This window comes from Saccharopolyspora sp. NPDC002578 (assembly GCF_053592695.1).
Map to the genome: position 1 here is coordinate 1 of NZ_JBSFWJ010000053.1, position 43,899 is coordinate 43,899.

Genomic DNA, 43,899 nt, shown 5'->3' on the forward strand with positions numbered 1-43,899 from the left:
AGGTGTCTTCTCGCGAGGACAGCTTTTTCCCTCGTGGCGGAGCCACTTGGGAAAAAGATCCCGCAGCGAGAAGACACCTGAGGTTCCGCTACCCGGACACCCGCGCAGATCCCCCGCGAGAATCAGGCGACAGCGATGTCCACGGGGTGGACGCCCGGTCCGGAGGCGGACACGTCCGACTGGCCCTTGCCGTCGCGGTGCAGCGCGCGCACCGTCCACGATCCGGGCGCGGCGTAGAACCGGAAGTCGCCCTCCGGGGAGGACACGACCTCGGCGGTGAACTCACCGGTGGCGTCCAGCAGCCGCACGAACGCGCCGCCGACCGGCGTGGAACCGGAGTGCACCTTGCCGGTCACGACGATCTGGTCGGTGTCCTCGGCGACGGCGGTCGAAGTCTGCTGCGGCGCACCGCATCCGTCCAGGCTCATGCTCACGCTCCCTGTTGGCTCGGGTTCTCGACCGGCACGCCCACCAGCGAGCCGTACTCGGTCCAGGAACCGTCGTAGTTCTTGACGTTGGCGTGCCCGAGCAGCTCACGCAGCACGAACCAGCTGTGCGACGAGCGCTCCCCGATGCGGCAGTAGGCGATGGTGTCCTTCGAGTCGTCCAGGCCGGCCTCGGCGTAGATCTTCTTGAGGTCGTCGTCGGACTTGAAGGTGCCGTCCTCGTTGGCGGTCTTGCTCCACGGCACGTTCACGGCCTGCGGGATGTGCCCGGCGCGCTGCGCCGACTCCTGCGGCAGGTGCGCCGGCGCGACCAGCTTGCCCGCGAACTCGTCGGGCGAGCGCACGTCGACCAGGTTCTGCGCGCCGATGGCGTCGACGACCTCGTCGCGGAACGCGCGGATCGAGGTGTCGGGCTCCTGCGCCTGGTAGCTGGTGCCCGCGCGGTTCGGCTCGTCCTTGACGAGCTTGCGGCCGTCGAGCTCCCACTTCTTGCGCCCGCCGTCGAGCAGCTTCACGTCCTGGTGGCCGTAGAGCTTGAAGTACCAGTAGGCGTAGGCGGCGAACCAGTTGTTGTTGCCGCCGTAGAGGATCACCGTGTCGTCGTTGGCGATGCCCTTGGCCGAGAGCAGCTTCTCGAAGCCGGCCCGGCTGACGAAGTCGCGGCGCACGTGATCCTGCAGGTCGTTGCGCCAGTCCAGCTTGATGGCGCCGGGGATGTGGCCACCGTCGTAGGCGGTCGTGTCCTCGTCCACCTCGGCGAACACGACCTTGTCGGTGTTCAGGTTCTGTTCGGCCCAATCGGTGGAGACCAGGACCTCTGCACGGCTCATCGAGCGACTCCTTCTTGTTCTCGTTGCTTGCACGTGTGTTGTGGACTCACCCGGTGTGGGCCTGCTTCGCCGGGACGACCCGGCGCAGCACCAGGTACAGCTGACAGCCGAGGCAGTAGCCGAAGGCCGCGTTCAGCAGCGCCGCCACCAGCGCGAGCGCGTTGGCGACCATGCCCAACGTGGTCCATTCCAGGGCGTATCCGGCGGTGGCGACCACGGTGAACACGAAGCCGACCCCCTGCGAGAAGCGCACCGGCGCCGGGGCTTCCCGCTCGGATTCCGGGATCGGCGGCAGCTTCGGCGCCACGGCGGAGCGGAACACCGCTCCCCACGGGTTGAGACCCATGCCGACGAAAGCGCATAACGCGAACAGCACCGTTTGCACCGCGAGCACGCGCCAACTCCCGGTGACCAGGCCGATGGCCAGGATCACGCTGGTGATGGCGGCGGTGAAGCGGACTCCACGCGGGTCCAGGGTGGCGGGCATGAGCATCCTCCGTAGCGGTACCGACAGGGTGGACCGGATCTCGTGGACCGGCTGATCGGCCGGTCCGTCCGGCGGCGCTGGATGCGGGCTTCTGCGCAGGAGGAATTCCTTGCGAGCGCCACGGGCATCCGTCCTACCGCCCGTTCAGTGCCTGGGACACAGGCTGCTGCCCACGCGGCAGAAGTCCACCGCGCGCCGTCGGGTCAGCAGTACATGCACGGCTCGGAGGCTACCCGTTTCGACCGATCGGCGGGAAGAACGTTCACTGGGTGAGACGCATCGCGTACTCCGGTTCGCCGCGTCGGCGCGGTGAAACAGCAGCTCACCGGGGCTGCGGGGGATTTCCCCGGCGGTCGCGGTGCTGGTGCTCGCGATTCGCCCTGCCGGGTTTCCCAGCATTCGGATAGCCGCGGTGGCGCTCATGGCAGGTGCGGTCGCAGCGCGGCCGTGAGCTCGTCGCGGCGGGGCACCCCGCCGACGCGGAACAGCTCGGTGCCGGAGCCGTCCAGTGCGAGCGTCGTGGGCGTGCGGTGCACGCGCAGCGGCGTGGACCACTCCGGGTGATCGGTGAGGTCGACCTCGACGTGGCGCATGCCCTCGGTGCGCTGCGCCAGGTCGGCCAGCAGGATGCGGGTGTGCCTGCAGGGCGCGCAGAACGTGGTGGACAGCTGCAGCAGCGTCACCCCGGTTCCGTCGAGGTCGCCGAGCCGGGCGCGCAGGCCGTCGGGGAGTTGATCGGGCACGTCCGGTGCAACGCCCGCGGGCGCCGCGGTCTTCCCGGATCCGGTCGCGGGTTCGCCCGCCCCGAGCGGGGTGGTCGTCGCCGCCGGGCGCACCCGGCCCTCGCGGGCGCGCCAGACCGCCCCGAACACGAGCGTCGCCGCGACGACGGCGAGCAGCACGACCCAGCCGGTCATCCGGTGGTCACCCCGCCGGAGCCGATCGTGACGTCCTGCGCGGTGCCCTCCATGACCAGCGCGCCCCGCTCCACCCGAACCGCGGTGGGCGTGACGGAGAACGGCAGCACGCCGGGGTCGATGGTGGTGGTGAACTGCTGCAGGATCGACTTCTCGAACACGTCGCCCAGCGGGATGTCCGACAGCGCCTGGTCGGCGATGTCGAGCTTCTTCGGCTCGATGGTGATCTGGCCGTTGAGCAGCGACAGCACCCCGATGACCTTCACCCGCACGTTGTTGCCCGCGATGTCGAGGGAGCCGTCGAGCGCGACCGTGGCCCGGCTCGGGTCGCTCGCGCCGGTCCCGGTGGTGCTGCCCGATCCGTCGTTTCCGTCGGCCGGTTCGTCGAGGGCGTCCTTCGGTGCCGGGTTGATCGTCAGGTCCGTGATGCCGATGTAGCGGCCCACGTCGGAGGCCTTGAGCTTCACCCGGCCGACCAGCTCGTCGACCTGGATCTCGTCGGCCTTGCCGGCGATCACGTCGCCGAGCGCGACCCGGGCGTGGTGCAGGTTCGCCTCGACGCCGAGCTCGCTGAGCTCCCCGACCCGCACGGCCTTCGCGGCGAGCTCCACGTCCTGGTAGTCCCCGGCGACGGCCTGGGTGAGGAACGGGAAGCCGTGCACCCGCACGGACGGGTCCTCGTCGAGCTTCAGCTGTTCGCGGACCTTCTGCGACACCTGGTACTCGGCGACCGACGCCGCGCCGTAGTCGGCGACCACCAGCAGGCCGAGGACGATGACGAGGGTGACGACGAGCTTCTTCACCGCGAGCGGTCCGTTCTGTCGGGGTCTCGGATTCGGGGCGGAGTGGATCGTGCGGGGTTGATCCGGTTCACCTTCGCACTTGACCGCCCGCGACCGACAGGTGTGCTCGGCAACAGGTGGTTCGCGGAGCTCAGCGCGCCGCTGCTCGCGGTGGCGGGCCGACCGCGGTGCGCGCCCAGGCCGCCATCCGGTCGACGAGGGCGCCGCCGGTGGCGCTCTCCGCGTGCCGCATGCCCGGTTCCAGCCACAGCTCACCGCCCGCGGCGGCGTGCAGCGCCTCCGCGTCGGCCACCGGGAAGTAGTGGTCGTCGGTGCCGTGCACCAGCAGCGTCGGGGTCGGGGCGAGCCGCGGCGCCAGTTCGATCGGGGAGGCGGGGACCTCGGGCCACTCGCCGCCGAGCCGCACTCCCAGCAGCCGTGCGGTCCACCGGCCGTGCGGCTGCTCCAGCAGCCAGTGCACCCGGCGCATCGCCGGGGTGTCCCGCACCCACCAGCGCGCCGGGCCGCTCACCGAGATCATCGCGTCCGGGCGCTCGGCCGGTGCGGCCAGCGCCGCGTGGCGCAGCACCACCGAGCCGCCGAGCGAGAACCCGAGGGTCACCACGCGCCGGTGCCCCAGTTCGCGCAACCGGGTCAACGCGGCCGTGATGTCCTGGACCTCCGTCGGCCCGACGGAGGTGACCCCGGCGGAGCGGCCGTGGCCGCGGAAGTCGACGGCGAGCACCGACCCGTGCTCGGCGAGTCGCCGCAGCACTCGGCGCACCGCGGGTTTCCGGATGTGGTTGGTGAATCCGTGCCCGACGGCGAACGCCAGGTCAGAGCCGCGCGGGCAGCGGTGGTAGAGGCCGCGGAGCCGGACTCCGTCGGCCGCGGTCAGCGTGATCGGGCGCGGCCGAAACGTGGCCGTAACGTGGCTTCGCGGCCCATTCACAAATGTGACGCCGTCGGTTTCACCTGGGGTTTTCGCACTCATCAGGGTTATTGTGCTTGGCATCCACAGGCAACGAAGCCGGGTCGTCCGGCCCAGCACGCTGGCTGAACGGCCTTCGCGAGCCAGCCGCTTCGGTGTTGGCCCTGGGACGGGAGGCCCCCGCATGAGTTCCGAACTGCTGCTGTTGACCAGCGATCAGAACGGCGAAGCCGCACTGCCGGCACTGGCCCTGCTGCCGCACCGCGTGCGCGTCCTGCCGCCCGACCCCGGCGCCATCCTCTCCGCGGGCACCCACGACGTGGTGCTGGTCGACGCCCGCACCGATCTGGCGGGGGCGCGGGACCTGTGCCGCGTGCTCGCCTCCGGCGACGCCCCGGTGATCGCGATCGTGAACGAGGGCGGCCTCGTCACGATCAGCGCCGAGTGGGGCGTGGACGACATCCTGCTGCCGACCAGCGGCCCCGCCGAGGTCGACGCGCGGATGCGGCTGCTGACCACGCGCCGCACCAGTGAGAACGCCACCGCGGACGGTTCGCTGTCGGTCGGCGACCTGGTCATCGAGGAGGCGACCTACACGGCGCGGCTCAAGGGCCGGGCGCTGGAGCTCACCTACAAGGAGTTCGAGCTGCTGAAGTACCTGGCGCAGCACGCGGGCCGGGTGTTCACCCGCGCGCAGCTGCTCCAGGAGGTGTGGGGCTACGACTTCTTCGGCGGCACCCGCACCGTCGACGTGCACGTGCGACGGCTGCGCGCGAAGCTCGGCGCCGAGTACGACTCGATGATCGGCACCGTGCGCAACGTGGGCTACAAGTTCGTCCGCCCCGCCCGCCCCGGCCAGGCGCAGCCGAAGACCCCGGTGGACGCCGACGCGACGGCCGTCGCCGAAGCCGAAGCGATCATCGCCTCGCACGCCTGACCCGCCCGGACGGTCGGCGGGCGAGTTCGCCGCCGCTCGTGCGACGCCCCTTCGCCCTCGCGGCGAGGGGGCGTTGTGCCGTGCACCGGCCGACTTCATCACGTGTCGCGGCGGGGCGGTCGGTGGGTAACGTCGGGGCCGTGCAGCTGACGTGGCGAAACGGACTGGACAAGGCCGAGGTGGCCGAGGTGATGGCGCTGCTCGGCGCGGCGGAGCAGGCCGACGGGGTCGCTCCCGCCGGGGAGCACGTGATCTTGCGGTTGCGCGCGCACCGCGATGTGGCGCAGCAGATCGAACCGGTGCAGGCGGACGTGCGGTCGGAGCACTTCGTGGTGCGCGACGCCGCGGACGCGCTGCTCGGCTACGCCCACCTCGACGTCGGCGGCGAACCGGGCGAGCCGCTGGTGGCGGAGCTCGCCGTGCACCCCGAGCACCGGCGCCGCGGCGTCGGCGCCCGGCTCGTCGAGGCGCTGCTGGAACGCGCCGACCTCGCGCAGGCCCCCGAGGACGACACCGGCCGGTTGCGGGTGTGGTCGCACGGGGAGCACCCGGGTGCGCTGCGGTTGGCGGCCCGGTTCGGCTTCGCCCGGCCGCGCGAGCTGTGGCGGATGGGGGTGCGGCTCGCCGACGCGGAGCTGCCGGAGGTGTCGCTGCCGGAGTCGGTGACGATCCGCGCGTTCCGGCCCGGCGCGGACGAGGCCGAGGTGGTGCGGGTCAATCACCGTGCGTTCCAGTGGCACCCGGAGCAGGGCGCGATGAGCGAGGCGGACCTGCGGGAGAAGGAGGGCGAGGACTGGTTCGACGCGGCCGGGTTCCTGCTCGCAGTGGACTCGCGGGACCGGTTGCTCGGCTTCCACTGGACGAAGGTGCATCCCGGCGGCGAGGGCGAGGTCTACGTCGTCGGAGTCGACCCGGACACGCAGGGTAATGGCTTGGGGAAGTCGTTGACGGTGGCCGGTTTGCGGTATTTGCGCCAGCTCGGCTGTTCCTGGGTGCTGCTCTACGTGGAGGGCGATAACGCGCCCGCCGTCAAGGTCTACCAGCGGTTGGGCTTCGAGCGGACGGACGTCGACGTGCAGTTCGGTCGCTGAGCCCGAGCCGGGCAGCTGGATCACTGATTGCGAACGGCGAAGTCACGGGAAGATTGCGCGTCACCCGTTGGAACGTGGCGCTGCTTACTAAGCGTGCCATGTTCACTTCTCGTTCACTTGCTGCATGGCGCCAGTCCACTCCCGCTGCTTAGCGTTCGGAGGCGAGCGGCAGCGTGCCGCGTCCACGGTGTTTCCCTGATCATGGAGGAACAGAAGTGAAGATCAAGCGCCACAGTGCCGCGCTGGGCTTCCTCGCGGCGGGCACGCTCGTGCTGTCGGCCTGCGGTAGCGACCAGAACGTCAAGGCGGAGGACGTCAACCCCGCCCTGTCGAACCTGAACGTGGAATGCGGCACCCAGCCCGTCTCCTCCGAGGGCTCCTCCGCGCAGAAGAACGCCATGGACGTTTTCGCCCGCGACTACAGCTCCAAGTGCGAGGGCCAGGAGCTGCGCTACACCAAGTCCGGTTCCGGCAAGGGCGTGTCCGCCTTCAACGCCGGCCAGATCGACTTCGGCGGATCCGACTCGCCGCTGGACGAGGAGGACGGCGAGGTCGCGAAGGCCGCGGAGCGCTGCCAGGGCAACCCCGCCTGGAACCTCCCGATGGTCTTCGGGCCGATCGCGATCTCGTACAACATCCCGGGCGTGAGCGACCTGACGCTGAACCCCGAGCTGATCGGCAAGATCTACCAGGGCCAGGTCAAGAACTGGAACGACCCGGCGATCGCGGCGCTCAACCCCGGCAAGCAGCTGCCGGACCTCGACATCGTGCCGTTCTACCGCTCCGACGAGTCCGGCACCTCGGACAACTTCCAGAAGTACCTGAAGACCTCCACCAACGGCGCGTGGACCGGTGAGGGCAAGCAGTTCCGCGGCGGCCCCGGCGTCGGCCAGGGCAAGGAAGGCAGCGACCAGGTCTCCCAGGCCGTCCAGGCCACGCCCGGCGGCATCAGCTACATCGAGTGGTCGTTCCCGAAGAACCTCGGCCTCGGCATCGCCAAGATCGACAGCGGTGCGGGCCCGGTGGAGCTGACCACCGCCAACGTCGGCAAGGCCATTAACGAGGCCAAGATCGAGGGCGAGGGCAACGACCTGCGCGTCGACCTCGACTCGATCTACGGCAACAAGGCCCCCGGCGTCTACCCGATCGTGCTCAACACCTACGAGATCGTGTGCTCGAAGGGCTACGAGCCGGAGACCGCCAAGGGCGTCAAGGCCGCGCTGACCGTCGCCGCGAACGCCAACCCCACCGAACTCGAAGAAGCCGGGTACGTGCCGCTCCCGCAGGAGTTCAAGGACAAGGTGCTGACCGCGGTCAACGCCATCTCCTGATGCTGAACCTCGGCGCACGTCCCGAAGTGAGAGGCTGCGAACCGCAGTGACCGACTCGACCCGAGCCGATCAACGCCCCGCGGGCACCGGTGACGACACCGGCGCCCGTCGGGGCGTTCCGGCGTCCAGCTCCGGACCGGAGGCCCCCATTTCCGCTCCCGAAGCACCCGCCGCGGACGAACCGAAGAAGGTAGTCCGCGCGGGTGATCGCGTATTCCAGTCCCTGGCCACCGGCTCCGGGATCTTCATCGTCGCGCTGATCGCGGCGGTCGGCATCTTCCTCCTGCTGCGGGCCTTCCCGTCGCTGCAGGCCAACCAGGTGAGCTTCCTGTTCAGCCGGGTCTGGGACACCAGCGACCCGAACAACCTGAAGTTCGGCATCACCGACCTGGCCTGGGTCACCGTGGCGAGCTCGCTGGTGGCGCTGGTGATCGCGATGCCGGTCTCCTGCGGCATCGCGCTGTTCCTCACCCAGTACGCGCCGCGCTCGCTGGCCCGGCCGTTCGCCTACATCGTCGACCTGCTGGCCGCGGTGCCGTCGGTGGTCTACGGCCTGTGGGGCGTGGTGGCGCTGGCGCCGGTGCTGAACCCGGTCGCGACCTGGCTGAACACCAACCTGGGCTGGGTGCCGATCTTCGCCGACGGCAACGTGCCCGCCAACAGCGGCGCGAACATCTTCACCGCCGGGATCGTGCTGGCCGTGATGATCCTGCCGACCATCACCGGCGTCACCCGCGAGGTCTTCCAGCGCACACCCACCGCGCACATCGAAGGCGCCCAGGCGCTCGGCGCGACCCGGTGGGAGGTCGTGCGCACCACGGTGTGGCCGTTCGGCCGCAACGGTTTCATCGGCGGTTCGATGCTCGGGCTCGGCCGAGCCCTGGGCGAGACCGTCGCGCTGACGATCATCCTCAGCGGCGTGAACATCGGTCCGAACTTCAGCGTCTTCGACGCCGGCGCCACCTTCGCCTCGAAGATCGCCCTCGGTTCCGCGGAGTTCGTCAACGACATGCAGGTGGGCGCCTACATCTCGGCCGGTCTGGTGCTGTTCGTGCTCACCTTCGCGGTGAACGCGATCGCCCGGTGGATCGAGAGCGCCAGCGGTAAGGGGAAAGCATGAGAACGGACACCGCTGACGTGGAACGGCCCGCCGCGACACCGGCGTTCCAGCCCCTCGGGTTCGGGCGGAAGCTGAAGAACGGCGCGGCGACCGCGCTGTTCGGGGCCGCGTTCCTGATCGCCGTGATCCCGCTGCTGTGGGTGCTGTTCACGCTGCTGCAGAAGGGCCTCGCGCCGCTGCTGCGGCCGGACTGGTGGAGCCACTCGTTCAACGGGCTGACCGCCAACGACTACAACGGCGGCATCTACCACGCGCTGATGGGGACGCTGCTCGAAGGCCTCGTGTGCGCGATCATCTCGGTGCCGCTGGGCGTGCTCGTCGGCGTCTACCTGATCGAGTACGGGCAGGACTCGCGCTTCGCGAAGGTCGCCACGTTCACCGTGGACATCCTCAGCGGCCTGCCCTCGATCGTGGCCGGGCTGTTCATCTACGCGCTGTGGATCACGACGTTCGGCTTCAACCGCAGCGGTTTCGCGGTGGCGCTGTCGCTGGTGCTGCTGATGGTGCCGGTGGTCGTGCGGGTCACCGAGACGATGCTGCTGATCGTCCCGGACGAACTGCGCGAAGCCTCCTACGCGCTGGGGGTGCCGAAGTGGAAGACGATCGTCAAGATCGTGCTCCCCACCGCGCTGTCCGGCATCCTGACCGGTGTCATGCTCGGCTTGGCGCGGGTGCTCGGCGAGACCGCGCCGCTGCTGATCCTGGTGGGCTACGCGAAGGCCATCAGCTTCAACCTCTTCGACGGCGGCCTGGCTTCGCTGCCGCTGGTCATCTACACCGAGCGCAGCACCGGCACCGAGGCCGGCGACTACCGCGTCTGGGGCGCCGCGCTCACCCTCGTTCTCGTCATCATGCTGATCAACCTCGCTGCGTCGCTGCTGTCGAGGCTGTTCGCCGTCAAGACCAAGTAGGGCGGTTTTCATGGCCAAGCGCCTCGATATCAAGGACCTGAACCTGTACTACGGCAAGTTCCACGCCGTGCAGGACGTGACCCTGCAGGTTCCGGCTCGCAGCGTCACCGCGTTCATCGGCCCCTCGGGCTGCGGCAAGTCGACCGTGCTGCGCTCGCTGAACCGGATGCACGAGGTCATCGCCGGTGCTCGCGTCGAGGGCAAGGTGCTCATCGACGGCGAGGACATCTACGGCGCCCACGTCGACCCGGTGCAGGTCCGCCGCACCATCGGCATGGTGTTCCAGCGGCCGAACCCGTTCCCCACGATGTCCATCCGGGACAACGTGGTGGCGGGTCTGAAGCTCGCCGGGGAGAAGAACAAGAAGCGCCTCGACGAGGTCGCGGAGCGGGCGCTGCGCGGCGCGAACCTGTGGGAAGAGGTCAAGGACCGGCTGGGCAAGCCCGGCGGCGGCCTCTCCGGCGGTCAGCAGCAGCGGCTCTGCATCGCGCGCGCCATCGCGGTGCAGCCGGACGTGCTGCTGATGGACGAGCCGTGCTCGGCGCTGGACCCGATCTCCACGCTGGCGATCGAGGACCTGATCTCGACGCTGAAGCAGGAGTACACGATCGTCATCGTCACCCACAACATGCAGCAGGCGGCGCGCGTCAGCGACCAGACCGCGTTCTTCAACCTGCGCGCCGTGGGCGAGCCCGGTCAGCTCGTCGAGATCGACGAGACCGGCCGCATCTTCTCCAACCCCAGCCAGAAGGCCACCGAGGACTACATCTCGGGCCGCTTCGGCTGATCCGGCCGCGCACCACCCGGGGCGCCCGCGACTTCACCCGAAGTCGCGGGCGCCCCGTCGTTGGAGGGCGGGTTCCAGCATCGGGACGAGGAAGCGCTCGGCGACCGCGCGGACCTGCTCGTCGTCGTCGAGGTCGACGAGCTCGCTGGGGATGACCAGGAACGACGCGGAGACGCGGACCATCAGCTCGGCCACGAGCTCCACGTCCACCTCGCCGGAGACGTGCCCGGCGCCCTGCTCCCGGCGCAGCTGCCCGGCCAGGAACCGCCGCACGGTGGCCAAGGTCCGCCCGCCGTCGTTGATCATCGAGGGCAGCACGACCTCCGGCTCGACCTCCATGAGCCCGCCGATCAGCGGGTTGCGCCGGATGGCGCGCAGCGCGCTCGCGAAGCCGAGCACCACCCGGTCCGCGACCGTCTCGGCACCGCGGATGTCGGTGCGGAAGCGGTCGAAGTACCGCCGGAACTAGGACCTGCGGGCGTTCATGACGCGAGCACGCCGCCTCCCGGACTGGGCGGACCAGCGGAAGCTGGAGCTCGCGGCCGAGTTCAACAAGTCCAGGGGCCTCTACCTCAACCTGCTCAACGGGGTCGGCGGCGGCATGTTGAGCACCGCCATCCCGAAGGAGGCCCGCGCCGTCTACTACTCCAAAGGCGGCGCCGACATGGAGGACCGGGTCGCGAAGACGAGCATCCTCGGCTTCGCCGTCGGCGATCCGAACGCCTACCGGCCCGACGGGTCCGTGGTGGTCGAGTCGGTCAAGACCCGGCTGGTGCACTCGGCCGTGCGGCACCTGCTGCAGAGCTCGCCGGGCTGGGCGCAGACCAGCGGCGGGCAGCGGATCCCGATCAGCCAGGAGGACATGCTGGTCACCTGGCACACGCTGCCGACCTTCGCGATGCGCCGGATGCTCGACTGGGAAGTGCCGATCACGCGGGCGGAGTCCGACGCGTACCTGCACCTGTGGCAGGTGACCGCCTACCTGCTCGGCATCCGCGAGGAGTACATCCCCGCGACCTGGGCCGCCGCCTACCGCCAGTCCGACCTGATCCTCGGCCGGAACATGGGGCCCACGCCCGAAGGCGTGGAGCTCACCGACGTCCTGCTGGGGCAGCTCGCCGAGCAGACCAGCCCGCCGCTGGGCGTGACCAGGCCGCTGTGCAACGCGCTCGCCCGGTACCTGGTCGGTGACGAGGTCGCGGCCTGGGACGCCATTCCCCGGGAACCGGTGTGGGATCCGCTGATCAAGGAGGCCTGGCCGCTGCTGGTGAAGTTCCGGGAGAACCTCGTTCCGCTGCCCGCGGTGCCGGAGGTCGCCTGGACCATCGACGAGGCCGCTCGGCAGTACATCCTCTTCTACCTCACCAAGGGCGAGGAAACGAAGATCGAGATCCCGACGACGAACCGGCCCGGCTGAGCACGTTCTCCCCGGCTCGATCGCGAAACCCCCGAACGGCGTCCCCCGGCACGAACCGCCCCCCTTCCCCGACGCGACACGACCGTCGAGGTCGATCCTCGATTTGCGGACCTGGACGCCACCGACGAGGTCACCACCATCGAAGGACTCCCGGCCGCGGTGGACGCCGAGCTGCACCCGGTGCAGCGGGCGTGGCTCGACAACGACGTCGCGCAGTGCGGCTACTGCCAGCCCGGCCAGATCATGACCGCCGTGGCGCTGCTGCGGCGAGTCGCCGCCGAGGACCGCGAGGTCACCGAGGCCGACCTCGACGACATCCGCAACATCTGCCGCTGCGGCACCTACCCGCGCATCCGCGCCGCGATCAGGGACGCGGCGCGCGACATGTGAACCCCGGTCAGGCCTTCCAGTCGTCGGCCACCGCCGAGATGAAGGCGCTGGAGTCCTTCGGCGGCAGGGCGACGCCGCAGACCCGCTCGAAGGCCGTCAGGTAGTCGCCGGTGTCGGCCGGCTTGTCCAGGAAGCGCGAACCGGCGGCGTCGCCCACGTGCACCACCTGCGGGTCGGCGTCGTCCGGGAAGGAGAACACCGAGATCCGCTCGCCCATCAGCGGATGTCCGCCGTGCCCGAACGGCAGCACCTGGATCGTCACGTTGCGGCGGTACCCCATCAGCACCAGGTGCTCCAGTTGCTGGCGCATCACCACCGGCCCGCCGACCGATCGGCGCAGCGCCGCCTCGTCGAGCACCGCCCACAGCTCCAGCGGCTCGTTGCCCAGCAGCCGCTGCTGGCGGGTCGTGGTGACGGTGAGCCGTTCCTGGCGGTCGGACTCACCGGGCACGTGCAGTTCGGTGTCGAACAGGGCCGCGCCGTACTCCGCGGTGTGCAGCAGCTCCGGGATGGGGTCGGCGCCGAAGCAGCTCACCGCCTTCGCGGCGGTCTCCAGCCCGAGGTGCGTCTCGAAGCCGGGGCGCTGCGCGGTCGTCGGGTACTGCTGCCACCAACCGCGCTCCTTGGAGCCCTGGGCGAGTTCGATCAGATCGGTGATCCGGTCGCCGCCGATGCCGTAGAACTCGGCCATCAACCGCACGTCGGAGGTGCGCACCGGCACCCGGCCCAGTTCGATCTGGCTGATCTTGCCCTGGGAGCAGTCCAGGTGGGCGGCCACCTCGCGGTGCGTGCGGCCCGCCTTCTCCCGGAGCTTGCGCAGTTCACCGCCGAGGCGCCGGCGGTGCACGGTCGGACTGTTATGCACCCTCGACCTCCGAACGGACGGTGTCAGGGCGCGCCTCATCGCTGCTGGTCACGTCCACGACGATCGCACACGGCATTCGGGTCATCGACTGGTGAGACCGAGTATTAATACACCGGTTGCCGTATCGGGTCTGATCATTTCGGTTCCGCGATCACTCGGCCACTCGCCGCAACCGGCCGCTGACCTGCCCGAACAGCCCCGGAAAACGACGACGCCCGCCGGGAGATCCCGGCGGGCGTCGTCGCTCGATCAGGTCAACTCGTGGGCATGCTGCCCGTCACGGTGAACACGACCCGGCGGCCGACGGCGACCGCGTGGTCGGCGAACCGCTCGTAGAACCGGCCGAGCAGGGTCACGTCGACGGCGGCGGCCACCCCGTGCGACCAGTCGGGCCGCATCATCACGGTGAACAGGTGCCGGTGCAGGTCGTCCACGGCGTCGTCGGCGGCCTCCAGGTCGCGGGCGGCCTCGATGTCCCGGGAGCGGATCACCGCGGCGGCGCGGCCGCACAGGTCCACGGCGACGCGGCCCATCTCGGCGAAGTACTCCTGCACCGGTTCGGGGAGCACGGGCTGCGGGTGCCTGCGGCGGGCCGCCTTCGCGACGTGCAGCGCCAGGTCGCCCATGCGCTCCAAGTCCTCGGCCGCGTGGATGGTGGAGATGACGGTGCGCAGGTCGCCCGCGACGGGCGCCTGCAGGGCCAGCAGGCCGAACGCCTGCTCCTCGGCACGTGCACGGGCCTCGTCGACGTGCACGTCCTCCTCGATGACCTGCTCGGCCAGAGTCAGATCGGCCTCCAGCAGCGCCTTCGTGGCACGTTCCATCGCCGTTCCGACCATGGTCGACATCGAGGCGAGCTCCTCGGCGAGATCGCCGAGCTGTTCCTGGTAGACCTCACGCATGCCGGTCACCTTACTTCCGGGAAGAATCGGACAAGACGCACGATGGTGAATCAGCGGTGAACGGACCATGATGTGCCCGTTCGAGTGGTATCGCAGGGCTCACCATCCGATCAGAGGCGCCCGTACCGCGACAAGGCGGAAATGGAGCAAATCGGACACCGCCGGATGTCGGCTCAGCCGCACATGTCGGTTCCCGCGTTCACCGTCGAGAGATCGCTCGGCATCTCCGGCTGCGCCCCGCCGGGCGCCTGGACCGGCCCGGTGAAGCCGGTGCCCAGCTCCAGGCGCAGCTCGTCGCCCGCCGCCGGGTCCTGCTCGGTCGTCGCGCCCGGCACCGAGGACGCCAGCAGCCGAGCCGCCGCCGCGTTCGCCGCGCTGTGCCGCACGACCGTCCGCGAACCCTGCTGCGCCAACGTCTCCGAGCCGGAGACCACGTACCCGGCCTTGCCGAGCTGATCCGCGGTGCGACCGGCCAGGCCGTCCGCGCCGGAGGCGTTGACGACGCGCACCGGCACGTCGGAGGGCTTCGCCGTGGCCGCACCGGCGCCGAACGCGGCCGGAGCGGTCGATGCGGGTCCCGCACCGCCCGCGGGCCCCGCGGCGGCCGGTTGCTGCTGCGCCACCGGGCCGTCCTCGATGATGGCGCGGAAAAGCCCGGCCGCGTCGGCCTCCTTGAGCTCCTCCATGCCCTCGTCGTTGGCGTAACCGGTGGTCGGCACCGTGATGAAGGTGATCTTGCCCGCGTCCATGCCCTGCATGGAGCGGCCCAGTTCGAGCAGCTGATCGGTGCCGACGTTCTCGCCGAAGGTGTTCGCCGCGACCGCGTCGACGAAGCCGCTGAGCTTCTGCGGATCCATCAGGACCTGGCCGGACATCGCCTTGCGCAGCAACGAGGACAGGAACAGCTGCTGGCGCTGCATCCGCCCGTAGTCCGAGGTCGGGTCGCCCTCCACGTAGCGGGCGCGCACGTAGTTCAGCGCCTGCGTGCCGGTGAGGGTCTGCGGCCCGGCGTTCGGCAGCACCACGCCGAGCTTGCGGTCCACGATCGGGATCTCCGAGCAGATGTCCACGCCGTGCATCGCGTCGACCATGGACTTGAAGCCCGTGAAGTCGATGCCGAGGAAGTTCGTCACCGACAGGCCGGAGAGCTGCTGCACGACCTTGGTGGTGCACTTCGGCCCGCCGACCGCGTACGCCTCGTTCAGCTTCGTCGCCGGCCGCGCCGGGACCTGCTCGCCGGTGTACTCGCCGGTGTCGGGGTTCCAGCGCTCGCAGCTCGGGATGTCGACCTGCAGGTCGCGCGGGAAGGAGACGACGAGCACGCGGCTCCGGTCCGCCGGGATGTGCGCGATCATCGTCGAGTCGGCGCGCGCGCCGGGCTCGTCGGTGGTGTCGCCGACGCCGTCCGCGGCGGTCGAGCCCGCGCGGGTGTCGGAACCCAGCAGCAGGAAGTTGCGGTCACCGGACTGCTTCGAGATGTCCTTGATGGACGAGGAGTTCGGGTCGAGAGCCGCGATGTCCTTGAACTTCGCGTCCACCCACGCCTTCGCGCTCCAGCCGATCCCGGTCGCCACGAAGATCGTCAGCGCGGCGGCCACCGCGAGCGCCTTGAGGATGCGGATGGTGCGGCGCTTGCGCTGCTCCTTCTTCCAGTCCATCCGGGAGGCGCCCGCCTCGCGGCCCTCGACGAAGTCGAACGGCATGTCGCGGCCCAGCTCGGGTTCCTTGCGCATGCCGAACAGCCACGAGTACTTCTTGCGCCGCGCGTCCTCCTCCACGGCGATCTGGTCGTGCACCGCGGAGAACCGGGCCAGCGTCGCGTCGATCTGGCGGATCTCGTCGCTGTCGCCGCTCGCGTCGTCCTCGTCGGCGTCGTCACCGCTGACCGGTGCGACGACGGCCGTCTCGTCCGCGGCCTTGTCGGGCCGCGAGGCCTTGTCGGGACGGGCCGCCTTGTCGGGGCGTCCGGGCTTGGCCGGGGTGCGGGTGACCTTGGTGCCTTCGTCCGCGGCGGGCTCCGGTTCGGCAGGCACGGCGGGGACCACCGCGGTCGCCTCGGGGTCCTCGGACGGGGCCGAAGCCGGACGCGCGGGCCCCGGCCGTCCCGGACGGCCGGGCCGGCCCTGGGCCGGGCGTTCGCCGTCGCCGGCCGGTGCCTCCCGGCGCCTGCGCGGAGCCTCGGGCTCCGCCGCGGGTTCCCCGGAGAGCGCCTGCGTGATGTGGGTGGCCTCGGCGTCCTGAGCGGCTCCCAGCGCGCCCGCGGCGGCCTGCGGCGGGGACGGGCGGCGGCGCTGCTGCGGCTCCTGCGGAGGACGCGGCTGGCGCCCGGGAGCGGGCTGCCTGCCGGTCTGCGGATGACCGGGCCGGCCGGGCGGGCGGGACTCGCCCTGGTCCGCCGGCGGCTCGGCGGCCCGGCGGCCACCGGTCCGAGGTTCTTGCGGAGCGGCGGGTGCCTGCGGCGCGGCCGCCCGGCTCTGCGGCCCGGCGGGGCCTTGCTGCGCGGGTCCCTGCGGCGGCCGAGCCGGCGCCGACCACTCCTGCGCCTGCCGATCTTGCGGCGCGGGCGGCTGCGCCGGGCCCTGCGGAGCTGCGGGCGGCTGCTGGGGGCGTTGCGGCGCCTGCCGGTTCGGCGGCGCGGGCTGCTGGGCGCCGCGCGGCTCGGAGTGCCTGCCCTCGCCCGGAGGGCGGGTCGGGGCGGCGGGCCGGGTGCGCCCGGTCGGGGGGCGGGAGGCCGACTCCGGCGGGGTCCAGTCGGATCGGCGTTCGGCGGGCGGGCCGCTGCGGGTGGGGCGTCCGCGCGACGGCGCCTGCGCCGACGCCTGCGGTGCGTGCGAACCGGGAGCCTCGGCACCGCCCTGCGGACCTGCCGGGGGTTGCTGCGCCGGGGGCTGCGGCTGCTGCGGGGAGGACTGCGGGGGTTCGGGTCGAGCGCGGCGCCCGCCGCCGCTCGGGGCTTCGGGTTCGGCGGCTCGGCGGTGCGAGCCGGTGCCCGCGCCGGGCGCCTTGCCGTGCTTGGAGAGCAGGTCGAACACCCGCGTACCGCCGGTGCCGTCGTCACCTAATGCGCGGCGGCGGCGCCCGGACTGCTGGTCGGGGGCGTTGTCCTCGTCCGGGCCCCCGTCTTGGTGGGGACTGTGGTGCCCGTGCTGGCCATGCCGGGGGTCCTGCGGCACCCGTGTTCCCTCCCCACCGTCGAAGTCGATGGTGTCGTCGTTCGGTATGGGCGTCAGCGGTCGACTCCCCGAAGTCCTATCGCTTAACGCTCCCGAGATAGTACGGCTGATCGCCCGAACTGACGATAGTGGGCGACAATTTCTTCACAATCAGTGCACGATTCACTGAGATTGTGCGCCGTATCGGCCAACTGTGTTACGCCACCTGACCGGCGTAGACACCCAATGTAGGTACGACCGGTTCCCAGATGATCGCTCTCAGTAGCCGAGCAATCTGGCCCCGGTCCGGCGCTCCGCGGCGAGCCCGGCGATGTGCACCTCGCTGGCGGAGCGGTAGGCGACCGCGTTGCGCCCGGACTGCTTCGCCGCGTACAGCAGCGCGTCCGCGCCGATGAGCTGCTGCTCGGCGGTGGCGGCGGGCGAGGTCTGCTGGCCGGTGTCGGGTTCGTGCGCCATCCCGATGCTCACGGTGACGCGCAGTCCCGGAGCGAGTTGTGACCAAGGGAACCGTTCGATGCGGATCCGGGCCGCTTCGCACACCGCGACGGCGCGGGCGGCGTCGATGGTGGGCAGCACGAGCACGAACTCCTCACCGCCGTAGCGGGCGCAGAACGAGCCGGACGGCAGCGCCTCCTGCAGCAGGTCGACGACGCGTTGCAGCACGCGATCGCCGAGCAGGTGCCCGTAGGTGTCGTTGACCTGCTTGAACCAGTCGAGGTCGACGAGCCCGACGGCGAGCCCGCCAGCGCTGTCCACGGCGAGCAGGTCGGCGAGGCGTTCGTCGAGGTACCGCCGGTTGTAGCTGGCGGTGAGGCTGTCGCGCAGGCTCTGCTCGCGGGCTTCGGCGTGTTCGCGCCGGAGCCGGTTCACCTCGTGCCGCAGCTGTTCCGGAACGCGCGGGGTGTCCTGGGTGGAGAGCAGGTCCAGCGCGGAGCGCAGGTGGTGGTAGGCCTGCCGCCACTGGCCCCGGGAGGCGAGCAGCGCCGCGATCGACTCGTGCAGTTCCACCATGCCGCCCTCGTTGGCGAGCTCGTGGCGCGTGCGTCGGGGCCCGAGGTCCGGCGGTGGCGCCGGCGCGGGGCACAACGAACGAGCGACGTCCTCGCGCAGAGGTTCGGGTCCGGCGACACCGTCGCGCAATCCGGTCATCGCTGTCACCTCCCGTCCGTGGTGTCGTCGGCTCCGGCGGGTCGCTTGAGGCGCCGGGACGCGCGTACTGCGGAATTCGCTCATCCGGCTTACCTGTCCTTGCTCCGAATTGGTGAGTGCGTCTCACGTAGCCGGACTGTCTTGGTGTGTACCGGGCCGGGAGATCGGGTGGAAGCGAATCGACGTGTCCCCACCCGCACGGACGAACCGATCACGCTGTGTTCCACATCACTGCTGGGCAAAGCGCCGCTCTCCGCTCGTGTCATGAGCCGCTGCCGTTGGGGCAGGGCGCGAATCCGTGCACTCGGCCGTCGAGGAGCACGAGGTGCTGCGATCCGATCTGCCTGCCGGTGATCGTGCCCTCCTGGCGGACCGTTACTTCCACGCCGATCACCCACACTTCGCCGCGCGGCGGCCCGGTCTCGTCCGGCGCGTAGGCCGGGTCGGGCCGCAGCGTGCTCAGCGCCGGGTCGAGTTCCACGGTGAGCCCGTCGAGTTCGCAGGTCCGGTCCGCGTAGTCGGGGTGCTGGGTCCGGCCGAAGAAGTCCTGCTGGGCTTGCGGTCCGTGCCGGGCGGTGGCGTTGTTCGCGGCGAAGTACTCGCGGACCTGCTGCTCCCGCGGAGGTCCGTCGGGCGCGCCGGAGCACCCCGCGAGCGCGCACGCCGCGAGGCACAGGAGTGCGGTCCGCATCGTCCGGTCAGCCGCCGCTGTGATCGATCTCGGCGCCCGACGGGACGCACCTGTCCTCGGGGTCGTCGAGCCAGCCTTCCGGCAGCACGACTTTCCCAGCGGAGCCCTGCCGCCCGCGCGGACCTTCGGCGTCCTCGGGGAACGGCACGTCCGGGTCGAGCCCCGCCAGCAGGTCGTCGAGTTCGGCGAGGCTGGACACGAGCCCGAACCGCTTCCGCAGGTCGGATCCGATGGGGAAGCCGCGCAGGTACTGCGCCATGTGCTTGCGCAGGTCCCGCACGCCCTTCTGCTCGCCCATGTGCTCGCTGAGCAGCTCGCCGTGCCTGCGCAGCACCCGCCGGACCTCGCCGAGGTCCGGTCCGGGCGGGACCTCCCGCCCCGCGAACGCGGCCTGCAGGTCGCGGAACAGCCAGGGCCGCCCGAGGCAGCCCCGCCCGACGACGACGCCGTCGCAACCGGTCTCGGCCATCATCCGCAGCGCGTCGTCGGCGCTGAAGATGTCGCCGTTGCCCAGCACCGGGATGCCGCGAACGGTCTCCTTGAGCCGGGTGATCGTGGACCAGTCGGCGGTGCCGGAGTAGCGCTGCGCGGCGGTGCGCGCGTGCAGCGCCACGGCCGAGGCACCGGCCTGCTCGGCGATCCGCCCCGCGTCGAGGTAGGTGAGGTGGTCGTCGTCGATGCCGATGCGGAACTTCACGGTCACCGGGACGCCCGCGGGTTCGGCGGCCCGCACGGCGGCGGTGACGATGTCCTCGAACAGCCGCCGCTTGTACGGCAGCGCGGAGCCCCCGCCCTTGCGGGTGACCTTCGGGACGGGGCAGCCGAAGTTCATGTCGACGTGATCGGCGAGGTCCTCGTCCACGATCATCCGCACGGCCTGCCCCATGGTCACCGGGTCGACGCCGTAGAGCTGCATCGAACGCGGCCGCTCATCGGCGTCGAACGTGATCATCTGCATGGTCTGCGGATGCCGCTCCACCAGCGCCCGGCTCGTGATCATCTCGCAGACGTAGAGCCCCGCGCCGTACTCCCGGCACAACCTGCGGAACGCCACGTTCGTGATCCCGGCCATCGGAGCGAGCACCACCGGCGGATCCACGGCGTACGGCCCGATCCGCAGCCCATCCCGAGGCGGGTGTTCAGCGGTCGGCACCATCGAATCGAGCACGGTCACGCGGACCATTGTCCCTGACGCCGAAGTCGCCCTCGCATTCCCGGTTCGCGCCCCGCGCAGTCGATCATCGCGCCCCTCAGCGCGGTGCCGCTGCCCTGCGAACACCGCGCTCACCGACTTCGGCCCACCGTCACACGAGATGACCACGCCCTTGTAGGCTGCCCCTGCGGGGCGTTAGCTCAACTGGCAGAGCAACGGACTTTTAATCCGTGGGTTCTGGGTTCGATCCCCAGGCGCCCCACCATCCCGCCTGGTCAGAGCACTGGGCAACCTCGTTGCTGAGCCCGGTTGCCAATTGGTTGCCAACTTCGTCGGATTGCCCGTCGGAGTCCACGAACGCCAGCGCGTCGGCGCTCGCGCGGGACTGCTGGCCTCGCCCGAAGTAGGTCATCGAGACCCGGGAGTGCCCGAGCAGGTCGGCCACTTGGCGGGTGTTGAGATTGCGGTTGCCGTCGACCGAGTGTCCGGTTCCGCGCTTCCGCTGATCCGTCGGGACCGTGTGGTCGGCGCGGACGGCTGGTCGGTGATCAGCGCCTCACGACGAGTGCTTGCGCAGCAGGGACGGCGATGGCCGGAACAGCCATCGTCCTGCCACGACGTTGCCGATGGTCAGCGCGATCGGCAGGGCCGGCAGCACCAGGTATCCGAGGATGGCCGGTGTGTAGTGCACCTCGGGTCGAGGGGCGAATCCGCTCGACATGGCGATCATCTTGGTCATGAGCCATATCGAGACACCACCGGAGAAGATCGTCCCCCCGGCCATCACGAGCATGACCCGGCGGGCTTGCCGTGCTTGAGTGGTGTTCAAGTACCCGCTCGACACGTAGGGCCGTCCGCTGACGAGCACGATCGCCGACAGCAACGCGAAGAAGTCGGCGATCACCCCGGCGCCTACGACCACGACGGTGACGGGGTTGTAGGACGTGGGGAGCGCGTATCCGAGCGGCACGACCAGGGCGCCGCACGCGACGCTCATCAGGACGGCGATGGTCCAGAGCAGGGTGGACCACCTGCGGATGGCGGTGACGGTGCCTTGCGGGACGTGCGCGAACCGCTGGGCCGGGTGGGGGCCGTAGATCACGAGCGAGCCTGCCGTCCGCAGTCGTCGTCGGAGAGGTCGGTGTTCGACCACTCGGTGCCGAGGTCGTAGATCTTCTGCTCGACGGTCGTGCCGTTCGTCGCCGTGTTGCCGGTGGTGAGCGCGTTTCGCGCGCAGGTCACGAGGATCGGCCGACTTTCGGGTGTCGTCCGCGACTTCCACTTCGCGCGCTTCGGTGGTGCGGCTTCGCGCAGGCCGGAGCGGAATCGAAGATCCTCGCGACTCCGCCCGTACATGTACAGTGGGGCGTACATGTACGTTTTCGCAGTTCGCGGTCGACCGGGAAGGGGTGGGGTGTGGCGTCGAGGGTGGTGCGGGAGCGGGTTCGGGGTGAGGTGCGGCAGGGCATCCTGGACGAGGCCGAGCGGCTGATCCGCGAGGAGGGCCTGCCGGGGTTGACGATGCGCAAGCTCGCCTCCCGGCTCGGGTACGCGCCGATGTCGCTGTACTCGTACTTCGCCGACAAGCAGGCGCTGCTGCGCGAACTCGGGCGCCAGGGCTTCGAGGTGATCGCGCGCCGCCTCGAAGGGGCGGTCGAGCGCGGCGGCGTGGACGGGGTGCGCGAGCTGCTGGTGGAGTTCGTGCGCTACGCCCACGAGGACCCGGTGCACTACCGGGCGCTGTTCCTGGGGGACAGGCCCGTCACCGATCGGCCGGAATGCCCGGACGCGGTGAACCCGGCGTTCGCGCTGCTGTCCGAGCACGTGGCGGAATGCGTCGCGCGGGGAGCTCTCAGCGGTGACGTGCTCGCGACGAGCACGGTGCTGTGGACCGCGGTGCACGGTGCCGCCACCGTCGTCGTCACCTTCGAGCATTGCCCGTTCGGGTCCTGGGAAACCTACGCGGAAACGATGGTGGACACGGCGTTGGCCGGGGTCCGCGCCCGCCCGTTGACGGGCGGCTGAACCGTCGCCGCCGAGAGCGCGACGGAGTCGAAGCAGCGGGTTCCGGCGAACCCGATCCCCACTGGAGGGTTGAGATGACCACGCCCCAGGAACTTGTGGCGATCCCGCAACCGAAGCCGAAGCCGATCGTCGGCAACCTCCCGGAGCTCGACGCGGACAAGGGCGTCTTCCGCTTCGTGGAGCTGGCCGAGCAGTACGGTCCGATCTTCCGGTTGCAGCTGCTGAACCGGAAGCTGGTCGTCGTGCAGTCGCAGGAACTGGTCGACGAGCTCTGCGACGAGGAGCGGTTCGACAAGGAGCTCAACGCGCCGCTGCGCAACGTCCGGGACTTCGCCGGCGACGGGCTGTTCACCGCGTGGACCGACGAGCCGAATTGGCAGGCGGCGCACCGGATCCTGATGCCCGCGTTCGGGCCGGCGTCGTTGCGCGACATGTTCGACGGCATGGCCGACATCGCCGAGCAGCTGCTGCTGATGTGGGAGCGGCGCGGGCCGGAGCACCGCATCGACGTCGCCGACGACACGACGCGGCTCACCCTGGACACGATCGCGCTGTGCTCGTTCAGCCACCGCTTCAACAGCTTCTACGCGGAGCGGATGAACCCGTTCGTCGAGTCGATGGTGCGGGCGCTGGTCGAGTCCGGTGCGCGCGCCGGTCGGCTGCCGGGGCAGGAACTCCTGATGCGCGGCACCCGCAAGCAGTACGCGGCGGACAAGGAGCTGATGCACCGGGTCGCCGACCAGCTCATCGCCGACCGCCGGGAGCACCCACTGCCCGAGGGGCGGCACGACATCCTGGACACGATGCTCACCGCGACCGACCCGAAGACCGGGGCGCGGCTGCCCGATGAGAACGTGCGCTACCAGCTGGTCACCTTCCTCATCGCCGGGCACGAGACCACCAGCGGGCTGCTCACGTTCACCTTGCACGAACTGCTGCGGAACCCGGACGTGCTGGCGAAGGCGCAGGCCGAAGTGGACCGGGTGCTGGGCACCGAGGCGCCGCGGTTCGAGCACCTGAGCGGGCTCGGCTACCTCGACCAGATCTTCAAGGAGTCGCTGCGGCTGTGGCCGACGGCGCCCGCGTTCGCCGTCACCCCGCGCGCCGACGGCACCGTGCTCGGCGGGCGCTACGAGCTGGACCGGGACGACACGCTGCTGGTCGTGGCGCCCGGCCTGCACCGGGACCCGGCGGTGTGGGGCGCGGACGCGGAGACCTTCGACCCGGAGCGATTCTCCTTCGAGCGCGCGGAAATGCTGCCGCCGAACGCGTGGAAGCCGTTCGGCAACGGGCAGCGCTCCTGCATCGGGCGCGGATTCGCGTTGCAGGAGGCCACGTTGTTCCTCGCGATGCTGCTGCAGCGCTTCGACATCTCCGCGGCCGACCCGGACTACCAGCTCAAGATCAAGCAGACGTTGACGATCAAACCGGAGGGCCTGTACCTGCACGCCCGTCGGCGCGACGTGCGGATCAGCTCCGCGGAACCCGCCGAGCGGGCCACTCCCGCCGCCGTGCGGGCCGAGCCGAACGGCGTGCCGGTGCGGGTGCTCTACGGCTCGAACGCGGGCACCGCGCAGGCGTTCGCGCAGCGCATCGCCAACGACGCCACCGCGCGCGGCTGCACGGGCAGCCTCGAACCGCTCGACGACGCCGTCGGCGACCTCGCGGGCGACGGGGTCGTCGTCATCGTCACCGCTTCCTACGAGGGGCAGCCGCCGGACAACGCGCGGGAGTTCGTGCGCTGGCTGCGGGAACAGCCCGACGGGGCGCTGGACGGGGTGCGGTACGTGGTGTTCGGCTGCGGCAACACCGACTGGGCCCGCACCTACCAAGCAGTTCCGTCCGAAGTGGACGAACAGCTCGCGCGGGCCGGGGCGAAACGGCTCGTGGAGCGCGGCCGGGCCGACGCGCGCGGCGACTTCTTCGGGCAGTTCGACGACTGGTACTCCGGATTCTGGGGCCCGGTCGCCGCCGAGTTCGGGTTGGCCGACACCGCCCCGGAGACCGCCGGGCAGCTGTCGGTGGAGTTCGCCGGAACCACCCGCGACCCGATCGTGCGGGCCAACGACCTGCAGTGGGGCACCGTCGTCGAGAACCGGGAGCTCACCGACCTCGCCGCCGGGTCCAAGCGGCACCTGGAGATCGCGCTGCCGGAAGGCGTGCGCTACCGCGCCGGGGACTACCTCGCGGTGCTGCCGCTCAACCCGCCCGCCGTGGTGGCGCGGGCGCTGAGCCGGTTCGGCCTCGCCCACGACGACCAGGTGGTGCTGCGCGGCGAGCGGACCTTCCTGCCGACCGGATCCCACGTCGCCGCCGGGGAACTGCTCGGCAGCTACGTCGAACTCGCCCAGCCCGCGACGCGCAGGCAGATCGAGCTGCTCGCCGACGCCGCCGCCTGCCCGCCGGACGTGCGCGCGCTGCACGCGCTGAGCCGGGACGCCGACGCGCACGCCGAGCAGGTCCTGCGGCCGCGGGTGACCCTGCTCGACCTGCTGGAGCGCTTCCCGTCCTGCGCGCTCACCTTCGGCGGATTCCTGCGGCTGCTGAGCCCGTTGACGCCGCGGCAGTACTCCATCTCCAGCTCGCCCCGGTGGAACCCGGCGCACGCCACGCTCACCGTGGCCGTGCTCAACGAGCCCGCGCGCTCCGGCAGCGGGACCTACGAGGGCGCCGCGTCGAACCACCTCGCGCAGGCCCGGCCGGGCACGAAGGTCGCGGTGACGGTGCGGCCGTCGAACGTGGCGTTCCACCCGCCGGAGTCGCTGGAGACGCCGCTGGTGCTGGCCTGCGCGGGCAGCGGCATCGCCCCGTTCCGCGGTTTCCTGCAGGACCGCGCGCTCGCCGCGCGGGAGCAGGGCGTGACTCCGGCGCCCGCGCTGCTGTTCTTCGGTTGCCACGGACCGGAATCCGACCACCTGTACCGCGAGGAGCTCGCCGCGTGGGCGGCGGACGGCGTGGTCGACGTGCGGCCCGCGTACTCCGCGGAACCGGTCGACGGCGTCCGCTACGTGCAGGACCGGCTCTGGGCCGACCGCGCCGACGTGATCGACCTGGTCGAGCGCGGGGCGACGGTGTTCGTGTGCGGCGACGGGCAGCGGATGGCTCCGGCCGTGCACCGGACCTGCGCCCGCATCTACGAGGAGGCCACCGGCGCCACCGCGGAGCAGGCCGAGCAGTGGATGATCGAGATGGAGCGCGACCACGCCCGCTACGTCGCCGACGTCTTCGCTTGAGGAGTCCGTTCGGAGTGACCTGCAGCGGAACCTCAGCGGCTTGCTCGCTCCGGGATCGATTTCTGATGTAGGCGCCCCTACACGGCGAAATCGTTGTCCTCATGAGGAAGCCGCTGAGAACCCGCCGGTGGTCGTTGTGCTCAAGCCGGTCACTGCTCAGCGGCTCCGCCGCTGACAAGACGACGACCGAAAGATCATTCTGCAAGGACCTCTGAGCCGGTGCGGGGCTTTGGCCCCTGGGACGGCGCTTCCCGGCGGGGGCACCGTGGTCACCGTGCGGTGCCCGTCCGGGGGCGGAGGTGAGTCGTGGGCCTGCAGATCCTGCCGTTGGCCATCACGATGCTGGCCGGGCCGCAGATCATGTCGGCGATCGTGTTCGTGACGACCGCGCGCCCGGTGCGGGTCTCGGTGGCGTTCGTGCTCGGCGTGCTGGTGGCGACGACGTTCGGCGTGCTCGTGGCCCGCGGGCTGGCGGCGTTGCTGGGCGGCGCGATCCCGGTCGACGGCGAATCGCCCGCGGCGGGCGCGCTGGGCGAAGGCATCCAGATCGCGCTGATGGCCCTGCTGGCGCTGGCGGCGCTGCGCAACTACCTGCGGCGCAGGACGGCCGAGCCGCCGAAGTGGCTGGGCACCTTGCTCGCGGCCGGTCCGGGCACCGCGCTCAAGACGGGGCTGCTGGTGGTGCTGGCGATGCCGTCCGACCTCGTGATCATGCTGACGGTCGGCGTGAACCTCCAGCACCACGGCACCGGCCCGGCCGGCGCGATCCCGTTCATCGCGGCCACGGCGTTGATCGCGGCCCTCCCGCTGCTGCTCTACCTCCTGTTCCACCGGCACGCGGTGACGGCAATGCCGAAGCTGCGGGACTGGATGAACACCCACAGCTGGCTGGTCAACATCATCGTCTGCCTGTTCTTCATAGCCCTGATCGCCACCGGCGGCTGACGTGCCGAGGTCCAGGCCGGGCCCTCGGCACGTCGTGCCTCAGCGGGCTTCCGTGCTCGCGCCGTTGAAGGGCGGGCTGGGGACGCACGGGGGTTCGACGGCGTCGTCCGGGTCCAGGGCGTTGAGCACGTACTGCTCGGCGCGGCGGTCGAACGCGATGCCGATGTGGTCGGTGAGGTTGATCTCGCAGCCGTCCTGCAGCAGGACGTTGGTCACCTGCGGGCCGTCCAGGAAGGCCGAGGTGTGCGGGGTGACGACCTCGTCGTACTTGGTCTGGATGACGGTGTAGTCGACGCCGGGCACGGTGTCGTCGCCTGCGTTGAGCTCGGCCATGAACTCGGAGTCCGCCAGCTGGTCGCGCACCGAGTCGCCCAGGCCCGCCTGCAGCAGTTCGGGAACTCCGGGCAGCTTCGAGAGCCCGAGCACGTCGGTGCCGTGGTTGGACGGGGACAGGCCCACGAGGTGCTCGACCGCGTCCGCGCCGCCGAGTTCGCCGAGGTAGTAGCGGGGCAGCATGCCGCCTTGGGAGTGCCCCACGATGTCGACCTTCTCGCTGCCGGTGGTGTCGCGGACCTCGTCGACGAACTCGGCGAGTTCGACGGCGGAGTCGGGGATCGCGGCGGTGCCGCCCGCGGGGAAGGTGCCGGGAGCTCCGACGCCGAGCCCGCTGTCCTGGCCGTAGTTGAACGCGAACACGCAGTAGCCCTCGTTGACCAGGCGCGGCGACAGCGAATACCAGTTGAAGGTCATGTTCTCGACGGTTCCGTGCACCAGGACCACGGGCCGCGGGTGTTCCGGCGAGGGCGTGCAGGAGTCGTCGTTGGCGCCCGCTGGGGCCGTGTCGGGGTGGGCCGCTGCGTGGGCGAAGGCCGCCGCACCTGAGTTGATCACCGGGAGCGCGTCGTCGGCCGCCGCGCTCGCCGGGAAGGTCGCGCTCACCGCCGCGGCGGCCAGCACGACACCGAGTCGTCGTCTTCTCCGAGCGGTTCGCGCGGAGCGGTCACGAGTCAGGTTCGCCATTGAACCCACCACCTCTTCTGAGCTTCGTCGCACAGATCAGGGAGTTCAACTCTTGCGCGCTCAACGAAGAAGTGGTCGTGTGATCCTATTCACATGTTCGTATCCGGGAGGGCGCGTTGCCCGAGTCGACCCCGATGCGACTCGGGCAACGCGCGGGTCACCGCGGCCCCGTCGCGCGGTGACGTCTTCGGTCGGATCCCGTCAGGTGCGGTGGCGGGCGGAGGAGCGGTCGGTGCCGGAATACTCCGCCGTTTCCGAGATGGATGGTATTGCCGGATATCCGCGGAACTCGTCGAACATCCGGATGCGCCCGAAGCGCCGAGCTCCCCGCCGCGGAATCAGCGCGGTGCGCAGTCCTGCGGCGTCCACCGCGGCGGTCCTCTCGGCGCGTCGCGCGGTCGTCGGAACGCGATGGTCGGAAGGCATTGCCCGGTCCTTCTGGTGCTGGATGCGAGTGTTCGCTGCGGACGACAATGCCGTGGGATCGGCGAGAGGAAAACGCACGGTTGCGGGTTTAGTCGGAATAATCTGAGATTTCTCGGAGCCGCGGTAAATCCGTCACGATGATGCTGCGGTAACCGCGCTGCAGCACGTCCTGTTCGTGCAGGTCGCGCAGCGCCTTCTCCACCGTGCGCAGCCGGACCCCGGCCAGCGTCGCCAGCTCCTCGTGGTTGAGCGGGGGCCCGATCCGCCAGTTGCCGTCGGAGTCCTGCTCGCCGTAGGTGTCCACGACCTCCAGCAGCACGCGCGGCACCCGCTTGGTCGCCGAGAGGTTCGCGTTGTCGATCCGGCGGCGGTTCGCCCAGCGCAACCGGGCGTTGACCATGAGGACCATCGCGACCGCCGCGTCCGCGTGCTCGCTCAGGAAGCGGCGGAAATCGCTCGATTTGATCAGCCGCGCCCTGGTGTGCGCCCCCGCGGTGACCGTGGCCGACCGGGCTCGCCGCTCCAGCGCGGCCATCTCGCCCACCAGGTCACCGCCGAAGCGGATGCCGAGCAGCGTCGGGCCGCCCGATTCCGACAGCGCCTGCACCTTCGCCGAGCCGCTGAGCAGCAGCACCACGTGCGAACTGTCGTCGCCCTGGCGCAGAATCGTGTGGCCCGCTTCGAAGATCACTTCGGGGCCGAGGTCGAGCAACGTCCGCTGGGTTTCGCGGCGCAGCCGGGCGAGCAAGCTGAACTCCGGCCACTGCGCCTGAGGTGGATCAGTGATGACCGCTCCTCTCTTCCCGAAGCGCGAGGTGGCGTTCGGCCGAACTCGAATTCAGCCGAATCGCGGTGCGCCCGCAGTCGCCGGTCGCCGTTCATTCTGGAACCGGACGGGCGAAACCAGTCACCGCTGACCGGGTGATCACACCCGGCGAGCGGCGGTGGAAACATCGGGTCCCCCTCGCGGGTTATTCGATTCAGCGGAGATCTTCACTAATCCGGTCGCCGGATCGGGCCATTCCGGTAGCAACTCACTCGTTCGGACTAACGATTGTGCGGATCGTGGAGTATTCGAGGCAGATCCGCTCGTCTGAAACTCCTTCGAAAGGCGATCCGGACGGCGGCCACCGCCGGTGACCGCCGTCCGTTGATCGGGTTATGCCAACTCCGCCAGATGGGCGCGGGCGAATTCGCGGAACGAGCGCGGCGGCCGTCCCAGGATCTCCGCCGCTGTCGTGGTGGTGCAGTCCTCCGCGCCGTCGCGAATACCGGCGTCTACCGCTCCCAACGCCGCCGCGAACGCATCCGGCATCCCCGTCGCGCGGAATATTTCGGTGCGCTCGGCGACGCTCACCGCGCGATGCCGGATCCGGCGACCGGTGACCTCGCTGAGCACCTCGGCGACCTCCGGGTACGACAGCGACTCCGGTCCGGTGAGCAGGTGCTCGCCCTCCGGAGCGGGGCCGGTGAGCAACCGGGCGGCGACCGCGGCGATGTCCTCGGCGTCGATCCAGCCGAGCCTGCCGTCGCCCGCCGCGCTGACGAGCTCGTCGTGCTCGCGCAGCCCATCGCCCAGCGGATGGCCGCCGAGCACGTTCTGCATGAAGCCCGACGGACGCAGCACCGCCGACTCCGGCATCCGGCGAAGCTCCCGCACGAGCTCGTCCACGCCCGGCGCGCCGGGCAGCACGATGAGCGAACCCAGCAGCACCACCCGGCGCACCCCGGCGGCGGTCGCCTCCGCCAGGAACGGCGCCACGAGCCGCATCGGTTCGAGCTCGGCCAGCGGCGGCACCAGGTATGCGGCGCGGACGCCCGCGAGCGCCGGCCGGAAGGTGGCGGGGTCGTTCCAGTCGAACCGGACCTGGCCGGGGCCGGGGTTGCGGGAGGCGACCTTGGCCTCCGGCAGCAGCCGGGACAGCGGTCGGCCGGTCTTGCCGGTTCCGCCGATCAGCAGCACCGTCATGCCCGCGCCTCCAGCGATTCGATCAGCGCGGGCAGTTCCCCGGCGGCCTGCGCCGCCAGCACCGGGCTCCAGTAGTCCCGGTAGTGGGTGATCAGCCCGTCCCGCACCGTCAGCACCGCGATGTAGTGCATGACGTACGGCTCGCCGGTGCGCACGGTGCGGCCGTGCGCGGTGAACTCGGCGATCACCTTCTCGGGATCGGTCGTCTCGTGCAGCTCGTAGGCGGGGAAACCGGTGATGTCCACGCGGTCCGGGTAGCCGTCGAGGTATTCGCGCATCCCGTCGCGCCCGTCGACGCGGGCGGGCGTGCCGGCGGCGAACGGCGCTTCGAACACGATGTCCGGCGCGAACAGCTCGATCGCGCCGGCCATGTCCTTGGCCAGCAGCAGTGCGGTGAACCGGTCGATCACGTCGGCCGGTGTGGTCGGGGTCGTCACGGGTCGCTCCTCCGCGTCGGTGTCGAGGTCCACGTTCGGCGCTGCGGCGCGGCGCGGGAACGTCCGGTTCAGCCCCGGACCGGCGGTCCGTGGATGGCGGCCGGAGTCCGTGCCAGGCTGGCTCGGTGAGCAAACGGGACCTCGGCGACTTCCTGCGCACCAGGCGCGAAGCGCGCACGCCCGCGGCGGCCGGCCTGCCCGCGGGCCCGCGCAGGCGCACCCCCGGTCTGCGGCGCGAGGAGGTCGCGGTGCTGGCCGGGGTGTCGGTGAACTACTACGAGCGGCTGGAGCAGGCCCGCGGCCCGCACCCCTCACCGCAGGTGCTGGATGCGCTGGCCGTCGCGCTGGGCCTGTCCGCGACCGAACGGGAGCACCTGGCCACGCTCGCCGAGCACGCCCCGGCGCACTCCGGTCCGCCGGAGGAGCCGCCGCCTGCCGTGCTGCGGTTGCTGGACCGGCTGGGGACGGTGCCCGCCTACGTGCTCAACGCGCGCCACGACGTGCTCGCGTGGAACCCGGCGGCCGCCGCGCTGCTGGTGGACTTCGCCGCGCTGCCCGCGCCGGAGCGCAACATCCTGCGGCTGGCGATGCGCGGCGGGCCGCTGCGCTGCGAACCGTCCGGGGACGGCTTCACCCGGCAGGCTGCCTCCGAGCTGCGGCAGGCGTCCGCGCGCTACCCCGCGGACCGGCGGCTCGGCGAGCTGGTGCGGGACTTCGCCGCGCACAGCCCGGAGTTCGCCGCGCACTGGCGGGACCAGGAGCTGGGCGTCGGCGAGGCCGTGCCCAAGCGCCTCCGGCACCCCCGGCTCGGCCTGGTCGAGCTGGAGATCCAGGAACTGCGCGTGCCCGGCCACGACCACCGGGTGGTGCTGCTGACCGCCGAACCGGGGTCGGCGTCGGCCGCGAAGCTCGACGCCCTCCGACCCGGGCCGCGGCTGCGCGCCGTGCCGTGATCGATCGTTTCCGCGCGCGTCCCCCTCGCCGCGCCGGTTCGTGGGTGATCATGGGGGTTCGGGCGGGAACGGGGAGGGCGGATGGCCGACATCGATGTGGGGCCGGGCGAGAGCACCGGGCTCGAAGGCGAAGCGCGGCGGCCCGGTGACGTCCTCGCGCGGGTGCTCACCGAGGTGTTCTCCCCCGCGGTGATCGTCCTGCTGCTGCCGATCGCCGTGGCCTGGCGCGCCACGCACTCGCCGGGACCCGCGCTCGGGTGGGGCGTGTTCGTCGCGTTCACCAGCAGCGTGCTGCCGATGGCGGGGATCGTCGCCGGTTCCCGGCTGGGCTGGTGGGACGGCCACCACGTGCGCGATCGGGAGGGCAGGCTGGTGCCGTTCGTGCTGCTGATCGTGCTCAGCTCGCTCGGCCTGGCCGTGCTGGTGCTCGCGGGCGCGCCGCGGCTGATGGTGGCGCTGGACGTGGCGATGCTGTCGGCGCTGCTGGTCGTCGGCCTGATCACGGTGTGGTGGAAGGTCTCGGTGCACGCGGCCGTGGCGGCGGGCGCGACGGCGATCCTGGCCGTGGTGTTCTCGCCGTGGTTGCTGCTGCTGTGGGTGCTGACGGCGGCGGTGGGCTGGTCGCGGGTCCGGCTCGGCGACCACACTCCCGCGCAGGTGGCGGTCGGCGCCGTCATCGGCGTCGCGGCGGGCGCCGTCGGCTACCTCGCGGTCATGTGAGGCCGTCCGCGCGTCAGAGCGGGACCTCCGCGTGGACGAGCTCACCGCGCACGGCCTCCGCCGCGCCGCCGGTGGCTTCGGCGAGCCACACGTCGAAGGCGTCGAGCTCCGGCTCCGGGACCTGGACCACGAACCTGACGTGCTCCGAGTAGTCCACATCGGACACCAGGAATCCCTGCGACCGCAGGTCGTTCTCCAGCTTGCCCGCCACCAGGTAGTCCACGGCGGTCGACATCAGCCGCATCGGGCGCAGCTCGGCGAGCGCCACGTGCTCCAGCGCCGCCGAGACGGCCCCGCCGTAGGCGCGCACCAGGCCGCCCGCGCCGAGCAGCGTGCCGCCGAAGTACCGCGACACCACGGCGACCACGTGCGTGATCTCGTTGTGCCGCAGCACTTCCAGCATCGGCACCCCGGCCGTGCCGCCCGGCTCGCCGTCGTCGCTGGAGCGCTGGGTCCGGCCGTCCGCGCCCAGCACGTAGGCCGAGCAGTGGTGCCGCGCGTCGTGGTGCAGCTTGCGCCGCTGCGCGATGAACTCCCGCGCCTGCTCCTCCGACTCGGCTCGGGACAGCGCGCAGAGGAACCGGGACCGCTTGATCTCCAGCTCGAATTCGCCTGATCGCCGGATTGCGCGCACCCGCGCCCCTTCCCATTCGCAACGCTTCTACCTGCGGTTATGGTGACGTCGATCACCTGAACAAGCTCGATTCGCGTGATCCGGGCCGGTGAGAGAGGTCGATACCGCAGGTCACGGTATTCACGTGCACGTCACTCGGACGCGGTTTTCCGTTCCGCCACCACGACACGTAACGTCCTCCCTCATGGAGCAGTCATCGAGTCCGCTGGAGCCTGGCACGCGGGTGCGTGCCTCGTTCGGCCGGTTCCGCGATCAGGTCGGCACGGTGGTGGAGACGGCATCGGGGCTTCCCGAGGTCTTCGACGGCCCAGTGCTGTGGGTCCGGTTCGACGGCAGCGAGGAGCCAGGCCTGGTAGCGGGTCGCTTCCTGGAGGAAGCGGCCGCCTGACCTCCGAACGCCGGCCCGCCGCGGCGGCCGGCGGCGGAACCTCCCCGCTCCCGCCTCCCGCTCGTCGGTTCCGGCGAGCCACGAGCCGGGCGCCCCGGCTTCACCCCCAGATCTCCTCCGCCGCGCGCACGACCAGGCTCAGCTTCGCCACTTCCTGCTCGTAGCTCAGGGCGTTGCCCTCCTGGGTGGAGGCGAAGCCGCACTGCGGCGACAGGCACAGCTGGTCCGGGTCGACGTAGCGGGACGCCTCCTCGACGCGCCGCTTGAGGTCGTCGACGGACTCCAGCTCGCCGCTCTTGGTGGTGACCAGTCCGAGCACGACGTGCTTGCCCTTCGGCAGGAAGCGCAGCGGCGCGAACCCGCCGGAGCGGGCGTCGTCGAACTCCAGGAAGAATCCGTCCACGTCGAGCTCGTTGAACAGGGCTTCGGCGACGAAGTCGTAGCCGCCCTCGGCCACCCACGACGAGCGGTAGTTCCCCCGGCACAGGTGCGTGGTCACGGCCATCGACGCGGGCCGGTCCCGGATCGAGGCGTTGATCAGCTCGATGGTGCGCAGGTGCTCGTGCTCGGCGTCGTCGCCGCGAGCGGCGAGCTGCTCGCGCTGCCTCGGGTCGTTCAAGTAGGCGAGGCCGGTGTCGTCGAGCTGCAGGTAGTGGCAGCCCAGCCCGGCCAGCGCGTGCACCTCGGCGCGGTAGGCGGCGGCGAGGTCGGCGCGGAACTCGGCGAGGTCCGGGTACACCTCCGGGTCGATCGAGGCGCGGCCTCCCCGGTAGAGCACCATGCCCGGCGACGGGATGGTCAGCTTCGGCGTCGCGGTCCGGGCGCGGTCGGCGAGCGCCTTGAACGCGCTCTCGAAGATCGTGTGGTCGAGGCCGAGCTTCCCGTCGATCCGCATCTCGGGGGTGGCGAACTCGACGTCCCCGTCGGCGTTGTGGAACCGCACGGTCAGCGAGGAGTCCTCGACCCGGTTGATGCCGCGCAGCTGGTACAGGAAGTCCATGTGCCAGGAGGCGCGGCGGAATTCGCCGTCGGTGGCGCTGGAGAGGCCGATCTCCTCCTGCATGGCCACGACGTCGGTGATCGCCTCGTCCTCGATCCGCTCCAGCTCGGCGGCATCGATGCGTCCGGCGGTGAACTCGTCGCGGGCCGCCAGCAGGTGCGGGGGGCGGAGGAGGCTGCCGACGTGGTCGGCGCGGAACGGTGGGGCTACGCGAGGACTCATGCCCCGGCAACCTACTTCCCCGCGGAGCGGGTGACCGCACCCCGCTGTCGCCCAGTGGATTACCCTCGCGCATTACTCCATTCGAGAGATGTTCATCACTGTATGTGAGGAGCGACAACTCGGATCCGCCGGACGCTTGGGTAAAATCGGCGAGCCAGCCAGCTTCGCAGGACGGATGGATACGATGCGCGTTCTCGTCATCGGAGCCGGGATCGGTGGCCTCGCGGTGGCCAAAGGTCTCATCGACGCCGGTCACGACGTTGCGGTCTTCGAACACGCGGACGCGCTGCGCGACGGCGGCGCCGCGGTGACCGTGTGGAGCAACGGAACCGCCGCGCTCGGCCAGCTCGGCGTCACCCTCGAAGACGTCGGGCGCCCGCTGCACTCCTTGAAGTCCATCACCGACACCGGTCGGCTGCTGTGGGAAGCAGACCTGGCCGACGTCACCGAACGCCTCGGCTCGCCCACCATCGAAACCCCGCGCCGCCTGCTCACCGGCAAGATCGCGGCGGCGCTGCCCGCGCACGTGCTGCACTTCGGCCGCCGCTGCATCGCCGTCACCGAGACCTCCGACCGGGTCATCGTGGACTTCGCCGACGGCACCAGCGCCGAAGGCGACGTGCTGATCGGCGCAGACGGGCAGCGGTCCGCGGTGCGCCGCGAAGTGCTCGGCGGCAGCCCCGCGCGGCTGACCGGCTGGGCCAGCTGGCAAGGCCTCACCCGCAGCGACCTGCCCGTGGCGCACGGGCACCAGACCGTGAACATCGCCGGCCGCGTGGCGCACTGCGGGTTCATCCCCGCCGGCAACGGGCTGCTGCACTGGTGGTTCGACCTGCCGTGGCGGGAAGGCGACACCCCGATGTCGCTGCGGGACCTGCGCCGCATGTTCGCCGGCTGGGCGGACCCGGTGCGCCCGCTGCTCGCCGAAGTGGGGCCGGACGACCTCGGTTTCTTCCCGCACATCCGCCACGTCGTGCCCCGCGTCTGGGGCGGGGCACGCAGCACGCTGCTCGGCGACGCGGTGCACGCGATGCCGCCCGCGGTGGCGCAGGCCGCGAACCAGACGCTGGAGGACGCCTGGCTGCTCTCGCACCGGCTCGCCGACGTCACGGGGGCGCCGGAAGAGGCGCTGCGGGCCTACGAGCAGGAGCGGCGCTCCCGGGTGCTCAAGGTCTCGCGCACCGCCGCGTTCACCTCCGCGCAGCGCAGCACCCCGCTGCAGCGCGTCGGCAGGCTCCCGAAGTGGATCGCCACCCGCAGCCAGGTCGCCTCGCTGCGCTCCGGCAGCACCGTCCTGCGGCCCGTTCCCGCCTGATCGTCGCCCGCTGAGCGGCGGCGGACCCGCCTCCGGACGTGCGAAAGCCCGCCCGACACCTCGTCGAGCGGGCTTTCGGGCCGATGCGGGATCAGGCGCCGAGGACGTCCGGGTCCGGGCCGACGCGGGTTCCGGTGTCCAGGCCCGCGATGACCGCGAGGTCGTCGTCGGCGAGCTCGAAGTCGAACACCTGGATGTTCTGCCGGATGCGCGACGGCGTCGCCGACTTCGGGATCACCACGTTGCCGAGCTGGATGTGCCAGCGCAGCACGATCTGCGCGGGGCTCTTGCCGTACTTCTCCGCCAGCGAACCCAGCGTCGGGTCCTCCAGCAGGCCCTTGCCCTGGCCGATCGGACTCCACGCCTCGGTGAGGATGCCGTGCTCGCGGTGGAACGCGCGCAGGTCGCCCTGCTGGAGGTTCGGGTGCAGCTCGATCTGGTTCAGGGCGGGCACCACGTCGGTCTCCTCGAACAACCGGCGCAGGTGCGGGATCTGGAAGTTCGAGACGCCGATGGACTTCGCGCGGCCGTCGGCGCGCAGCTTCTCGAACGCCTTCCACGTGTCGACGTACTTGTCCTGCCCGGCGGCGGGCCAGTGGATCAAGTACAGGTCGACGTAGTCCAAGCCGAGCTTGCCGATGCTGTCGTCGAACGCCTTCAGGGTGCTGTCGTAGCCCTGCTGGTCGTTCCACAGCTTGGTGGTGACGAACAGGTCCTCACGCCGCACACCCGATTCGGCGATCGCCTTGCCGACGCCTTCCTCGTTGCCGTAGGCAGCAGCGGTGTCGATGCTGCGGTACCCGGCCTCGATCGCCGTGGCCACCGGCTCGATCACTTCTTCCGGCGGCACCTGGAAGACGCCGAAGCCGAGCTGCGGGATCGACGCTCCGCTGTTGAGCGTGAGGTTCGGAACCTGGGTCATCTACTCGTTCCTCCCAATGGGTCGAACGTTGCCGGGGCACCCGCGACCTCGCCCGCGGATCACCACTCGGTGCAACCCGCCCGCCCGGCCGCGGATTCCCGGTTCGAGGCGTCCTCCATCACAGCACGCACCCCGACCCGAAGCTATCCGGCGAACCAGTGCCCGGACGTTCCCGCGCACGGCGCCGGTCGAGGTTCAGGACCTTCGTCCCGCCACCGGGAGCAGCGCAGACGTGCACGGGGCCGGTCACCGCGGTGAGTGACCGGCCCCGTGCAGTCCGAGGGTGCTCAGTGCGCGGGGGCGGCCGCCTCCGCCTGCTCGGTCTCGCAGCGGTGCGAGGCGACGACCTCGCCGGAGCGCGGCGTCCGGTCCAGCCAGCCGGACAGCAGCGCGAAGCCGAGTCCGACCACGGCGAGGATCGCGCCGACCCAGCTGGGCGCGGTCAAGCCGAACCCGCCCGCGATGACCAGGCCGCCGAGGTAGGCGCCGAGCGAGTTGGCGATGTTGAACGTGGACTGGATGCTCGCCGAGCCCAGCGCGGGGGCTTCCTTGGCCTCGTCCAGAATCCGCGCCTGGATGCTGGGGATCGCGGCGAAGCCCGCCAGCCCGACTACGAACACGTTGATCGCGGTCAGCACCATGCTCTGCGAGGTGACCAGGAAGGCCAGCAGCGACACGGCCAGCAGCGAGAGGAAGACGTACAGCGTCCGCATCGGTGCCCGGTCCGCGAGCCGCCCGCCGATGACGGTCCCGGCGGTCATGCCCAGGCCGAACAGCGCCAGCAGCGCCGTGGCCATCGTGGGCGTGAAGCCGGTGACGTCGGTGAGCAGCGGCTTGATGTAGCTGTAGAAGGAGAACGTGGCGGCGAAGCCGAACACGACGACGGCGAACGCGAGCCACACCTGCGGGCGCTTGAAGGCGACGAGCTCGCCGCGCAGGCTCACGTCGGTCGGCTTGGGCTGCTGCGGCACCAGGGCGGCGACGGCGATCAGGGCGATCACGCCGATGGCCGCGACCACGCCGAAGGTGAAGCGCCATCCGAAGGACTGCCCGAGCAGGGTGCCCAGCGGGACGCCGACGATGTTGGCGACGGTGAGGCCGATGAACATCATCGAGATGGCCTGGGCGCGCTTGTCCCGCGCGACCAGCCCGGCGGCGACGACCGCGCCGACGCCGAAGAAGGTGCCGTGCGGCAGTCCGGCGATGAACCGGGCGGCCAGCAGCGTCTCGTGGGTGGGGGCGAACGCGGAGGCCAGGTTCCCGACGACGAACAGGGCCATCATGCTGATCAGCATCGTCTTGCGCCGGACGCGCATGCCGCCCGCGGTGAGCAGCGGCGCGCCGACGACGACGCCCAGCGCGTACAGCGAGATGTAGCCGCTGGCGTCGGACAGCGACACGTGCAGGTTCGAGGCCACTTCGGGCAGCAGCCCCATCATGACGAACTCGGTGGTTCCAATGCCGAAAGCTGCGATGGCCAGTGCCAACAGGGCAATGGGCAAGGAGGTCTCCTGAATGCGAAAGTGCCGGACCGGGTCAGTGCCCCGAACCCGCCTTCCGGCTGAGGGCGCGCGTGATCCCCGCTGCTGTGGCGGTCGTCGGTGCTCGGAGCTCTCTCAGGAAGACCGGCTGTCGCTGGCGGCTCCCCGGGCACGTTCAACACTAGTGCCCGCCGATGGTGTTCCCAGCGGGACTATGAAGCGGACCACTGCCGCGCGGGCCGGTTTCCACTCGTTCGGTTCAGTGCGAACGCGCCATGGGAGGCATCGGCCACAGTGGAGCGGCCGTTACGGTTCCGACCCCTGTTTGAAACGATTTGTGCGAGGTCAGTCCGCCGGGCGTGCCACGTTGTGCAGTATGCCCAATTCGCTCGGTTGTCCTTTGTGGACTATCTGAATCCGATCGCGGGAAATGGTCGATCCAGGGAAGCAGCGAGTTGATCTTCGAATGCGCCGCGCACGCGCGGGAATCGTTTCCCGGAGATCATCCGCGTTCGCGGGATTCCGCCCCTTCGGAAGCGGAATGCCGTCCGACCACGTGCGCCTCCACCTCCATCCGGCGCCGCATGTGCGGGTAGTGCAGCTCGAACGCGGGCCGCACCGACCGGATGCGCGGCAGCTCCGTGAAGTTGTGCCGCGGCGGCGGGCAGGACGTCGCCCACTCCAGCGAGTTCCCGTGCCCCCACGGATCGTCCACGTCGGCCTTCGTCCCGAACCGGTGGCTGGCGAACACGTTCCACAGGAACGGCAGCATCGAAGCGCCCAGGATGAACGCGCCCACGGTCGAAGCGACGTTCATGCCGGTGAAGCCGTCCGTGGACAGGTAGTCCGCGTAGCGCCGCGGCATCCCGGCCCCGCCCAGCCAGTGCTGCACCAGGAACGTCGTGTGGAAACCGATGAACGTGAGCCAGAAGTGGATCTTGCCGAGGCGTTCGTCCATCATCCGGCCGGTCATCTTCGGGAACCAGAAGTACATCCCGGCGAACACCGCGAACACGATCGTCCCGAACAGCACGTAGTGGAAGTGCGCCACCACGAAGTACGTGTCGTGCACGTGGAAGTCCAGCGGCGGCGCGGCCAGCAGCACGCCCGTGAGCCCGCCCAGCAGGAACGTCGCCAGGAACCCGACGGAGAACAGCATGGGCGTCTCGAACGTGAGCTGCCCGCGCCACATCGTGCCGATCCAGTTGAAGAACTTCACGCCGGTCGGCACCGCGATCAGGAACGTCGTGAACGAGAAGAACGGCAGCAGCACCGCGCCCGTCGCGAACATGTGGTGCGCCCACACCACCACCGACAGCATCCCGATGAGCAGCGTCGCGTACACCAGGCCGGTGTAGCCGAACAGGGGTTTGCGGCTGAACACGGGGAAGATCTCGGTGACGATGCCGAAGAACGGCAGCGCCACGATGTAGACCTCCGGATGCCCGAAGAACCAGAACAGGTGCTGGTAGGCGATCGCCCCGCCGGTGGCCGGGTCGAACACGTGCGCCCCGAGGTGCCGGTCCGCCAGCAGGCCGAACAGCGCCGCGGTCAGGATCGGGAACGCCATCAGGATCAGGACGCTGGTCACCAGGATGTTCCAGGTGAAGATCGGCATCCGCCACATCGTCATGCCCGGAGCGCGCATGCACACCGTCGTCGTGATCATGTTGACCCCGCCGAGGATGGTGCCCAACCCGCTGACCAGCAGCCCCGTGATCCACAGGTCGCCGCCGAAGCCGCCGCTGTAGATCGAGCGCGACAGCGGCGCGTACGCGGTCCAGCCGAAGTCCGCGGCGCCGCCCGGCATCACCAGCCCGCTCACCACGGTCAGCCCGCCGAACAGGAACAACCAGTACGAGAACGCGTTGAGCCGTGGGAACGCCACGTCGGGAGCGCCGATCTGCAGCGGCAGGATGATGTTCGCGAAGCCGAACACGATCGGCGTCGCGAACAGCAGCAGCATGATCGTGCCGTGCATCGTGAACAGCTGGTTGTACTGCTCCTGGGACAGGAACTGGAGCCCCGGCTGGGCCAGTTCGCCGCGGATGAGCAGCGCCATCGCCCCGCCGACGATGAAGAAGCCGAACGCCGTCGCCAGGTAGAGCTTGCCGATCTCCTTCGGGTCGGTGGTGCGCAGCATCCCGAGGAACCGGGACCCCTTCGCCGGGCGCTCGCCGCTGTGCGCGCGGGTCGGGACCGGGGACGGCCGTTCGTGCACGGTGGCCATGCGTGCTCCTCTGGGCGTGGGCTCCGCTGATCGGTCGGGTCGCTGCTGAGCTGCGCGAACGCGGTCTCGTCCGTCAGTCTTGACCCGGCCCGGAGGGTCGGCAATCCGGTCCGCGGGCGAACTCGGGACGACCGGTCCTTGAGCCGGAGCGCTCGGTCTGCTCGGCTCGTACCGAGCCGTCGCGCCACCGGGTGCGACGGCAGGACTCGGAGGGATCCAGATGGCACTGACCCTGGGCGGCGGACCGCTCACGACTCGCCCGCCGGAGGCGGTCAACTACCGGATCGACGGACCCCCGCACCGGTTGTTCCTGCACGACTTCCCGCGCCGGGTCCGGGCGCTGTTCGGCGGTGAGGTGGTGCTCGACAGCGACCGCGCGCGGCTGCTGCACGAGAGCAACCTGCTGCCGCAGCTCTACGTGCCCACCGAGGACGTGCGGACGGACCTGCTGCAGCCGACCTCGCACAGCACGCACTGCCCGTTCAAGGGCGACGCGGCGTACCACTCGGTGCGGGCGGGCGACCGGATCGCGGAGAACGCGGTCTGGCACTACCCGCGGCCTACGGAGTCCGCGCCGTGGCTGGAGGGCCTCGTCGCCCTCTACTGGGGCTCGATGGACGCCTGGTTCGACGAGGACGAAGAGGTCTTCGGCCACATCCGCGACCCGTACCACCGGTTCGACGTCCGCAGCACCGGCAGGCACGTGCGGGTGCTGGCCGGGGACGTGGTGGTCGCCGAGAGCAGGCGCGCGAAGCTGCTGTCCGAAACGGGACTGCCGAACCGCTACTACCTGCCGCGCGAGGACGTGCGCACCGAGCTGCTGGAACCGAGCGCGACGCACACCGTCTGCCCGTACAAGGGCACCGCCTCGTACGCGTCGCTGCGGGTGGGCGAGCGGCGCCTGCCGGACGCGGCGTGGTCGTACCCGGAACCCTTCGACGGCGCGCTCGCCATCGCCGACCGGCTCTGCTTCCTAAGCGATGACCTCACCACCGAGATCGACGGCGAACCGCTCTGACCGCTTGCCGTTGGTCTTGGCTTGAGTAGCGGGTCGGGTGGCGGAACCTCAGCGGCCTTCTCGCTGCGGGATCGATTTCTCATGTAGCTCCCTACACAGCGAAATCGCTGTCCTCGCGAGAAGGCCGCTGAGAACCCGCCGGTGGTCGTTTTGCTCAAGCTGGTCACTGCTCAGCGGCTTCGCCGCTGACAAGACGAAGATCAAAGACAAACGGTCGCCACCTCGCCGCCACTTCGAGAACGTCAGCCCGTCAGTGCGGACATGGCCATGCGGTGCAGCAGGGCGGTCATGGCCGCGGTGTCGAGGTGCGCGCTGTAGGGCGTCGAGTTGATCAGGCCGAGCACCGCGTGCACGGTGGCGCGCGCGGTGGGCTGGTCGAGCCCGGGCCGCGCCAGGCGCAGCACCTCCACCCACACCTCCACGTAGCCGCGCTGGGCTTCCCGGACCCGGTGCCGCTCGTTCGCGGCGAGGCTGTCCAGGTCGCGCAGGTGCACGCTGATCAGCGCCGGGTTGGTGAGGGCGAACTCGACGTGCCTGCGCACCAGTTCGTCCAGCGTGCGCAGCGGTTCGGCGGTGGAGCTGGCCCGGCTGCGCCCCGCGTCGAGCAGCCGGTCGCTGATGCCGGTGAGCATCTCGGCGAGCATCGCGTCCTTGCCGCGGAAGTGCCGGTACAGCGCGGGCCCGGAGATGCCGACGGCCCGGCCGATGTCGTCGATGCCGACGCCGTGGAACCCGTAGCGCGCGAACAGCTCCGCCGCAGCGTCGAGGATCTGCTCGCGGCGGCTCGGTCGGGAGGTGGCCGGCTCGCTCATCGGCGCCGATACTAGACGCCGAGGTTAGTCATCGTTAACATCTGGGCGGCGGTTAACGATGACTAACTTGACCGGATCCAGCCTGAGCGGGAGGAACGTCGGTGGATGCGCCCGTCCTGACCAGCACGATCGATGCGGAGGCCGAACGGCCCGCCCGGTTCGCCGCCGAACACGCGGCCCTGGTCGACGACCTCAACGCCCGGCTCGCGACGGCCAGGCTCGGCGGACCGGAGAAGTCCCGCCTGCGCCACGTCGAACGCGGCAAGCTGCTGCCCCGCGACCGGGTGGACGCGGTGCTGGACCGGGGCTCGCCGTTCCTGGAGCTGTCCCCGCTGGCCGCGCACGAGCTCTACGACGGCGACGCGCCGTCGGCCGGGATCATCACCGGCATCGGCCGCGTCTCCGGGCGCGAATGCGTGATCGTCGCCAACGACGCCACCGTCAAGGGCGGCACCTACTACCCGATGACGGTCAAGAAGCACCTGCGCGCCCAAGAGGTCGCGCTGCACAACAACCTGCCCTGCCTGTACCTGGTGGACTCCGGCGGCGCGTTCCTGCCCAGGCAGGACGAGGTGTTCCCGGACCGCGAGCACTTCGGGCGGATCTTCTACAACCAGGCCACCATGTCCGCGCGCGGCATCCCGCAGATCGCCGCCGTGCTCGGCTCCTGCACCGCCGGCGGCGCCTACGTGCCCGCGATGAGCGACGAAGCGGTGATCGTGCGCGAGCAGGGCACGATCTTCCTCGGCGGCCCGCCGCTGGTGAAGGCCGCGACCGGTGCCGAGGTCACCGCCGAAGAGCTCGGCGGCGGCGACCTGCACTCGCGGACCTCCGGCGTCACCGACCACCTAGCGGAGGACGACGCGGACGCGCTGCGCATCGTGCGCTCCATCGTCAGCACCCTCGGTCCGCGCGCGCCGCGGCCGTGGGAGGTCGTCGCGCCGGAAGAGCCCGCCGTGTCGCCGGACGACCTCTACGCCGTCGTGCCCACCGACAGCCGCACCCCCTACGACGTGCACGAGGTCATCGCCCGCATCGTCGACGGCAGCCGGTTCCAGGAGTTCAAGCGCGACTACGGCACCACGCTCGTCACCGGCTTCGCCCGGCTGCACGGACATCCCGTGGGCATCGTCGCCAACAACGGCATCCTGTTCGGCGAGTCCGCGCTCAAGGGCGCGCACTTCATCGAGCTCTGCGACAAGCGCTCGATCCCGCTGGTGTTCCTGCAGAACATCTCCGGGTTCATGGTCGGCCAGGAGTACGAGGCGGGCGGCATCGCCAAGCACGGCGCGAAGATGGTCACCGCCGTGGCCTGCGCGCGGGTGCCGAAGTTCACCGTGGTCATCGGCGGCTCCTTCGGCGCGGGCAACTACTCGATGTGCGGACGGGCGTACTCGCCGCGGTTCCTGTGGATGTGGCCCAACGCGCGGGTCTCCGTGATGGGCGGCGAGCAGGCCGCGTCGGTGCTGGCCACCGTGCGCCGCGACCAGTTCGACGCGCGCGGCGAGCACTGGTCCGACGAGGCCGAGGACGAGTTCAAGAACCCCATCCGCGAGCAGTACGAGCAGCAGGGGCACCCGTACTACTCGACGGCGCGGTTGTGGGACGACGGCGTCATCGACCCGAAGCAGACCAGGTCCGTGCTGGGGCTGGCGCTGTCGGTCGCGGCGAACGCGCCACTGGACCCGGTCGGCTACGGCGTCTTCCGGATGTGAGTCGTCAGGATGGTCTGCGTAGCGGGTCGGGTGGCGGAACCTCAGCGGTTTCCTCGCTGCGGGATCTTTTTCCCGAGTGGCTCCGCCACGAGGGTGCCGATCAGCGGCAGGAACACGGCGCTGA

At 70.6% G+C, this 43,899-nt stretch carries 42 protein-coding genes, 1 tRNA gene and 1 pseudogene; 18 read left to right on the plus strand and 26 right to left on the minus strand.

Annotated elements, in window-relative coordinates; genetic code table 11:
- Positions 1-122: 122 nt before the first annotated feature.
- The 6 genes from ACWD38_RS22170 to ACWD38_RS22195 form a co-directional block, all read right to left on the minus strand.
- A complete protein-coding gene (locus tag ACWD38_RS22170; RefSeq protein WP_184484398.1) occupies positions 123-428 on the minus strand; it encodes a DUF1416 domain-containing protein in 306 nt (101 codons plus the stop codon).
- A 2-nt stretch (positions 429-430) separates the two neighbouring features.
- Positions 431-1,276, minus strand: a complete 846-nt coding sequence (locus ACWD38_RS22175) for a sulfurtransferase (protein ID WP_184484400.1) — start codon at positions 1,274-1,276, stop codon at positions 431-433.
- 46 nt (positions 1,277-1,322) lie between these two features.
- Entirely contained in the window at positions 1,323-1,763 is a 441-nt protein-coding gene (locus ACWD38_RS22180) for a DUF4395 domain-containing protein (RefSeq protein WP_450124819.1), read from the minus strand.
- A 419-nt stretch (positions 1,764-2,182) separates the two neighbouring features.
- Positions 2,183-2,680, minus strand: coding sequence for a TlpA family protein disulfide reductase (locus ACWD38_RS22185; protein WP_184484404.1), 498 nt, complete (start codon positions 2,678-2,680; stop codon positions 2,183-2,185).
- Complete coding sequence (locus tag ACWD38_RS22190) at positions 2,677-3,483, minus strand: LmeA family phospholipid-binding protein (RefSeq protein WP_184484406.1); 807 nt, start codon at positions 3,481-3,483, stop codon at positions 2,677-2,679. Before ACWD38_RS22190 ends, ACWD38_RS22185 begins: the two co-directional genes overlap by 4 nt.
- A 130-nt stretch (positions 3,484-3,613) precedes the next feature.
- Positions 3,614-4,414 (minus strand): alpha/beta hydrolase, encoded by an 801-nt coding sequence (locus tag ACWD38_RS22195; RefSeq protein WP_343071664.1) that lies wholly within the window; start codon positions 4,412-4,414, stop codon positions 3,614-3,616.
- 163 nt (positions 4,415-4,577) lie between these two features.
- On the opposite strand from ACWD38_RS22195, the gene ACWD38_RS22200 reads away from it, so the two are divergent.
- From ACWD38_RS22200 to pstB, 6 genes are all read left to right on the plus strand, one after another.
- Complete coding sequence (locus tag ACWD38_RS22200; RefSeq protein ID WP_184484410.1) at positions 4,578-5,330, plus strand: winged helix-turn-helix transcriptional regulator; 753 nt, start codon at positions 4,578-4,580, stop codon at positions 5,328-5,330.
- A gap of 140 nt (positions 5,331-5,470) precedes the next feature.
- Positions 5,471-6,421, plus strand: a complete 951-nt coding sequence (mshD, locus tag ACWD38_RS22205; protein ID WP_425503594.1) for a mycothiol synthase — start codon at positions 5,471-5,473, stop codon at positions 6,419-6,421.
- A gap of 215 nt (positions 6,422-6,636) precedes the next feature.
- The gene (gene pstS, locus ACWD38_RS22210) at positions 6,637-7,752 is read left to right on the plus strand and encodes a phosphate ABC transporter substrate-binding protein PstS (protein ID WP_184484412.1); all 1,116 of its coding nucleotides are present in this window, start codon (positions 6,637-6,639) and stop codon (positions 7,750-7,752) included.
- Positions 7,753-7,900: 148 nt separating this feature from the next.
- Positions 7,901-8,872, plus strand: coding sequence for a phosphate ABC transporter permease subunit PstC (pstC, locus tag ACWD38_RS22215; RefSeq protein ID WP_343071737.1), 972 nt, complete (start codon positions 7,901-7,903; stop codon positions 8,870-8,872).
- Positions 8,869-9,783 carry a phosphate ABC transporter permease PstA gene (pstA, locus tag ACWD38_RS22220; RefSeq protein ID WP_184484416.1) on the plus strand — a complete coding sequence of 305 codons (915 nt, stop codon included), beginning with the start codon at positions 8,869-8,871 and terminating at the stop codon, positions 9,781-9,783. The genes pstC and pstA overlap by 4 nt, the downstream gene beginning before the upstream one ends.
- Positions 9,784-9,793: 10 nt before the next feature.
- Positions 9,794-10,570 (plus strand): phosphate ABC transporter ATP-binding protein PstB, encoded by a 777-nt coding sequence (gene pstB / locus ACWD38_RS22225; RefSeq protein WP_184484418.1) that lies wholly within the window; start codon positions 9,794-9,796, stop codon positions 10,568-10,570.
- Between the two features lie 33 nt (positions 10,571-10,603).
- On the opposite strand, the gene ACWD38_RS22230 is transcribed toward pstB, so the two are convergent.
- Positions 10,604-10,969: a hypothetical protein gene (locus tag ACWD38_RS22230; protein ID WP_246457127.1), complete on the minus strand. Its 366-nt coding sequence runs from the start codon at positions 10,967-10,969 to the stop codon at positions 10,604-10,606.
- Positions 10,970-11,054: 85 nt separating this feature from the next.
- Here ACWD38_RS22230 and ACWD38_RS22235 point away from each other — a divergent pair, with 85 nt between their 5' ends.
- Positions 11,055-11,987: an oxygenase MpaB family protein gene (locus ACWD38_RS22235; RefSeq protein ID WP_221315973.1), complete on the plus strand. Its 933-nt coding sequence runs from the start codon at positions 11,055-11,057 to the stop codon at positions 11,985-11,987.
- 108 nt (positions 11,988-12,095) lie between these two features.
- Positions 12,096-12,377, plus strand: a pseudogene (locus ACWD38_RS22240) ((2Fe-2S)-binding protein); the annotation flags it as partial.
- Between the two features lie 7 nt (positions 12,378-12,384).
- Here the strand turns inward: ACWD38_RS22240 and ACWD38_RS22245 are convergent.
- The 6 genes from ACWD38_RS22245 to dusB all read right to left on the minus strand — a co-directional run bounded on the left by ACWD38_RS22245 (position 12,385) and on the right by dusB (position 20,313).
- Positions 12,385-13,224 (minus strand): Scr1 family TA system antitoxin-like transcriptional regulator, encoded by an 840-nt coding sequence (locus tag ACWD38_RS22245; protein ID WP_184484420.1) that lies wholly within the window; start codon positions 13,222-13,224, stop codon positions 12,385-12,387.
- Between the two features lie 272 nt (positions 13,225-13,496).
- Positions 13,497-14,144, minus strand: a complete 648-nt coding sequence (gene phoU, locus ACWD38_RS22250; RefSeq protein ID WP_184484422.1) for a phosphate signaling complex protein PhoU — start codon at positions 14,142-14,144, stop codon at positions 13,497-13,499.
- A gap of 173 nt (positions 14,145-14,317) precedes the next feature.
- Positions 14,318-17,317, minus strand: a complete 3,000-nt coding sequence (locus ACWD38_RS22255; protein WP_450124820.1) for an LCP family glycopolymer transferase — start codon at positions 17,315-17,317, stop codon at positions 14,318-14,320.
- Between the two features lie 258 nt (positions 17,318-17,575).
- Entirely contained in the window at positions 17,576-18,466 is an 891-nt protein-coding gene (locus ACWD38_RS22260) for a GGDEF domain-containing protein (RefSeq protein WP_184484424.1), read from the minus strand.
- A gap of 262 nt (positions 18,467-18,728) precedes the next feature.
- Positions 18,729-19,157: a hypothetical protein gene (locus ACWD38_RS22265; RefSeq protein WP_450124821.1), complete on the minus strand. Its 429-nt coding sequence runs from the start codon at positions 19,155-19,157 to the stop codon at positions 18,729-18,731.
- Positions 19,158-19,164: 7 nt separating this feature from the next.
- Positions 19,165-20,313, minus strand: coding sequence for a tRNA dihydrouridine synthase DusB (gene dusB / locus ACWD38_RS22270; RefSeq protein WP_184486099.1), 1,149 nt, complete (start codon positions 20,311-20,313; stop codon positions 19,165-19,167).
- 186 nt (positions 20,314-20,499) lie between these two features.
- Here dusB and ACWD38_RS22275 point away from each other — a divergent pair.
- A tRNA-Lys gene (locus ACWD38_RS22275) sits at positions 20,500-20,575 on the plus strand.
- Positions 20,576-20,866: 291 nt separating this feature from the next.
- Here the strand turns inward: ACWD38_RS22275 and ACWD38_RS22280 are convergent.
- A complete protein-coding gene (locus tag ACWD38_RS22280) occupies positions 20,867-21,412 on the minus strand; it encodes a hypothetical protein (protein WP_450124822.1) in 546 nt (181 codons plus the stop codon).
- Positions 21,409-21,552, minus strand: coding sequence for a hypothetical protein (locus ACWD38_RS22285; protein ID WP_184484464.1), 144 nt, complete (start codon positions 21,550-21,552; stop codon positions 21,409-21,411). Before ACWD38_RS22285 ends, ACWD38_RS22280 begins: the two co-directional genes overlap by 4 nt.
- Positions 21,553-21,726: 174 nt before the next feature.
- On the opposite strand from ACWD38_RS22285, the gene ACWD38_RS22290 reads away from it, so the two are divergent.
- From ACWD38_RS22290 to ACWD38_RS22300, 3 genes are all read left to right on the plus strand, one after another.
- Positions 21,727-22,335, plus strand: a complete 609-nt coding sequence (locus ACWD38_RS22290) for a TetR family transcriptional regulator (protein WP_184484465.1) — start codon at positions 21,727-21,729, stop codon at positions 22,333-22,335.
- Positions 22,336-22,409: 74 nt separating this feature from the next.
- On the plus strand, positions 22,410-25,568 hold the full coding sequence (locus ACWD38_RS22295; RefSeq protein ID WP_184484467.1) for a bifunctional cytochrome P450/NADPH--P450 reductase: 3,159 nt from the start codon (positions 22,410-22,412) through the stop codon (positions 25,566-25,568).
- A 306-nt stretch (positions 25,569-25,874) separates the two neighbouring features.
- Positions 25,875-26,513 (plus strand): GAP family protein, encoded by a 639-nt coding sequence (locus ACWD38_RS22300; protein WP_450124823.1) that lies wholly within the window; start codon positions 25,875-25,877, stop codon positions 26,511-26,513.
- 39 nt (positions 26,514-26,552) lie between these two features.
- Here the strand turns inward: ACWD38_RS22300 and ACWD38_RS22305 are convergent, their stop codons facing one another.
- The 5 genes from ACWD38_RS22305 to ACWD38_RS22325 form a co-directional block, all read right to left on the minus strand.
- A complete protein-coding gene (locus ACWD38_RS22305; RefSeq protein WP_450124824.1) occupies positions 26,553-27,533 on the minus strand; it encodes an esterase/lipase family protein in 981 nt (326 codons plus the stop codon).
- 201 nt (positions 27,534-27,734) lie between these two features.
- Positions 27,735-27,959, minus strand: a complete 225-nt coding sequence (locus tag ACWD38_RS22310) for a hypothetical protein (protein ID WP_184484473.1) — start codon at positions 27,957-27,959, stop codon at positions 27,735-27,737.
- Between the two features lie 88 nt (positions 27,960-28,047).
- Positions 28,048-28,707: a Crp/Fnr family transcriptional regulator gene (locus ACWD38_RS22315; protein ID WP_184484475.1), complete on the minus strand. Its 660-nt coding sequence runs from the start codon at positions 28,705-28,707 to the stop codon at positions 28,048-28,050.
- Between the two features lie 411 nt (positions 28,708-29,118).
- Positions 29,119-29,928, minus strand: a complete 810-nt coding sequence (locus ACWD38_RS22320) for an ergot alkaloid biosynthesis protein (RefSeq protein WP_450124825.1) — start codon at positions 29,926-29,928, stop codon at positions 29,119-29,121.
- Positions 29,925-30,365, minus strand: coding sequence for a nuclear transport factor 2 family protein (locus tag ACWD38_RS22325; protein ID WP_343071670.1), 441 nt, complete (start codon positions 30,363-30,365; stop codon positions 29,925-29,927). The genes ACWD38_RS22320 and ACWD38_RS22325 overlap by 4 nt, the downstream gene beginning before the upstream one ends.
- A gap of 125 nt (positions 30,366-30,490) precedes the next feature.
- Here ACWD38_RS22325 and ACWD38_RS22330 point away from each other — a divergent pair, with 125 nt between their 5' ends.
- Positions 30,491-31,318, plus strand: a complete 828-nt coding sequence (locus tag ACWD38_RS22330; RefSeq protein WP_450124826.1) for a helix-turn-helix transcriptional regulator — start codon at positions 30,491-30,493, stop codon at positions 31,316-31,318.
- 81 nt (positions 31,319-31,399) lie between these two features.
- Entirely contained in the window at positions 31,400-32,038 is a 639-nt protein-coding gene (locus ACWD38_RS22335; protein WP_184484481.1) for a phosphatase PAP2 family protein, read from the plus strand.
- Positions 32,039-32,051: 13 nt separating this feature from the next.
- Here the strand turns inward: ACWD38_RS22335 and ACWD38_RS22340 are convergent, their stop codons facing one another.
- Positions 32,052-32,672 (minus strand): YigZ family protein, encoded by a 621-nt coding sequence (locus tag ACWD38_RS22340; protein ID WP_184484483.1) that lies wholly within the window; start codon positions 32,670-32,672, stop codon positions 32,052-32,054.
- Positions 32,673-32,856: 184 nt separating this feature from the next.
- Here ACWD38_RS22340 and ACWD38_RS22345 point away from each other — a divergent pair, with 184 nt between their 5' ends.
- Complete coding sequence (locus ACWD38_RS22345) at positions 32,857-33,060, plus strand: hypothetical protein (protein ID WP_184484485.1); 204 nt, start codon at positions 32,857-32,859, stop codon at positions 33,058-33,060.
- 100 nt (positions 33,061-33,160) lie between these two features.
- On the opposite strand, the gene ACWD38_RS22350 is transcribed toward ACWD38_RS22345, so the two are convergent.
- Positions 33,161-34,282 carry a 5-methyltetrahydropteroyltriglutamate--homocysteine S-methyltransferase gene (locus ACWD38_RS22350; protein ID WP_450124827.1) on the minus strand — a complete coding sequence of 374 codons (1,122 nt, stop codon included), beginning with the start codon at positions 34,280-34,282 and terminating at the stop codon, positions 33,161-33,163.
- Positions 34,283-34,466: 184 nt separating this feature from the next.
- Here ACWD38_RS22350 and ACWD38_RS22355 point away from each other — a divergent pair, with 184 nt between their 5' ends.
- Positions 34,467-35,597, plus strand: coding sequence for an FAD-dependent monooxygenase (locus tag ACWD38_RS22355; RefSeq protein WP_246457130.1), 1,131 nt, complete (start codon positions 34,467-34,469; stop codon positions 35,595-35,597).
- A 91-nt stretch (positions 35,598-35,688) separates the two neighbouring features.
- On the opposite strand, the gene ACWD38_RS22360 is transcribed toward ACWD38_RS22355, so the two are convergent.
- The 3 genes from ACWD38_RS22360 to ctaD all read right to left on the minus strand — a co-directional run bounded on the left by ACWD38_RS22360 (position 35,689) and on the right by ctaD (position 40,230).
- Positions 35,689-36,519: an aldo/keto reductase gene (locus ACWD38_RS22360; RefSeq protein ID WP_184484492.1), complete on the minus strand. Its 831-nt coding sequence runs from the start codon at positions 36,517-36,519 to the stop codon at positions 35,689-35,691.
- Positions 36,520-36,806: 287 nt separating this feature from the next.
- Positions 36,807-38,021 carry an MFS transporter gene (locus ACWD38_RS22365; protein WP_184484495.1) on the minus strand — a complete coding sequence of 405 codons (1,215 nt, stop codon included), beginning with the start codon at positions 38,019-38,021 and terminating at the stop codon, positions 36,807-36,809.
- A gap of 481 nt (positions 38,022-38,502) precedes the next feature.
- Positions 38,503-40,230 carry an aa3-type cytochrome oxidase subunit I gene (gene ctaD, locus ACWD38_RS22370; RefSeq protein WP_184484497.1) on the minus strand — a complete coding sequence of 576 codons (1,728 nt, stop codon included), beginning with the start codon at positions 40,228-40,230 and terminating at the stop codon, positions 38,503-38,505.
- A 220-nt stretch (positions 40,231-40,450) separates the two neighbouring features.
- Between ctaD and ACWD38_RS22375 the strand changes: the two genes are divergently transcribed.
- Entirely contained in the window at positions 40,451-41,248 is a 798-nt protein-coding gene (locus ACWD38_RS22375; RefSeq protein ID WP_184484499.1) for a DUF427 domain-containing protein, read from the plus strand.
- Between the two features lie 242 nt (positions 41,249-41,490).
- Here the strand turns inward: ACWD38_RS22375 and ACWD38_RS22380 are convergent, their stop codons facing one another.
- Complete coding sequence (locus ACWD38_RS22380; RefSeq protein WP_450124828.1) at positions 41,491-42,060, minus strand: SACE_7040 family transcriptional regulator; 570 nt, start codon at positions 42,058-42,060, stop codon at positions 41,491-41,493.
- A 101-nt stretch (positions 42,061-42,161) separates the two neighbouring features.
- Here ACWD38_RS22380 and ACWD38_RS22385 point away from each other — a divergent pair, with 101 nt between their 5' ends.
- Positions 42,162-43,775 carry a carboxyl transferase domain-containing protein gene (locus ACWD38_RS22385; protein ID WP_450124829.1) on the plus strand — a complete coding sequence of 538 codons (1,614 nt, stop codon included), beginning with the start codon at positions 42,162-42,164 and terminating at the stop codon, positions 43,773-43,775.
- Positions 43,776-43,899 lie beyond the last annotated feature (124 nt).

What these genes read in the sequence shown, in the direction of transcription:
- ACWD38_RS22310 (WP_184484473.1), bottom strand. Translation starts at nt 27,959, where the DNA reads ATGCCTTCCGACCATCGCGTTCCGACGACCGCGCGACGCGCCGAGAGG.
- ACWD38_RS22235 (WP_221315973.1), top strand. Translation starts at nt 11,055, where the DNA reads ATGACGCGAGCACGCCGCCTCCCGGACTGGGCGGACCAGCGGAAGCTG.
- ACWD38_RS22175 (WP_184484400.1), bottom strand. Translation starts at nt 1,276, where the DNA reads ATGAGCCGTGCAGAGGTCCTGGTCTCCACCGATTGGGCCGAACAGAAC.
- ACWD38_RS22260 (WP_184484424.1), bottom strand. Translation starts at nt 18,466, where the DNA reads ATGACCGGATTGCGCGACGGTGTCGCCGGACCCGAACCTCTGCGCGAG.
- ACWD38_RS22200 (WP_184484410.1), top strand. Translation starts at nt 4,578, where the DNA reads ATGAGTTCCGAACTGCTGCTGTTGACCAGCGATCAGAACGGCGAAGCC.
- ACWD38_RS22380 (WP_450124828.1), bottom strand. Translation starts at nt 42,060, where the DNA reads ATGAGCGAGCCGGCCACCTCCCGACCGAGCCGCCGCGAGCAGATCCTC.
- ACWD38_RS22170 (WP_184484398.1), bottom strand. Translation starts at nt 428, where the DNA reads ATGAGCCTGGACGGATGCGGTGCGCCGCAGCAGACTTCGACCGCCGTC.
- ACWD38_RS22350 (WP_450124827.1), bottom strand. Translation starts at nt 34,282, where the DNA reads ATGAGTCCTCGCGTAGCCCCACCGTTCCGCGCCGACCACGTCGGCAGC.
- ACWD38_RS22305 (WP_450124824.1), bottom strand. Translation starts at nt 27,533, where the DNA reads ATGGCGAACCTGACTCGTGACCGCTCCGCGCGAACCGCTCGGAGAAGA.
- phoU (WP_184484422.1), bottom strand. Translation starts at nt 14,144, where the DNA reads ATGCGTGAGGTCTACCAGGAACAGCTCGGCGATCTCGCCGAGGAGCTC.
- ACWD38_RS22320 (WP_450124825.1), bottom strand. Translation starts at nt 29,928, where the DNA reads ATGACGGTGCTGCTGATCGGCGGAACCGGCAAGACCGGCCGACCGCTG.
- ACWD38_RS22345 (WP_184484485.1), top strand. Translation starts at nt 32,857, where the DNA reads ATGGAGCAGTCATCGAGTCCGCTGGAGCCTGGCACGCGGGTGCGTGCC.
- ACWD38_RS22295 (WP_184484467.1), top strand. Translation starts at nt 22,410, where the DNA reads ATGACCACGCCCCAGGAACTTGTGGCGATCCCGCAACCGAAGCCGAAG.
- ACWD38_RS22355 (WP_246457130.1), top strand. Translation starts at nt 34,467, where the DNA reads ATGCGCGTTCTCGTCATCGGAGCCGGGATCGGTGGCCTCGCGGTGGCC.
- ctaD (WP_184484497.1), bottom strand. Translation starts at nt 40,230, where the DNA reads ATGGCCACCGTGCACGAACGGCCGTCCCCGGTCCCGACCCGCGCGCAC.
- ACWD38_RS22335 (WP_184484481.1), top strand. Translation starts at nt 31,400, where the DNA reads ATGGCCGACATCGATGTGGGGCCGGGCGAGAGCACCGGGCTCGAAGGC.
- ACWD38_RS22185 (WP_184484404.1), bottom strand. Translation starts at nt 2,680, where the DNA reads ATGACCGGCTGGGTCGTGCTGCTCGCCGTCGTCGCGGCGACGCTCGTG.
- dusB (WP_184486099.1), bottom strand. Translation starts at nt 20,313, where the DNA reads ATGGTGCCGACCGCTGAACACCCGCCTCGGGATGGGCTGCGGATCGGG.
- ACWD38_RS22375 (WP_184484499.1), top strand. Translation starts at nt 40,451, where the DNA reads ATGGCACTGACCCTGGGCGGCGGACCGCTCACGACTCGCCCGCCGGAG.
- ACWD38_RS22360 (WP_184484492.1), bottom strand. Translation starts at nt 36,519, where the DNA reads ATGACCCAGGTTCCGAACCTCACGCTCAACAGCGGAGCGTCGATCCCG.
- pstA (WP_184484416.1), top strand. Translation starts at nt 8,869, where the DNA reads ATGAGAACGGACACCGCTGACGTGGAACGGCCCGCCGCGACACCGGCG.
- ACWD38_RS22265 (WP_450124821.1), bottom strand. Translation starts at nt 19,157, where the DNA reads ATGCGGACCGCACTCCTGTGCCTCGCGGCGTGCGCGCTCGCGGGGTGC.
- pstB (WP_184484418.1), top strand. Translation starts at nt 9,794, where the DNA reads ATGGCCAAGCGCCTCGATATCAAGGACCTGAACCTGTACTACGGCAAG.
- ACWD38_RS22180 (WP_450124819.1), bottom strand. Translation starts at nt 1,763, where the DNA reads ATGCCCGCCACCCTGGACCCGCGTGGAGTCCGCTTCACCGCCGCCATC.